The organism is Dongia sp. (genome assembly GCF_041906375.1).
GTDB lineage: Bacteria > Pseudomonadota > Alphaproteobacteria > Dongiales > Dongiaceae > Dongia.
Genome location: NZ_JAYRJJ010000002.1, coordinates 893996 through 950433 on the forward strand (window position 1 = coordinate 893996; position 56438 = coordinate 950433).

Here is a 56438-nt window from a genome sequence, read left to right on the forward strand (position 1 = left end):
CGAGAGCAATCCCTATTTCACCTTCGACGCCTCGAAGTGCATCGTCTGCTCGCGCTGTGTTCGCGCCTGCGAGGAAGTGCAGGGGACGTTCGCCCTCACCATCGACAGCCGTGGTTTTGCCTCGACCGTGTCGCCGGGCCAGAAGGAAGACTTCCTGGGGAGCGAATGCGTCTCCTGCGGCGCCTGCGTGCAGGCCTGCCCGACCGCGACCTTGATGGAAAAGACTGTCATCGAAGCCGGCCAGGCCGAGCATTCGGTCATCACCACCTGTGCCTATTGTGGTGTCGGCTGTTCGTTCAAGGCCGAGATGCGCGGCACCGAAGTCGTCAACATGGTCCCCTATAAGGATGGCGAGGCCAATCACGGCCATTCCTGTGTCAAAGGCCGCTTCGCCTGGGGTTACACCACCCACCAGGACCGCATCACCAAGCCGATGATCCGCGCCAAGATCACCGACCCGTGGAAGGAAGTTTCCTGGGAAGAAGCGATCAATCACGCCGCGTCCGAGTTCAAGCGCATCCAGGCAAAGTATGGCCGCACGTCGGTCGGCGGCATCACCTCGTCCCGCTGCACCAATGAAGAAACCTATCTGGTGCAGAAGCTCATCCGCGCCGGTTTCGGGACCAACAATGTCGATACCTGCGCCCGCGTCTGCCATTCGCCGACCGGCTATGGCCTGTCGCAGACCTTCGGCACTTCGGCCGGCACGCAGAATTTCGATTCCGTGCGCGAAGCCGACGTCATCATGGTGATCGGCGCCAACCCGACCGACGCCCATCCGGTCTTCGGCAGCGCCATGAAGAAGCGCCTGCGTCAGGGCGCCAAGCTCATCGTCATCGATCCCAGGCGCATCGACCTGGTGAAATCGGCGCATATCAAAGCGACGCATCACCTGGCCCTGAAGCCCGGCACCAATGTCGCCATTATCAACGCCATGGCCCATGTGATCGTCACCGAAGGGCTGGTGAAGGAAGATTACGTCGCCGAACGCTGCGACAAGACGGAATTCAACCGCTGGCGCGATTTCGTGTCCGACAAGCGCCATGCGCCCGAGGAAATGGAGAAGTATACCGGTGTGCCGGCCGCCGACGTGCGAGCGGCCGCCCGCCTTTACGCCAGTGTCAGGAACGCCGCCATCTATTACGGCCTGGGCGTCACCGAACACAGCCAGGGTTCGACCATGGTCATGGGCATGGCGAACCTTGCCATGGCGACCGGCAATGTCGGCCATATCGGCGCCGGCGTGAACCCGCTGCGCGGCCAGAACAATGTGCAGGGGTCCTGCGACATGGGGTCGTTCCCGCACGAACTGCCCGGCTATCGCCACATTTCGACCGACAGCGTGCGCGAACAGTTCAACGCGGCCTGGGGCGTGACGCTCGATCCGGAACCGGGCCTGCGTATTCCCAACATGCTGGATGCCGCCGTCGACGGGACCTTCAAGGGCATCTACATTCAGGGCGAGGATATCGCCCAGTCGGACCCCAACACCCAGCATGTGACGGCGGGTCTCGAGGCGATGGAATGCGTGGTCGTGCAGGACATCTTCCTCAACGAGACCGCGAACTATGCCCATGTGTTCCTGCCCGGCACCACCTTCCTGGAGAAGGACGGCACCTTCACCAATGCCGAGCGCCGCATCAACCGCGTGCGCCGCGCCGTTCCGCCGATGCCGGGCTATGCCGATTGGGAAGTGACCATCATGCTCAGCAACGCGCTGGGTTATAAGATGGAATACAGTCACCCATCCGAAATCATGGACGAGATCGCGGCCCTCACGCCGACCTTCAAGGGCGTTTCCTATGCGCGGCTCGAGGAAATGGGCTCGATCCAGTGGCCCTGCAACGACGCCGCCCCCAACGGCACGCCGACCATGCATATCGACAAGTTCGTACGTGGGCTGGGCCGCTTCATGATCACCGAATTCGTGCCGACCGAGGAACGGGTGGGGCCGCGCTTCCCGCTCATTCTCACGACGGGCCGAATCCTCTCGCAATACAATGTCGGCGCACAGACGCGGCGCACCGAGAACGTGGCCTGGCATCCGGAGGACGTGCTGGAAATCCATGCCCATGATGCCGAGGAACGCGGCATCCGCGACGGCGACAATGTGGCGATCGTGAGCCGGGTCGGCGAAACATCGCTGAAAGCCGTGATCTCGGAGCGCATGCAGCCGGGCGTGGTCTATACGACCTTCCACCATTTCGGCACCGGCGCCAACGTCATCACCACCGACTTCTCGGACTGGGCGACCAATTGCCCGGAATACAAGGTGACGGCGGTCGAGGTGCGGCTTTCCAACCACCAGTCGGAATGGCAGCGCGAGAACGCCTTGTTCCGCCAGGCGTCGCGGCGCATCAACAAGGCGGCCGAGTAGGTCATGCAACAGAAACTGCCGCAGCAGGCCGGTGACGATACCCTGGTGGCGATGCCGCCTGTGGTCGTGCCGGTCAAGCTGCGGCAACTCGGTTTCGATGGCGCCCATCTCGACCGGCTCGATTGCCTCGCCGAAGAGGTGCCGGTGGCCCTGGTCTATAACGGCATCAGCCACGCCGTGATGATGGCGAGCCCCGCCCATCTCGAGGATTTCGCCCGCGGCTTTTCCTTGAGCGAAGGCATCATCGAGAAGGCCGGCGAAATTCGCGATGTCGAGATCCTGCCCCATGCCAAGGGCATCGAGCTGAAGATCGACCTGGCGCCGGAGAGCTTCTGGCGCCTCAAGGAACGGCGCCGCACCATCGCCGGGCGCACGGGCTGCGGCCTGTGCGGGCTCGACAGCCTGGAAGCGGTGGCGCGCGATCTCCCCAAAATCGATGGCCAGCAGAAGATATCGCTCCACGCCATCGAGCGTGCGCTGCAGGCCCTGCCGGCGGCGCAGGTTTTCAACCAACAGGCCCATGCCCTGCACGCCGCGGCTTATGCCGATGCCGCCGGCACCCTGCTGCTGGTGCGCGAGGATGTGGGGCGCCATAATGCGCTCGACAAACTGGTGGGTGCGGCAGGTAGAGCCGGCATCGATCCGGCATCCGGCTTCTGCGTCATCACCAGCCGCTGCTCGGTGGAAATGGTGCAGAAAACGGTCATCGCCGGCTTTCCCATTCTCGTTTCCGTCTCGGCGCCGACACAAATGGCGGCTAAGGTGGCGGACGAAGCCGGCCTCACCTTGCTGGCGCTGGCGCGCGAGGACAGCGCGCTCATCGTCACGCATCCACAACGCATCGCGACTTCGGGGGAACACGACAAGTGAACGACGATCGTCTGATTTCCATGGCGAACCAGATCGCCGATTTCTTCCAATCCTACCCCGAAGCGGAAGCGGTCGAAGGCATCGCCTCGCATATCCAGAAATTCTGGGACCCACGCATGCGCCAGGGCATCTTCGCCCATCTCAAGGCCGGCGGCGCGGGCCTGAAGCCGCTCAGCCTCAAGGCGTTGCAGCAATTGGCGGCCAAGCAGCCGGATCTGGCGAAAAGCGCGTGACGGCGTAAAGGCGATGCTGGTCCGTCAGCTCGTCTATCTGGCTGCGCTTGCCCGCGAACGGCATTTCGCGCGGGCGGCCGCGGCATGCAATATCACGCAGCCGGCACTCTCCACCGCGATCAAGCAGCTCGAAGAAGAACTGGGCGTGCCGCTGGTCGATCGCGACAAGCGCTTCAAGGGCTTCACGCCGGAAGGGCAGGAGGTGCTGCTGTGGGCGCGGCGCATCCTTTCCGACTATGACAGCCTGCGCCAAGGCATCCAGAACGCCAAGCGCAGCTTGACCGGTACGCTGCGCCTCGGCGTCATTCCCTCGGCCTTGCCGTTAGTGCCGCTCGTCACCGACCCGCTTTACGACCGGCACCCGCAGGTGCGCGTCACGGTCTGGTCGACCTCCTCAGCCGAGATCCAGCAGGGCCTCGACCATTTCGAGCTCGAGGCCGGCATCACCTATTTGGAATCCGAGCCGCTGAAGGGCGTGCTGCAGCGGCCGCTTTACACCGAGCGCTATGTGCTGCTGACGCCAGAGCACGGGGCGCTGGGCAACGCGAAATTCGCCACCTGGCGGCAGGCAGCGGAACTGCCGCTCTGCCTGCTCACCCCCAACATGCAGAACCGGCGCATCATCGACAGCATTTTCAAATCGCTGGATTGCAGCCCACGGCCGCAGCTGGAGACGAATTCGGTGGTCAATCTGTGCGCCCATGTGCGCTCGGGCAGGCTTTCGAGCATCGTCCCCAAATCGCTCATCCAGGTGCTGGGCATGCCATCGGGCGCCGTCGCCCTCGACCTTACCGAGCCGGACATCAGCCGCCAGGTGGGGCTGGTCGTACCCGACCGGGAACCGCTGTCGCCGATCAGTCTCGCCCTGTTTTCGATGCAATTTCCGGGATTTAACGAGGGCTGAGAGGCCTGCGTCAGGATGGCGCAGGAAAATTCCCTTGCGCTTGCCTGCATAATTGCAGATATCTGCAGATATGCAGATGCAAGATCTCCTAGAGACGGCCGACAAGGTCAGTGAACTGATGAAGTCGCTGGGCAACCCCAAGCGCCTGCTGCTCCTTTGCCAATTGGTCGAGCAGGAGCGCTCGGTTTCCGAGCTGGCGCGGCTCATCGACATGAAGGAGCCGGCGGTGTCGCAGCAGTTGGCCCTGTTGCGCAAGGACGGCATCGTCAGCGCGCGGCGGGACGGGCAGAACATGCTCTATGCCCTGGACCGCGACGACGTGCGCCGGCTCATCGAATTTCTCTACGCCACCTACTGCCAGCCCTTTTGCGAGGAGGGTGGCGAACAAGGCTGAGGGCGCTGCCCTAAACCCCTGAAAGACCACGAATATTCTACACAGATTCGGTGGAAAACCGAGCCGGGACACGCACTTCAAGGAGGAAACGCCCATGACCATCCAAGCGACCGCCCAAAGGACCGCCACTGCCCGCCCCGATGTGAAGGGCTTCTTCGATCCGGACACATTCACCGTGAGCTATGTCGTCATCGACCCGGCGACGAAGAAGGCCGCGATCATCGATTCGGTGCTCGATTTCGACGCGCCGTCCGGCCGCACCAAGACGCATTCGGCCGACCAGCTCATCGCCTATGTCAAGGAAAAGGGCGCCACCGTCGAATGGCTGCTGGAGACGCATGTCCATGCCGATCACCTGTCGGCGGCACCCTATCTCAAGGAGAAGCTGGGCGGCACGCTCGCCATTGGCTTCGAGATCGTCACCATCCAGGCTGTCTTCGGCAAGGTGTTCAACGCCGGCACGGAATTCGCGCGCGACGGCCGTCAGTTTGACAGGCTGCTGAAGGATGGCGAGACGTTCAAGTTGGGCTCGATCGATGCCAGGGCCATGCATACGCCCGGCCACACGCCCGCTTGCATGACCTATCTCATCGGCGATGCCGGCTTTGTCGGCGATACGTTGTTCATGCCTGATTACGGCACGGCGCGCTGCGACTTTCCCGGCGGCGATGCACGGCAGCTCTATCGCTCGATCCGCAAGATCTTCGCGTTGCCGGAAGAGACCCGCCTCTTCATGTGCCACGATTACCTACCGGCGGGCCGCAGCGACTATGTGTGGGAAACGACCGTCGGTGCCCAGAAGCACCACAACATCCATGTCGGCGCTGGCAAGACGGAAGACGACTTCGTCGCCATGCGCCAGGCGCGCGATGCCAAGCTCGACATGCCGCGCCTCATTCTGCCCTCGGTCCAGGTCAACATGCGCGCCGGCCATATGCCGCCGGCCGAAAGCAATGGCGTTTCCTATCTGAAGCTTCCCATCAACGCCCTCTGACACGGAGAGAACGGCATCATGGAAAACCTGCGCCGCCTGACACCTTCCTTCTCCGTCGCCCCGCAGATCAGCGAGGCCGATGTCGGCACATTGGCCAGCCGCGGCTATCATGCCATCATCAACAATCGCCCTGACAATGAGGGTGAGGGCCAACCGAGCAGCGCCGCCCTGGAAGCGGCAGCCAAGCGTCATGGTCTGGCCTATCGCCATATTCCGGTCATTTCCGGCAAGGTGACCGACAATGATGTCGACGCTTTTCGTGCGGCGATCGCGCAAATGCGCGGACCGGTCTTCGCCTTCTGCCGGACCGGGACCCGCTCGACGACGCTCTGGGCGCTGAGCGAAGCGAAGCACCTCGATCCCGCCGTCATTATCGGCGTGGCCGCCGATGCCGGCTATGACCTCAATCCCTTGCGCCCGCGCCTCGATACGCTCTGGAACGCCGATATCGGCACCGTTGCCGGTGCAGTAAAGGCGGCGCCGGCCAAGAATTTCGACGTCGTCGTGGTCGGTGGCGGCGCCGCCGGCTGTTCGGTATCGGCAAGCCTGCTGAAGCGCCGCCCCAACCTGCGCATCGCCATCATCGAGCCCAAGGAAACGCATTACTATCAGCCCGGCTGGACGCTGGTCGGCGGCGGTGTGTTCGACCGCGCCAAGACTTCCCGCCCGATGCAGGAATGCATCCCCGCCGGCGTGCAATGGATCAAGGCCGCCGTTTCCGGTTTCGAGCCGGCCAATCACGCGGTGCTGCTCGAAGACGGCACACCGATCGGCTATTCGACACTGGTCGTGGCGCCCGGTCTGGAACTACGCTGGGACCTCATTGAGGGATTGCAGGAGACGCTGGGCAAGAATGGCGTCACCTCAAACTACCTCTTCGATCTTGCCCCCTATACCTGGGAACTGGTGCAGGGATTGAAGGGCGGCACGGCCCTGTTCACCCAGCCGCCGATGCCGATCAAATGCGCCGGTGCGCCGCAGAAGGCCATGTATCTTTCGGCGAACTTCTGGGAGATGCAGGGTTGCCTGAAGAACATCCGGATCGAGTTCAACAATGCCGGCGGCGTGCTGTTCGGCGTCAAGGATTACGTGCCGTCCCTGATGAAATATGTCGATCGTTATGGCGCCAAGCTGGCCTTCAATTCGACATTGAAATCGATCGACGGGCCGAACAAGACCGCTGTCTTTGACGTGAAGAAGGAAGACGGGTCGGTCGAGCGCGTAGCCAAGCCGTTCGACATGATCCATGTGGTACCGCCGCAGACGGCGCCTGCCTTCATCCGCCAGTCGCCCTTGGCCGATGGCGCCGGCTGGGTCGATGTCGAACCCGAGACCATGCGTCACAAATCCTACGGCAATGTCTTCGCGCTGGGCGATGCCGGGTCGATGCCCAACGCCAAGACGGCAGCAGCCGTACGCAAGCAGGCGCCGATCGTGGCCGAGAACGTGCTCGCTGTTCTGGATGGCAAGAACCCGCGCGCCATCTATGACGGCTACGGTTCCTGCCCGCTCACCGTCGAGCGCGGCAAGGTGGTGATGGCCGAGTTCGGCTATGGCGGCAAGTTGTTGCCGACCTTCCCCTGGGATTCGACCAAGCCCCGCTGGAGCGCCTGGTTCGCCAAGGTCTCGCTGCTGCCCTGGCTCTATTTCGACGTGATGATGAAAGGACGCGAATGGCTGGCGACACCCACCATTCTGCCGCATCAGCCGCAGGCGCATGAGGCGGCAGCGGCCTGCGTCGATCCTTTGCAACGCAAGTAGGAAAACAGATAGGCGATCATGAACGGCTTGGAAAAATGGCTGCCCTCGATCACCTGGGCAAGGCAATACAAGGCGGCAACCTTCGGCAATGACGCCGTGGCGGCGATCATCGTCACCATCATGCTGATTCCGCAGAGCCTCGCTTACGCGATGCTGGCGGGCCTGCCGCCTTATATCGGCCTCTATGCCAGCATTCTGCCGCTCATCGCCTATGGCATTTTCGGCACCAGCCGGACCTTGGCCGTGGGGCCGGTCGCCGTCATCTCGCTGATGACGGCGGCAGCGGCGGCCAAGATCGCGGCACCCGGCAGTCCGCTTTATATCGAGGCGGCACTGGTGCTGGCCTTTCTTTCCGGCCTGATGCTGGTGGCAATGGCGGTGCTACGCTTGGGCTTTCTCTCCAACTTCCTCAGCCATTCGGTGATTTCGGGTTTCATCAGCGCCTCCGGCATTCTCATCGCGGCAAGCCAGCTCAAGCATATTCTGGGCGTCAAGGCCGGCGGCGATACCTTGCCGGATATCCTCACGGCTCTCGCGGGGCAGGTGGGTGCGATCAATCTGCCGACCGTGATGATCGGCACGGCCGCCACCGCCTTCCTGTTCTGGGTGCGCAAATCGCTCAAGCCCTTGCTGGTGCGAGCGGGGCTCGGCCCACGCATGGCGGATGTCATTGCCAAGGCCGGGCCGGTCGCCGCCGTCATCATCTCGACCTTGAGTGTGGCCCTGCTCGATCTCGACGCCGAAGGCGTCAAGATCGTCGGAGCTATCCCGCAAGGCCTGCCACCGCTCACCATTCCCAGTTTCGATGCCGAATTGTGGTCGTCGCTGCTCGGCGGGGCAGCGCTCCTCAGCCTGGTGGGTTTCGTCGAATCCATCTCGGTCGCCCAGACGCTGGCCGCCAAGCGCCGCCAGCGTATCGCGCCGGACAATGAGCTGATGGGTTTGGGGGCCGCCAATCTGGCCGCGGCCTTCACCGGCGGCTTCCCCGTGACCGGCGGTTTTGCCCGCTCGGTCGTGAATTTCGATGCCGGGGCCGAGACGCCCCTGGCCGGTGCGCTCACGGCACTGGGCATCCTGCTCACGGCCCTGCTGCTGACGCCGCTCTTCCACTTCCTGCCGCAGGCGGTACTGGCCGCCACCATCATCGTTGCCGTTCTGTCGCTGGTCGATCTTGCCGCCTTGCCGCGCGTCTGGCGCTATTCGCGGCACGATTTCATCGCCATGGCGGCGACCATGCTCGTGGTGCTGGGCATCGGTGTCGAACCCGGCATCGTGACCGGTGTCGCCTTGTCGCTGCTGCTGTTCCTGTGGCGCACCAGCCGACCGCATGTCGCCATCGTCGGCCTGGTGCCTGAGACCGAGCATTTCCGCAATGTCGACCGGCACCGGGTATGGGTGAGCGACACGGTGCTCAGCATCCGGGTCGATGAGAGCCTCTATTTTGCCAATGCCCGCGCCCTTGAGGACCGCATCTATGCCGAAATCGCCGGCCGGCCGGCCCTGCGCCATGTCGTGCTGATGTGTCCGGCGGTCAATCTGATCGACGCCAGTGCATTGGAAAGCCTGGAGGCCATCCAGCACCGCCTGCACGATGCTGGTGTCGTCTTCCATTTGTCCGAGGTGAAGGGCCCGGTGATGGATGCGCTCCGCCGCAGCGACTTCCTGGATCACCTGCAGGCCAGCGGCGGGCACGTTTTCCTCAGCCAGTTCGAGGCGGTTCGCACTCTCGACCCGGCCGTTGTCGTCGGCCTGCGCGCCGACGGCACGCGCGCCGCGGTAAGCGAGCCTTGCATCGGGCTCGAAACGAAGGCGGCATAAAAAGCGTAACAAAGGACCCGCTTGACACCGGGCCGTCGAGACTCAGATGATATGGGCAAGGGGTTGACCGCGATCGCCCCGTGAGGCCTTGGCTAGAGCATCGCGTCCGTATCTCCCCATTTGGAGTGGACGTCATCATGCCTGGTCCCGACAGCATCACATCACAACAGCTTTCCCGCCTCGTCGGCCTGCCCGACAGCCCCATCCTCATCGACGTGCGTGACGACGATGATTTTGCCGCCGACCCGCGCCTCATTCCTGGCGCTGTGCGGCGCGATTATCGGCAGGTCGGTCGATGGGCGCACGAATTTGCCGGCCAAAACACGATCGTCACCTGCCAGCGCGGACTGAAATTGAGCCAGGGTGTCGCAGCCTGGCTGCGACAGGAGGGCATCCCGTCGGAAAGCCTGGATGGCGGGCATGAAGCCTGGGTCGGCGGCGGTGGAATGTTACTGCGCGAGGCGGCGCTGCCGCCGCGGGACACCCAAGGCCGCACGGTCTGGGTGACGCGCGCACGCCCCAAGATCGACCGCATCGCCTGCCCCTGGCTGATCCGCCGCTTCGTTGACCCGCGGGCCGTCTTTCTTTATGTGGCACAAGCCGAAGTGCCGGCGGTGGCCGAACGCTTCAACGCGACGCCCTTCGACATCGACGGTGCCTTCTGGAGTCATCGCGGCGAGTTGTGCACCTTCGACATCATGCTGCTGGAATTCGGGCTGAAATCCGAAGTGCTCGAGCGCCTCGCCGTGATCGTCCGCGGGGCCGATACCGACCGGCATGATCTGGCACCACAGGCGGCTGGATTGCTCGCCGCCTCACTGGGATTCTCGCGCATGTACAAGGACGATCTCAAACAACTGGAAGCGAGCCTACCGCTTTACGACGCCCTCTATCGCTGGTGCCGCGACGCAGTAGGCGAGGCGCATAATTGGCCCGGGCATAACGCGGGCGGTTCCCGATGAATATGCCCGAGCGGCCGATGCCCGGCATCGGCGAGGCGTTCAGGATCTGGCTGAAGATCGGCCTGCTTTCCTTCGGTGGACCGGCGGGGCAGATCGCGCTGATGCACCGGATCGTCGTCGACGAGCTGAAATGGGTGGGCGAGAAGCGTTTCCTGCACGCGCTCAATTTCTGCACCCTGCTGCCGGGGCCCGAGGCGCAGCAACTCGCCACCTATCTCGGCTGGCTGATGCATGGAGTGAAAGGCGGGCTGATGGCGGGCCTGCTTTTCATACTGCCCGGTGCTCTGGTGATGCTGGGCCTGTCGCTGGCCTTCGTGCTGCTGGGTCATTTGCCGCTGATGGCGGGGCTGTTCTTCGGCCTCAAATGCGCGGTGCTGGTGCTGGTGATCGAAGCCTTGCTGCGCATCGGCCGGCGCGCGCTCAAGGGCCGCGCCGCCTATGCCATGGCTTTCGCTGCTTTCATCGGCCTCTTCCTGCTCAAGATCCCGTTTCCGCTGGTGGTAATCGGTGCGGGGCTGATCGGCCTCGTGAGCCCGCGCGTCTTCACCCATCGCTGGCACGATGCGGAGGATTTGGCTGGACCAGCCCTCATCGACGCGCTGCTGCTGCGCGAGCCGGTGCGCGTGCAGGAACTGGCGCGCGGCGCAAGGCGGGCGGGCATTGGCGCGCTCATTGTGTGGCTGCTGCCGGCGCTGATCCTCATCTTTCTCGTCGGCGGAACCTATGGCGATATCGCCGCCTTCTTTTCCAAAATGGCTGTCGTGACGATGGGCGGTGCCTATGCGGTGCTGGCCTATGTGGCGCAGGATGCGGTCTCGACCTATGGCTGGCTCACCGGCCCGGAGATGCTGACGGGGCTTGGCCTTGCCGAGACGACACCGGGGCCGCTGATCCTGGTGCTGCAATTCGTGGGCTTCCTCGCCGGCTTTCATGAAGGCGGTGTGCCGGGCGCGCTGTTCGGGGCGCTGATCACGCTGTGGGTGACGTTTGCACCCTGCTTCGCCTTCGTCTTTCTGGGTGCCCCCTGGATCGAGAGCATGCAAGGGAGCCGCGTGCTGGCCGGCGGCCTTGCTGCCATCACCGCCGCCGTGGTCGGCGTCATCGCGAACCTGGCGTTATGGTTCGCGCTCCATGTGATCTTCACCGCGCAGGAGACGATCGTCATCGGGCCGCTCTCCGTCGACCTGCCCGTGCCGGCCAGCATCGATCTTGCGGCCGCGGCCTTGGCCTTGCTTGCGGCCGTCGGCTTGTTTCGTTTCCGCCTCGGCCTGTTCGCGACCCTGGCACTGGCATCGGCCTGCGGCGTCGTGCTCAGCCTGATTTAGAATCGCAAAAGGGGGCGACCGGCCGACCGCCCCCTTGCTGCAAAGTCAGGCAGAGATTCAGCCAAGGTCGAAGCGGTCGAGGTTCATCACTTTCGCCCAGGCCGCCACGAAATCGGTCACGAACTTCTTTTCCGCATCCTGGCTGCCATAGACCTCGGCCAAGGCACGGAGCACCGAGTTGGAGCCGAAGACGAGATCGACGCGGGTGCCGGTCCATTTGACCTCGCCGGTCTTGCGGTCGCGGCCTTCATAGAGATCCTTGGCCGCCGACACCGCCTTCCATTCCGTGCCCATGTCGAGGAGGTTCACAAAGAAGTCGTTGCTCAAGCTTTCCGGCCGCTTGGTGAGGACGCCATGCGGTGCGCCACCGGTATTGGCATTCAAGGCCCGCATGCCGCCCACCAGCACCGTCATTTCCGGCGCCGTCAAGGTCAGCAGGTTCGCCTTGTCGACCAGTAGATGCTCGGCCATCGACCCCAGCGAACCTTTCTGGTAGTTGCGGAAGCCGTCGGCAACCGGTTCCAGAACGGCAAAGGCTTCGACATCGGTCTGCGCCTGAGAGGCATCGGTGCGACCGGCAGCGAAAGGTACCGTCACCTGGTGTCCGGCCTTCTTTGCTGCCGCTTCCACCGCCGCATTGCCGGCCAGCACGATAAGATCGGCGAGCGACACCTTTTTACCACCGGACTGCGCCTTGTTGAACGCAGCCTGGATGCCTTCAAGGACCTTCAGCACCTTGGCAAGCTGCGCCGGCTGATTGGCTTCCCAATCCTTCTGCGGGCTGAGGCGAATGCGCGCCCCATTGGCGCCAGCACGCTTGTCGGAACCGCGGAAGGTCGAGGCTGAGGCCCAGGCGGTCGAGACCAGCTCGGCGATGGAGAGACCGGAAGCCAGCACCTTGGCTTTCAGATCCGCCGCGTCACGCTCATCGATGACCGGGTGATCGACCGCCGGCACCGGGTCCTGCCAGATCAATTCCTCGGCCGGCACATCCGGCCCAAGGTAACGGGCGCGCGGTCCCATGTCGCGATGGGTGAGCTTGAACCAGGCGCGGGCGAAGGCATCGGCGAACGCATCCGGGTCTTCGTAGAAGCGCCGCGAGATCTTCTCGTAGGCAGGATCGAAGCGCAAAGCGAGGTCGGTGGTGAGCATCGACGGCGCGCGGCGCTTGCTCCTGTCGAACGGGTCCGGCACCGAATTGGCACCGGCGCCGCCCTTGGGGACCCATTGATGGGCGCCGGCCGGGCTCTTGGTCAGTTCCCATTCATAGCCGAACAGGTTCCAGAAGAAATTGTTGCTCCATTTGGTGGGCGTCGAGGTCCAGATGACCTCAAGGCCGCTGGTGATCGCATCGGGCCCGACGCCGCTGCCGAAGCTGCTCTTCCAGCCCAGACCCTGCTGCTCGAGGTCGGCGGCTTCCGGTTCCGGACCCACATGGCTGGCGGGGCCGGCGCCATGGGTCTTGCCGAAGGTATGGCCGCCGGCGATCAACGCCACGGTTTCCTCGTCATCCATTGCCATGCGCTTGAAGGTCTCGCGGATGTCCTTGGCGGCGGCGAGCGGGTCGGGATTGCCGTCCGGCCCTTCCGGATTGACATAGATGAGGCCCATCTGCACGGCGCCGAGATGCCCTTCCAGCTGTCGCTCGCCCGAGTAGCGCTTGTCGCCCTTCAGCCAGGCGGTCTCGGAGCCCCAATAGACGTTGGTTTCGGGCTCCCACACATCGGCGCGGCCTCCGCCGAAGCCGAAGGTCTTGAAGCCCATCGATTCCAGCGCCACGTTGCCGGTAAGAATGATGAGATCGGCCCAGGAGATCTTGGCGCCGTATTTCTGCTTCACCGGCCAGATCAGGCGCCGCGCCTTGTCGAGGCTGACATTATCGGGCCAGGAATTGAGGGGCGCGAAACGCTGCTGCCCGCCGCCGGCGCCACCGCGCCCGTCGCCGATACGGTAGGTGCCGGCGCTATGCCAGGCCATGCGGACGAAGAACGGCCCGTAATGGCCGAAATCGGCCGGCCACCAATCCTGCGATTGCGTCATCAGGGCCTTGAGGTCCTGCTTCACCGCAGCGAGATCAAGGCTCTTGAATTCCTCGGCATAGTCGAAACCCTGACCCATCGGGTCAGAGCGCGCCGAATGCTGGTTGAGGATGTCGAGGCGCAGCTGATCGGGCCACCAATCGCGGTTCGAGGTGCCGCCGGTTGCAGGATGGAACGGGCATTTGCCCTCGGCTTTGGTGTCATTCATGGCTGGGTCTCCCTTGCGTCTTCATGGTCTTGTACGGCTGGATGTTTCAGCCGCCATCATGACCCTCTCCTGCGAGACGGGGAAATCGATAGTCCTGCACGCGCTGATGGATAAAATCGATCAAGGCGGCCAGGCCGACGGTTTCCAATGCAGCACAAGCGAATAATAGGACAATGGTCGGCACCCTGACGCCCATGCTGGACCCTATACCCAAGACCATTGTCGGTGTTTCTTAACGCTGCCGATTAACCCAGCATTAAACCAACGCGCCCACACTTAACGATGCGCGCCGAGGAAACACCCGTGGGTTGAGCCGACAATGCGATTTCGATTGAGCGTGGCGAAAGCCATCATCCTCTTTGGCCTCCTCATCGCCGGCGGTTTCGCGGCGATCCTCGTCACCAATTCGCTGGCCCTGTCCGAGCTCAAGGTCGGCGGTCCGCTCTACCGGCAGATCGTGCTGGGCAAGGATCTCATCGCCGACATCCTGCCGCCACCCGAATACGTGCTGGAATCCTATCTCGAGGCGACGCTCGCCGTAAAGAATCCGGGCGAACTGGCAGCGCATCGCGAGCGGCTAGCGCAGCTCCGCAAGGATTACGACGCGCGCCATGAATACTGGCTGACGGCCGATTACAACCCCGGCTTACGCGACAAGCTTACGCAAGCAAGCCACGCCGAGGTGATGAAATTCTACGCCGCCATCGATCAGTTGCTGCCGGCCATCGAGAAGAGCGACCAGGCGGCGATCGAAGCCGCCTATGCGCAGGTAAGTGCCGCCTATCAAGCGCATCGCAAAGTGATCGACGAGATCGTGGCCGGCGCCAATGCCGCCAATGCCGAAACCGAGGCGACAGCAGCGGCCGCGGATACCTCCTATTTCGCTATCGTCTGGTTGGTGACGATTGTCGTGCTGATCCTGGTGGCTGGTGGCATCGCCACCATCGCGCTGGGTGTCATTCGCCCGATCATCCGCATGACCGGCGTGATGACGAAGCTCGCAGGTGGTGAACTCGAAACCGACATACCCTCCACCGGGCGGCAGGACGAGATCGGCGCCATGGCGCGTGCGGTCGACGTGTTCCGTGACAATGCCAAGGAGAATGAACGCCTGCGCCAGCGGCAGGAGACCGAGCGCCAGCGCAATGACGAGGCGTTGAAAACCGAGATGCTGCAATTGACCGAGACACTGGAGAACGAGGTCAAGGAGACGGTGGGCGACATCTCGACCCAGGCCAACAAGCTGACCGAAAACGCCACCTTGCTGTCGCGCACCGCCGCCGAACTGCGGGACATGGCGACGGAGGTCAATCAGCTGGTTGATACCACCAACCGGAATGTCGAAACGGTGGCGAGCGCTACCGAAGAACTGGAGGCCTCGAGCCGCGCGATTTCTGCCCAGATCGGCAACTCCAGCAAGCTCGCCGCGACCGCGCGCGAAGGCGCGGAAATCGCCAACAGCGAGGTGGCGGGTCTGGCGCAGACAGCAAGTTCCATCGGCAATGTCGTCACCATGATCCAGGAAATTGCGGCCCGGACACGCATGCTGGCCTTGAACGCCACCATCGAAGCGGCGCGCGCCGGCGACATGGGCAAGGGCTTTGCCGTGGTGGCCGACGAGGTGAAAAGCCTGGCGCGGCAGACCGAAGAGGGCATCGCCCAGGTCAACGCCCAGGCCGAGGAGATCACGCAATCCACCGCCAAAGCCGTCGGCATCGTCGACAATGTGGCGGGTGGCATCCGCGACATCGACGCCGTGACGGTCGAAGTGGCCCGCGCCAGCGAGGAGCAGCGCGCCGCCACCGCCGAGATCATGCAGAGCGCCGGCCAGGCTGCGCAGTCGACGCGGTCGGTCGCCGACAATGTCGCGCGCATGCTCAAGGGCGTCGAGCGCACGGGCGAGACGGCCGGCCATGTCAACGATCTTTCCGCCCTGGTCAATCGCGACATCAGCGCCCTGCAGCAGCGGCTCTATGTCATCCTGCGTTCCTCGATCGGCGGCAACCGGCGCGATGGTGCGCGGCGGACGGCGGCCATTGCCTTCCGCGGCGATTTCGGCGGACAGATGGTAACCGGCTTTACCGGTGACGTTTCCGATGGCGGCGTGCTGGTGGTGGCCGACAGCAACACCACCCTGCGCCCCGCGGATGGAACCTGCGAGCTGAAGGATGTGGGCCGCTTCCGCGCCAAGCTGGTGAGCCAGGATCCGCTCGGCATCCATATCCAGTTCGTCGATCCGGGGCCGGCCGAACTTGCGGCACTGCATGCCAAGCTTGTCGCCGTCGGCAAGGAGGACGAGCCGTTCATGGAGCTTGCCAATTCGGTGGCAAATGCCGCCTCGGCAGCACTCGAGGCGTCGCTCGCAGACCGCAGCATCAATCTCGATGATCTCTTCGACGTCGAATACGAACCCATCGCCGGCACCGATCCGCAGCAGGTGATGGCCAAGCATACGACTCTGGTCGAACGCCTGTTCCCCTCGATCATCGAGCCGCCCTTGGCGCAGAACAGCCGCATCGTCTTTTGCTGCATCATCGACCGAAAAGGCTATATCGCCGCCCATAACAAGAAATATTCGGCGCCGCAGAAGCCGGGCGAGACAGTGTGGAACACCGCCAATTCCAGGAACCGGCGCATCTATACCGACCGTGCCGGCACGCTCGCCGGCCGCGCCACAAGGACCGTGGTACAGACCTATGCCCGCGACATGGGCGGCGGCAATTTCGTCGTCCTCAAGGAAATCGACGCGCCGATCAAGGCCGGCGGCAAGCATTGGGGTGCGGTAAGGTTGGCGTTGAAATTGAGTTGAGATCATTTCCCCTCCCCCCTGAGGGTGAGGGGATGTTCTTTCGCTGCAATCTGGCTATCCTCCCACTCATGACACGACTTCCCGCCAACGATATGGACGGATTCGGGCGCCTTTCCGTCTGGCTGCTGGAGGCGGCGCTGGGCGATACGGGCAAGCGCGGGGACGGAACACCGGACAACAATCTCGGCGCCTTGTCGACGGTCGATGTGTTCGCGGGTTTCTGCGCGCGTTTGAACGATTGGATCGGGCCGTTCACGCGCATCTCCATCGGGATCGAGGTGCTGCACCCGGAACTGTCCGGCGGGTCGATGTATTGGCGCGAGGGCAAGATCGAGGAGCGGGAGCTGACGCGCGCCAGCATCAACGGCTTTGACGAATATCTCAGAAGCCCCGTTTATGTCGTCGAACAGACCAACCGCCCCTGGCGCTGGCGCGCGGGCGAACCCGTCCCGGACATGCCGCTGGTGCAGGATCTTTCCGCGCAGGGCATCACCGATTATTGCCTGTTTCCGCTGCCGGTCCAGGATACCAGCCGCACCTGCACCATGTCCTTCGCCACAAGGCGGCCGGGTGGCTTCGGCAATCTGGGCGGTGACGCGCAGGGACTGGGATTGCTGCGCCGGGTGGCCTGGTTGATGACGCCGATCCTCGAGCGTGCCGCCTTGCGCATCATCGCGCTCAATCTGCTCGACGCCTATGTCGGCAAGATCGCGGGAGAGCGCGTCTATGGCGGGCAGATTGAGCGCGGTGCCGTGGAACCCATCGACGCCGCGATCCTGGTGGCGGATCTGCGCGGTTTCACGCGCTTGAGCGAAGAGATAGGTGAGAGTGCCATGATCTCTCTCCTCAACCGCTATTTCGATACGCTGGGCGAAGCCATCGCCGCCCATGACGGGCAGATCTTGAAGTTCATGGGCGACGGGTTGCTGGCGGTCTTTCCAATCGCGAATGGTCAGAAACGAAAATCCGTCTGCGGCAATGCCTATCAGGCTGCGTTGCAGTCCCGAAACAACCTGAAGGCACTCAATGCAGCTTTGCTTGGCGAGGGAAGGGCGGCCATCGATTTCGGCGTCGGCCTTCACATCGGCAATGTGGCCTTCGGCAATATCGGTGCCGGCACGCGGCTCGATTTCACCGTCATCGGACCCGCCGTCAACCAGGCAAGCCGTCTCCAGGACCTGACCAAGGAGATCGGTGTGCCGATCCTGGCCTCGGGGGAGTTTGCGGAGACGGCGAATGTCGGCATGTGCCATCTCGGCGCCCATGCGGTGCGAGGCGTGTCGGCGCTGATCGACATTTTCGGGCCGCCTGATATCCCGCATTGAATTGTGGGCGATTGCGTCACATGCGGCCAAATGCCGGTTGGCATTTCCCCCATGCTGATTAGAGTGATTCCAGATCTGGTCATGCGGGGCCCCGTCGGCCGCAGGAGACGAAATCATGGACGCCGTGATCCTGGCGCGGTTGCAGTTCGCCGCCAACATCTCGTTTCACATCCTGTTTCCCAGCATCACGTTGGCGCTGGGCTGGGTGCTGCTCTATTTCAAACTGCGCCATGACGGTCTGCAGGCCAAGGCGCCAGATGACGTGCGCAGGGGTGATATGCGCTGGATGCTGGCCTACCGCTTCTGGGTCAAGATCTTCGCGCTCAGCTTTGCCATGGGCGTCGTTTCCGGCATCACCATGAGCTTTCAGTTCGGCACCAACTGGCCGGGCTATATGCAGAAGGTCGGCAATGTGGCAGGGCCGCTGCTGGCCTATGAAGTGCTGACCGCCTTCTTCCTCGAGGCCGTCTTCCTCGGCATCATGCTGTTCGGCTTCAAGCGCGTGCCCAATTGGGTGCACAGCACCGCCACCTTTCTGGTCGCCTTTGGCACGACCCTGTCGGCCTTCTGGATCCTGGCGCTGAATTCCTGGATGCAGACGCCGGCCGGCTTCATCCTGAAGGACGGCGTTGTGCATGCCGTCGACTGGATCGCCATCGTCTTCAACCCGAGCTTTCCCTATCGCTTCGTCCATATGCTGCTGGCTTCGGGCTTGACGGCAAGCTTCCTCATCGCCGGCACTTCGGCCTTGCGCTGGTTCTGGGGCGAACGCTCGGACGATCTCAAGGCAGGCTTGAAGACCGGAATCTATCTCGCCGCCATTCTCATTCCGCTGCAGATCGCGGCCGGCGATCTTCACGGCCTCAATACGCTGGAACATCAGCCGCAGAAAGTCGCGGCGATGGAAGGCAATTGGCAGACCAGCAGCAATGTGCCGCTGCTGCTCTTCGCCTGGCCGGACGAGAAAACACGCGAGAACCATTTCGAGATCGGCATTCCGGACGGCGCCAGCCTGATCCTGCGCCATGCGCCCGATGGCATCGTGCCGGGGCTCAACGATTATGCCGGCGAACACCCGCCGGTGGCGCCGGTCTTCTTCGCCTTCCGCATCATGGTGGGGCTTGGCCTGCTGATGCTGGCGGTCTCCTGGGCGGCGAGTTTCTATCTGTGGCGCAAGGGCGAGCTGCCGCGCCTCTTGCAGCGCGTGCTGATCGGCATGACCTTTTCCGGTTGGGTGGCGACGCTCGCCGGCTGGTATGTGACCGAGATCGGCCGCCAGCCTTACCTGGTCGCGGGCGTGCTGCGCACGGCGGACGCGGCGAGCAGCGTCCCGGCACCGATGATCGGCCTCAGCCTCACGCTCTATCTCATCGTCTATGCGGCCCTCATCGTCGCCTATATCGGCGTCATCACCAAGCTGGCGCACAAGGCGGCCAAGGGACAGAAGCCGCCGGCCGAAACGCCGGCGCGCGCCGGCACATTCGCAGCGGCGGAGTGACATCATGCTGACCCTCTTCGGCGACCCCGCGATCTGGCTGCCTTTGGCCTTTGCCGGACTGATGGGCCTTTCCATCCTCATCTATGTCGTGCTCGACGGATTCGACCTCGGCATCGGCATGCTGTTCGCGCTCGGCAACGAGGCCGAGCAGGACCGCATGATGGCGTCGATCGGCCCGTTCTGGGACGCCAACGAAACCTGGCTGGTGCTGGCGGTGGGCCTGCTGCTGGTGGCCTTTCCCGTCGCCCACGGCATCATACTCACAGCCCTCTATCTGCCGGTCGTCCTGATGCTGATCGGCCTCATCCTGCGCGGCGTCGCCTTTGAATTCCGCGCCAAGGCCGACGGCGTTGCCAAACGCCGCTGGAGCCAGGTGTTCATCGGCGGCTCGCTGCTCACGGCGCTCACCCAGGGCTATATGCTGGGCGTCTATGTGATGGGACTGCGGCAGGATGTGCTGGCCGTTTCGTTCGGCCTTCTCACCGCCATCTGCCTGGTGGCCGGTTATATGCTGGTGGGAGCGGCTTGGCTCATCATCAAGACCGACGGTCCGCTGCAGCGCCGCGCGATCGTCTGGGCCCGGCGCTGCCTGATCTTTGCCGGGATCGGCATGGCGGCCATTTCCATCGCCTCGCCGCTGGTCAGCCCGCGCATCTTCGAGAAATGGTTCGGCGGCCCCGCCATCCTGTTGCTGGCACCCTTGCCCGTCGGGTCGGCGGTGATCTTCCTGGGTCTTGCCGTCCTGCTGCGCAATCTGCCCGACGCTGCCGACCGCTGGTGCCGCCTGCCCTATATCGCCGTCACGGGCCTGTTCGCCCTGGCCTTCGCGGGGCTCGCCTATTCCTTCTACCCTTACGTCGTGCCCGACCGCCTGACCTTGTTCGAGGCGGCAAGCGCGCCGGAGAGTCTGCTCGTCATCCTGTTCGGCGCCATCATCGTGCTGCCGGCCATCATCGCCTATTCGGCGCTGAGCTATCGTGTCTTTCGCGGCAAGGCGACGCCACTCGGCTATGACTAAGAGATTGATCCGACTCGTTTGTTGCGCAGCATAAACTGGGTCATTCCAACCGTGTCACGGTGCCGCTGACCGGGCCTATCTGCGTCTCCAGCCGGACCGGCCAGCGGCCCTTAAGCGGCAGATCCGCCGGCAGTGCGAAACTGACCAGCACATCCCGCGCCGTGCCGACGATTGCAGTGCCGGCCAGCTGCTGCTTGACCGGCGGCAGATGGGCGATGAGGTCGAGCCAGACCCATTGTCCGCTCTGATCCCGGCGATAGAAGCCGCGATAGCTGACCGCTCCCGCCGCCGGATTGAGGCCGCTCACCTTTCCGTCCCGCAACAGGAGGTCGACCCGGCCGACGCCATAGATACCGCTGTAATCCAGCCGGTATTGCCCGGCGGCGGCAGCCGCGATCGGCGGCGGGTCGTCAGCAGCGACGCAGGCGGTGAGGCCGATCAGGGAAACCAGGATCAATCGACGCGAGATCATCGGCGCTCTCCGCACGGTCGAGTCCCGTCATGCTCGCAAAAGCATCAGGACCAGGCAAGGCTGTGAACTGCGCCCCTGCCGCCAACGTAACCCTTCCGTAGCAATAGACTTTGGAACGGCGGATTGCATGCAAGGTGTCACGGTCATTTTCGGCGGCAGCGGCGGAATCGGCGCGGCCTTGGCGCGGCGGCTGGCGGCGTCGGGGCGCAGATTGCACCTATTGGCGCGGGACGGCGCCAGGCTTGCGGCGGTCGCGGAAGCTCTCGGTGCTGGTTACGCCGTCTGCGACGCCACCGATCCGGCGGCAATCCGGCAAGCCGTGGACGCCATAGACGGGCCGATCGATGGCCTTGCCTATGCCGTGGGATCGATCAACCTGAAGCCGCTGGCCCGTCTATCTGCCGACGACATGCTGGCCGAATACCGCCTGAATGCGCTGGGCGCGGCGCTGGCGGTGCAGGCCGCCTTGCCGCGCCTCAAGGCTGCTGAAAATGCGGCCGTGCTGCTCTTCTCCAGTGTCGCGGTGGCACAGGGTTTTCCCAACCATGCAGCGATCGCCATGGCCAAGGGCGCGGTCGAAGGGCTCACTGTCTCGCTGGCGGCGGAACTGGCGCCAGCCATCCGTGTCAATTGCATAGCGCCCTCGCTGACCCGGACCCCGCTTGCCGGGTCCCTGCTCGCCAATGCGCAGATGGCGCAGGCAATCGCCGCTTTGCACCCGTTGCAGCGCCTGGGGGAAGCCGACGACGTGGCGGCTTTGGGCGCGCTGCTGTTGTCGCCGGAGGCCGGCTGGATTACCGGGCAGGTCATCGGCGTCGATGGCGGGCGGGCGCGGCTACGCGGCAAAGGCTGAACAAGCTGCAAGATCTTCTCTTTATATCGGGTTGTGGCATTGGATATCCTCTCGTCGTTCTTGCCAGCCCGATTCCCAGCCGCGGAGATATTGATGACCAAGCCCAGCCAGCCGATCCGCCTCTATCGTTTCCCCCGCTCGGGCCATGCCCATCGGGTGGAACTGTTCCTGTCGCTGCTGGGCCTGCCTGTCACCCTGATCGATGTCGACCTTACCAAGGGGGCCCAGAAGCAGCCGGATTTCCTGGCCAAGAACCCGTTCGGGCAGGTGCCGGTGATTGAGGATGGCGACGTCACCCTTCATGACAGCAATGCGATCCTGGTCTATCTGGCCGGCCGTTACGATGCGGGCGGAACCTGGTTGCCGCGCGAGCCGGTCGCCGCGGCGAAGGTGCAGCAATGGCTGTCGGTGGCCGCTGGTCCGCTCGCTTCCGGCCCGGCTTTGGCACGCGTCGGCTTGCTGTTCAAGCGACCGATTGATCTCGCCAAGGCGCAGGAAACCGCACGCGCCCTCTTCGCGGTGATGAACGCGCATCTGGGGCAGAACCCCTTCCTTGTCGGTGCGACACCGACCATCGCCGATATCGCGCTCTACACCTACACCGCCTTGGCGCCCGAGGGCGGCATCGAGCTCGCTCCCTATCCGCACATCCAGGCCTGGCTGAAGCGCATTGAAGCCTTGCCCGGTTTCGTTCCCATGCTCCGTAGCGCCGCTGCGTAATTTAGCCGGCGGCGTTAACTTTACTTCCCTGGACAGAGGCAGCCGAGCGACCGAGAATTGCAACATCGCTCTGATATTGATTGGCTGTTCATTCAACTTGTCATCCGGGGGAACTTTCATGCGCCGTTCGTCTCTGCCCAGCCTGCTGGCCGGTTTGGCCCTGCTTTCGACCTTGCCCGCCTTGTCGACGCCGGCCTTGGCCGAAACCAGACTCACCATCATGAGCTTCAATGTGTGGGGCGGCGGCGGCAACGCGCAGAAGCCGGTTGACGAGACCGTGGCGGCGATCAAGGCGGCCGGGGCCGACATCATCGGCATCCAGGAAACACGGCTCGAGGCCGACCCCTGCACGGCCGATGTCTGCCCGCCGGCGGGCACCAGCGTCGCCAAGGCCATCGCCGATGCGCTGGGCTATCACTATTACGACCAGACCAAGGTCAATGACGCACTATGGGCCAATGCCGTCATCAGCCGCTATCCGATCGGGCAGGCGACGCCCAACGATCTCGGCGTGCCGATCGATGTGGATGGGCGCAAGGTCTGGGCCTTCAATATCCATCTCGACGATTCACCCTACCAGCCCTATCAGCTCCTCAATATCGAATACGGCGCCTTCCCCTTCATCAAGACCGAGGCCGAGGCGGTGAAGTTCGCGAGCGACACGCGGGGACCTGCCTTGAAGCTGCTGTTCGAGGATCTCAAGGCCGCCGAGGGCGCCGATGCCGCCTTCATCTTCGGCGATTTCAATGAGCCGTCGTTCCGCGACTGGACAGCGGAGACGGTGAAGGCCGGCCACAACCCGGTCCCGGTGCGGTTCCCGACCACGGCGGCGATCGAAGAAGCGGGCTTCACCGATACCTTCCGCGCGGCTTTCCCAGACCCGGTCGCCAAGCCGGCTTATACCTGGACGCCGACATCGGAACCGACCGACCCTGAGGATCACCACGACCGCATCGACTTCGCCTTCGCCCGCGCCAAGGAATTGAAGGTGCTCAAAGCCGGCATCGTCGGCGAGAAATCACCGGAGGCGGACATCGTCGTCACACCCTGGCCGTCCGATCACCGCGCCACGATGGCGGAGATCAGCTTCTAGGCTTCGTCCGGCCCAGACTCATCAGCGGTGAAGTTCATCGCGACACCGTTGATGCAGTAGCGCTGATGGGTGGGCGGCGGGCCATCGTCGAAGACGTGGCCGAGATGGCTGCCGCAGGTCGCGCAATGCACTTCGGTGCGGACCATGAAATGGCTGCGGTCGACAGTCGTCTCGACCGAGCCCGGTACGGGATCATTGAAGCTCGGCCAGCCGGTGCCGCTTTCGAATTTCGTGCCGGAGACAAACAGCGGCTGGTCGCAGCCGGCGCAAGTAAACTTGCCGTGGCGCTTTTCATAATTGAGCGCGCAGGAACCCGGCCGCTCGGTGCCGTGGCCGCGCATGACGGCGTATTGCTCGGGGCTGAGGCGCTGGCGCCATTCGGCGTCGGATAGCGTGAAGGGAAAAGCGTCCGACATTTCTGATGCTCCACTCTAAAAAACAATTGGCGGTTGCTGGCTCTGTTTGAAAGGAGGATGGTGTTAAGCATCCGTTTATCCCATCAGGATATGTTATCAAAACAGTCTGGGAATTGGGACCGATTAGATTGAACGCTGTTCTTTCAATCCTAAATTCCGGCGGATCCGCCCTCATCTTTCTTCTTATTTTCCTATCGGCTGATCTTGCGGCGGGCTATCTGGTCAAGCGACGACACCAGACTTTGGTGCGCAACATCCTGCTCGTCCTTTTCGGTCCGGCCACAATCTATTTTCACAGCCCTGGCGCGACCGTCGGGCCGCACGGCCATGCAGATATCAACGTCGTGCTGGACCAGCGCGGCGCGGCCATCGCCCTGGCCACCATGTTCGGTGGTTTTGCCGTGGGCTTTCTCGCCATGCTGGCTGAAATGGCCATGCGCGTCATCATCGGCGGCAGAGCTCTGGGCGCCGACCTGGTCGGCATTGTCGGAGACCTTTTGCTGTGCTGGGGCGCCATCCGCATCATGCAACGCGGCAAGCCGCTGCAGAGTATCGGCTTCGGCACCTTGTTCGTCTGTGGCGGCGTGGTGGGTTTCGGCGAGGCGGCGGCTCTGCTGCTGATCGGCACCTGGACCGAGGGCCTGCTGATCTTCCGCCATGACGGCCTCAGTCTCTTTCTGGTGCAAGCGCTCTCGGCGCTGATCTTCGGAATCGTGATCAAGATCCAGACCGACATCCGCGCCGCACGCGCAGAAACCGAACTGGAAAAGACGTTCAGCCGCAAAGCCCGCCTGGAGGAGGAAGCGTTCCGCGCCGGCGCCATCACAGCCACGACCGACAGCATCCTGAAGCTGGACCTTCAGGGGCGCATCGTTGATGTGAGCGACGCTTATGTCCGCTGGTCCGGCTACAGCCGCGACGAACTGATCGGCATGCCGATCCGCGAACGCAACAGCGAGATGACCGACGAACAGATCGCCGCGGGCCTGCGCGATATCGTGGTGAAAGGCAAGATCATCTTCGAGACGGCGCATCGCCGTAAGGATGGCTCGTCGCTTCCGGTCGAGATCGTTGCGGTACATTCCCCGGAGGGAAAAGGCGCCATCATCGTCTTCATGCGCGATATCCGCGACCGCAAGCTGGCCGAGGCGCGGCAGGCCGAAAAGAATGCGAGCCTCAAGGAGTCCCTGGAACAGGCCATTCGTGCCTTGTCAGCCGCCATGATGCACCGCGACCTCAGCACGGCCAGCCATGAGGATCGCGTCGCTGATCTCAGCCTCGCGATCGGCCGCAAGATGGCACTCGATCCAGAGCGACTTGAAGGCCTGGGATTGGCGGCCATGGTGCACGACATCGGGCAGATCCAGACGCCATCGGAAATCCTGATGCGGCCATATCGGCTGTCGCCGGAGGAATTTGCGCTGGTCAAGATGCATGCCGAAGCCGGCGCTCAGATTCTGGGCGACATCAAATTTCCCTGGCCGATCGCCGAGATGGTGCATCAGCATCACGAAAATTTCGATGGCAGCGGCTATCCCCGCGGCCTGACGGGCGACCAGATCCTGCTGGAGGCGCGCATCATCCGGGTTGCCGACAGCGTCGAGGCGATGCTATCGCACCGACCATTCCGCCGTTCCCGTGACCGCGCCTATGCGCTTGCCGAACTTAGATCCGGCAGCGGCAGCAAATACGATCCCGATGTCGTGGCGGCCTGTGTCGATTTGCTGGAGAACGCGGGCTACCAGTTCAAAACGACAAGGAAAGCCGCGGAATGAGCGTCCCGCTTGAGAAATTCGCAAAGGTGGGGGTCGATGGGCTGCAGGCGGCGATCGATCATCTGCCGCACAGCATCGTCTTCAAGGACACACAATCGGTCATCGTATTCGCCAACGAAGCCTATGCCCGCGACCTGGCCGTTGCCAAGGAAGCACTGGTCGGCAGGACGGAGGCGGACTTCCTGCCCCGCGCCCAGGCCGAAGAATACCGGCGCAATGATCTTGAGGTGATGGCGTCGGGACGCATACAGACGCGCGACGCGACCTGGGTCCGCGATGGCGAAACGCGCTGGATCCGCATTACCAAGGCGCCGGTATTCGACAAGGGGGGAAAGGTCGAAGGCGTCGTCCTGATTTATCGTGACATGACCGAGAAGAAGCGGTCGCAGGAAGAGGTGCTGCGCCAGCATTGGGCGCTGGAGGCCATCAGCCGCGCCAACAAAGCGATGGTGTCGGATGATGACGAAGGGAGTTTTCTTGGCCATATCTGCGAGGCCGTCACCGCCGACAATCGCTATTCCCTGGCCTGGATCGGCTGGGCCGAGGATGACGCGGCACAAAGTGTCCGCATCGTTGCCGGCCATGGCATCGCCAAGGCCTATCTCGACGGCCTCAAGACTTCCTGGGGCGACAATGCCAATGGTCGCGGGCCGACAGGGAAAAGCATCCGCTTCAACCGGACCGAGGTCCACAACAAGCTCATAGAAGAAGAAACTTTTGGGCCCTGGCTTGAACGCGCGCGTCAGGCCGGCATCCGCGCCTCTATTTCTGTTCCGATCCGCATCGACAATCGCGCCGCCGGCGCGCTGGTCATTTACGGCAACGATTTCGACGTCTTTGCCGCGCGCGAGATCGCGCTGTTCGAGGAGCTGGCCGACAACATCGCCTTCGCGGTGCAAGCCCGGCGCGTGCGCGCCGCCCATGAGCAGGCCCTGCTGGATCGCGCGCAGCAAGCCGAGAAACTGGAACACGCTCTGGAAGACGCATTGGCGACCGTCGCCGCCATGCTGGAACAGCGCGATCCCTATACTGCGGGCCACCAGCGCGCCGTTGCCGCTCTGGCGGTGGCCATCGGCCGCGAATTGGGCCTCCGTCCGGAAAGGCTCAAGGCGCTGCATCTGGCGGGCATTGTCCACGATATCGGCAAGATTCGTGTGCCCGCTGAAATTCTCACCAAGCCCAGCCGCCTCAACGCGGTCGAGTTCGCCATCGTCAAGCAACATCCGGAGGTGGGCTACAATCTCCTCAAAGGGATCGACTTCCCCTGGCCGGTCGCCGACATCGTGCGCCAGCATCACGAAGCGCTCGACGGCAGCGGCTATCCGCTGGGTCTTCGAGGCGATGCAATCGGCTTGGAAGCCCGCATCATGACGGTGGCCGATATCGTCGAATCGATGTCCTCGGACCGCCCCTATCGTCCGGCTCTGGGTCTCGACCAGGCTAGCCAGGAGATTCTGCGCCTCAAGGGCAGCAAGCTCGATCCGCAGGTCGTGGATGCCTGCCTGCGCGTGTTGGAAAGGGGCGATTTTGCGCCCAGCCTTCTCAATATCGAGGCCCGGCCGGAATCATGATCGGCACGATCATGGCCCCAAAAATGTTGCGGGCGCCTGGTGGGGATGGCACCGGGCGCCCGCGATATGGAGCGGGGATGGGGACGGTTGGGTGACCCCGCTTCATGGGAAAAACCATATCCTCGAGGCGCCAGGCCGTCTGTGATGCGGGTCACAGATCGGTGGCGGCGTTTGAACCGGCCGCCAGCGCCTTCACGAAATCGACGAAGGCGCGCAAGGGGGCGGGCATCAGATTGCGGCTGGGGTAATAGAGATAGGGGCCGGAGAATTCGGCCCACCAATCGGGCAGCACGCCGGTAAGGCTGCCGGCCTTGAGGGCCGGGGCCAGGTATTCCTCGAAAGTATAGACGAAGCCGAGGCCGCCGATGGCGACATTTACCGCGAGATCCGCCGTGCTGGCGATCAGGGGGCCGGCGACCTTCAGCTTGACGGTCTTGTGCCCCTTCTCGAATTCCCATTGCAGGATATTGCCGCTGGCAAAGCGATGGCGGATGCAGGCATGGCGCAACAGATCGTCCGGGTGGCGCGGGGTTCCGGCGCGCGCCAGATAGCCTGGCGAAGCCGCGAGCACGAAACGCTGCCGGCGCGGGCCGATGGGCAGCCGGATCATGTCCCGTTCCAGCGATTCATCATAGCGGATGCCGGCATCGAAGCCCGCCGCCAGAACGTCGATGAAGGTATCATTGGCGCGGATTTCCAGCGTGATGCCCGGATGCGCCTTGAGAAAAGGTATCGCGATGCCGGGCAGCACATGCCGCGCCACGATATGCGGCACGTCGAGGCGCAAGGTCCCGGTGGGTGTCGCGCGGAAATCGTTGATGGCATCGAGTGCAGCGCCGATTTCACCCAAGGCCGGGCGTAAGCGGTCGAGGAGACGCTGCCCAGCCTCGGTCGGCGTCACGCTGCGTGTCGTGCGGTTGAGGAGGCGGAGACCCAGCTGCGCCTCCAGGCGCTGCAGGGCAGCACTGAGGCTCGAGGCGGAGACATTGCGCAAAGCCGCGGCGCGGCGGAAGGAGCGGCTTTCGGCCACCGCGCGGAAGGCATCGAGATCGGCGAGGTCGGGATCGCGCATTGTTCTTAAATCCGAACAGGGTGTTCCGATTGTACGGGATTATCGCATAGCGGCCCAGCTTCTATCTTTGCCCCATCACGATCCCAAACCACGAGGAAGACGATCATGGAACAGCGCCGCTTAGGAAGTTCCGCCAACGGCATCAATGTCTCGGCCTTGGGCCTGGGCTGCATGGGCATGTCGGGCATGTACGGGCCCAGCGACCGGGCCGAGGGCATCGCCACCATCCACGCCGCCCTCGAGGCCGGCATCACCCTGCTCGATACCGGCGACTTCTACGGCATGGGCCATAACGAGATGCTGATCGGCGAAGCTTTGCGCGGGACGTCCAGGCGCGACCAAGCCATCGTAAGCGTGAAGTTCGGCGCCTTGCGCGATCCGGCCGGCGGCTGGTCGGGCTATGATGCGCGCCCAAAGGCGGTGAAGAACTTCCTCATCTATTCGCTGACGCGGCTCGGCCTTGATCACATCGACATCTATCGCCCCTCGCGCCTCGATCCGGACGTGCCGATCGAGGAGACGATCGGCGCCATCGCCGACATGGTGAAGGCAGGTTATGTGCGCCATATCGGCCTTTCCGAGATGGGGCCGGAGACGATCCGCCGCGCGGCCGCAATTCACCCGATCGTCGATCTGCAGATCGAATACTCGTTGATCTCGCGGAGCGTCGAAGACAGAATCCTTGCCACCTGCCGCGAGCTCGGCATCGGCATCACCGCGTATGGCGTGCTGTCGCGCGGGCTCATCAGCGGGCATTGGCAGAAGGATGCACTGAACGGTCCCGGCGATTTCCGGGCGCATGCGCCGCGCTTCCTGGGCGAGAATGTCGCCCGCAACCTCGCCCTCGTCGACGCCCTGCGCAAGATCGCTGTGGAGAAGAACGTGACCGTGGCACAGATCGCCATCGCCTGGGTGGCGGCGCAGGGGACCGACATCGTGCCGCTGATCGGCGCCCGCCGCCGCGACCGCTTGGACGAGGCCCTGGGTGCGTTGCTGGTGAGCCTGAGCAAGGAGGATCTCGCCGCCATCGAGCGCGCGGTGCCGAAAGGCGCTGCCGCCGGCGAGCGCTACGCCGCCGCGCAGATGGCACAGCTCGACAGCGAGCGGGCCTGATCGGTTATTTCGCCCGGGTAATATTGACAATGCCATATTACCCGGGTATAAATCGACCCTCATCCACCGAGGGTCACCATGAACGTAGAGAACACCGCGACTTTTACCGCCTTTGCCGGCACGGCGCGCGTGGCGAGCGGGCCGCTTAGCGAAATCGCACTGGCCGTGAAAGCCGCCGAGGATGCCGGAAATCCCGGGCCGATCCTGATCTATGACGATGCGACGGGGAAGGCGATCGACCTCGACACGCGCGGCAATCTTGCCGAAGTGGAGGCGCGCTATGCCGCCCCGCCAGAAACCGCAGCCCGGACTGAATCCGAAGCACGGGGTCGCGGGCGGCCCAAGCTCGGCGTCATCGCGCGCGAGGTGACCTTGCTGCCCCGGCAATGGGATTGGCTGGCCGCGCAGCCGGGCGGCGCTTCCGTCACCTTGCGCAAGCTGGTCGAGGAGGCGCGCAAGCGTGATGGCGGCAAGGCCAGCCGGCGCGCGGCGCAGGATGCCGCCTATCATTTCATGTCTGCGATGGCCGGCAATCTCGCGCATTTCGAAGAGGCGATCCGCGCGCTCTATGCCGACGACCGCGCGACCTTCGAGCATCGCATCGCCGCTTGGCCGCGCGACATCGCCAATCATGCGCTGAAGCTCGGCTATGGAAGCTGAAACGCGGTTGGAGGATCTTCTCGCCGCCATCGCGCCGAAATACCGCAAGGCATGGCGGCGGCATATCGAAAGCCTGGCGGCCGGGGTGCAGCGCGATCTGGCACCGGTCGCAGATCTGTCGGAGGCGACGTGGCAAAGGCTGAAGCAGAACATCCTCGGCCAGGTCGACCAACGGCAGCCCGCCCGTGGCTGGCCGCAGGCACGCGACCTGCTGCATGAGGCGCGGGCCTTTCAGTATCTGCAACGGCAAGGCTGCGAGGAGATCGCCTTTTCGGCGCCGACGATGCTCGCCAAATCGCCGGACCTCATTGCGCGCCAGGGCTTCCGGCGCATCCTGTGCGAAGTGAAGACGATCCGGCTCACCGCTGACGATGCGCTGCCTGCCGCCTTCGCCCGGAAACTGCTGACCCGCCTGCGCGATGCGGAAAAACAGTTGCGCGCCGACGATGACACATCCGCCCAGCGCCTCGTCTATGTCATCCTCGATCGCGACGGGGCCGATGGCAGGCCGGAACTGGTGGCGGAAATCACCGCTATCCTGCGCCGATCCATGCCGGCCGGGCTCGATTTCGTCCTGGATACCGGCGCTTGCGCGCAATAACTGCGGGATGTACCACGAAGGGGTGAGTCTGCCGGCCATGAGCCGATGGCGTCGGCGGCCGGGATCGTTCATCTTCCCTTAATAAACGGGAACCTCACGGGACAACCCGGGCTGGATGGCGCCCGGAAATACAGGATGAAGATGGCCGATAGCTGGGACATGTCTTTTCTGGTCGACCAGGCGACCACGATTCATGAGGCGCGTGGCAATTTCGGCCAGCATCTGGGCACGCCCTTGCGCGGGCTGGTGGGCGAGCATCTGATCAATTTCGTGGCGCAGGAGGACCGCCTGCTGTTTCTGCGCTTCATGGCGAAGCTCCTGCTGCAATCCGGCACCACCACCGCAACGGCGCGCATCCACACGCCCATCATCGGCGAGAAGGTGTTCGAGCTCGACGCCCGCAACGGCAGCCGCGCCAAGACCTGGTGGATGATGCTGTCCGCCACCAATGCCCGCGGCTACGCGCCGCTTGCCCATGTTGTCGACAGCGATCCACTGGCCAGCGGCGATGAGTTCAGCCAGCTGGCGACCAGTGCCGCCAGAAAGGCCGGCGGCCAGCTCGACATGACGCTCTTCCAGTCGAAGGCGGTTGCCGGTCGCAATGCTGCCGGCATGACCGAGGAACGCCGCGCCGAGCTCGACCAGAAGATCGGTGAAGTGCTGATGGACGCCACCGACACGGGCATCGTCACCAAGCCGGAAGCCGGCCAGTACGCCGTGCTGCACGGCGCCGCCGTGTCGCCGCGGCAGATTTCGGAGCGCATCGTCGCCGCCGCTTCCGAGATGGCGATCAGCGAACAGGAACTCGGCCTCAGCGAGACCACGGAAAAACTCGAAGAGACTATTGCCTCCGAAGACGTTGCCCGCATCGTCAGCAACATGCGTGAAAGGCTCGCCCGAGGAAATCTAATCGGTGGTGCCACCCGCGAACCCATCCCCGAACGCGTCGTCTGGGGCAAGAAGCCCACACTCATGCAGACGATCATCGAAAAGATCCGTAAGTAGGCCGGCACGCGCTGAGCGGCCTCAGACCTTCATCCCGTATTTCTTCAGGATCGACTCATAGAGCGGCGAGGCTTTGAGTTCCTTGATCGCGGCGGTCATTGCCGGCAGATCGTCGACAAAAGGCGATTTCCGGCTGATCTGCAGGTGCCAGTCTATTTGCTCGATCACGGTCGGCAGTTCGACGATGTCGGCAGCACCCTCGACATTCTTCAGAATCCAATTGATCTGCGACGACATGTCGGCCACCACGTCGCCGCGCCGACCGATCAGCATGCGCACGGTGCCGATGGTGCCGCTGGCATGGCGGGTGCGGATGCCGCGCTCTTCGATATTCTTCTTCACCCAGCCATTGCCGGTGATGCCGATCACCGTGACGTCGGCGCGCGCGAGATCATCAAGCGAGCGCACCGCCTGCAGGCGTGGGAGCGCCGGGTTGTCGCGGCGCACGAACAGGGTGATGGGGCCGGTGGTGAGCGCTTCGCCGGCAGCCAGCGCGTATTTCTGCCGTGCCGGTGTCACGACGAGGCACATGCCATCAGCCTCGCCATTCTCGACGTCGATCTGGACCCGCGGCAGCGGGCGGGCGATGGGTTGGAACCGATAGCCGGCGATCTTCGCCACCTCGGCCATCAGGTCGACCATCACGCCGCGCATGTGTCGATCGTCATCTTCCCAGGAGCTGGGCGGCGATTTGTCGGGATAGGCGATGCGCAGCAGCTTCTCCTCGGCCCGCACGACATACGGTCGGCCCAAGGCAAAGGCTGTCGCCGCGCCCAGCAGGAAATGTCGTCGTCTCATGGCTGCCCCAACTTTGGCCATGGCATAAACCTACGCGGTATCCATGCCCAATGGCAAAGTCTCGGTATGTTCGGTCGAGGTGCCGGTTTGGCGACTGCCACCCGAAGCCCGTCAGGGCGGGAGGCGTGGCGGGCCGCGACCGATAGTGATGATCACTACATTTACGCTATAGCACTATGATTTCCGCTCAACTCTGACGAATCTTCGGCGTTCCGGTTGATCCTGCATCGCCAGATCCGTCTCGCTACCGGGGATCATCACGGCAATCGGCATGATTCAAGTTGTCGAGTGTCGATTATCACTATAGCGTTCCTCCCAGGAGGGCTTGGTGAGAATCACTGACGATGCACCCAGGAACGACAGTCCGGCAGGATTGCCTTGAAAAGAACGGGTTGAGCGTCACCGACGCGGCTCGGGTTCTTGGTGTGGACCGACAGACTCTCAGCAATCTGCTGAACGCCCGGTCGGGGATTTCGCCGGAGATGGCTGTCCGGCTGGAAAAGGCGTTCGGCACACCTGCCCGTGAGTGGCTGATGCGGCAGCTCGATTATGAGCTGGCCGAGGTCATGCGCCGGGCCAAGAAGATCAAGGTTGAGCCTTTCCGTGCATCGACCACGGAAAGCGGAGGAACGCATGAACGCCGTCGAGATTGAAGAGGCCATATCCGCGCTCGCCGAGCAGCCGTTCGACGCGACAGAATTCCCGTTCGCTTTCCTCGAAGCCTTCGGCAACAAGGCCACAACCATCAAGCGGCTGCGTTCGGGTGCGTCGAACAAGTCCGACGTGGGAGGCGTTCTCCAGACCAATAACATCCATATCGCCGCTGCTGATCCCGGCAGCGTGACGGAAACGCTTGCCGAGCTGCGGGCCAGCCCCGCCACGACGCGCGGCAAGGCCAAGTTCGTCCTTGCCACCGATGGCGTGACCTTCGAGGCCGAAGACCTCGAATCTGGCGAAACCGTTGCCTGCGCCTATACCGATTTCCCGAACCATTTCGGATTCTTCCTGCCGCTTGCCGGGATCACCACCGTCAAGCAGGTGCGGGACAGTTCATTCGACATCCGCGCCACGAGCCGCCTCAACAAGCTCTATGTCGAACTGCTGAAAGACAATCCCGATTGGGGGAGCGCCGAGCGCCGCCCGGACATGAATCACTTCATGGCCCGGCTGATCTTCTGTTTCTTCGCGGAAGATACCGACATCTTTAACGGCACCGGCCTGTTCACCGCCACCATCGACCAGATGAGCGCACGGGATTCGGCGAACACCCATGAGGTGATCGGCGAAATTTTCCGCGCTATGAACACGCCGATCAAGGACCGGGCTAGCGCCGCGCTGCCCCGTTGGGCCGATGTGTTTCCCTATGTCAACGGCGGGCTGTTTTCTGGCAGTCTGGACGTGCCACATTTCAGCAAGATCGCCCGAACCTATTTGCTCCACATCGGCAATCTCGATTGGCGGAAGATCAACCCGGATATTTTCGGGTCCATGATTCAGGCTGTCGCCGACGACGATGAGCGCGGGGCCTTGGGGATGCACTACACATCCGTCCCCAACATCCTGAAAGTGCTGAATCCGCTCTTTCTGGACGATTTGCGCGAGCATCTGGCCGAGGCGGACGACAATCCCCGCAAGCTCCTCAATCTCCGCAACCGCATGGCCCGTATCCGGGTTTTCGACCCGGCTTGCGGCTCCGGCAACTTCCTTGTGATCGCCTACAAGGAAATGCGAGCCATCGAAGCCGAAATCAACGAGCGTCGTGGCGAGGCAGGGCGGAAGTCGGATATTCCGCTGACCAACTTCCGGGGCATCGAGCTACGTGACTTCCCCGCTGAGATCGCCCGGCTGGCCCTTATCATCGCCGAATATCAGTGTGATGTGCTTTATCGTGGACAGAAGGACGCCCTTCAAGATTTCTTGCCACTCGACGCCGAGAACTGGATCACCTGCGGTAACGCCCTGCGGCTCGACTGGCTTTCCATCTGCCCGCCGACCGGGACAGGTGTGAAGCACCGGGCCGATGATCTGTTCCACACGCCGCTTGATCAGGCGCAGATCGACTTCGAGAATGAAGGCGGTGAGACGTATATTTGCGGGAATCCGCCGTATCTAGGCTTCACTTGGCAAACCGCTGAACAAAAGGCGGATTTGGAGTCGATATTTGGTCATCGCACCCGAAGCTGGAAGTCCCTCGACTACGTAGCGGGTTGGTTCATGAAGGCGGCCGATTACGGCACGCACACGAACGCCATCTCAGCATTCGTGTCCACCAATTCGATTTGCCAAGGTCAGCTTGTCGCCATCCTCTGGCCTCTCATATTTGGGACGGGTCATGAAATTGGTTTTGCCCACACATCGTTCAAATGGGCAAACCTCGCTAGCTACAATGCAGGCGTCACTGTTGTAATCGTTGGGATCGGCAATCAATTTGGGAAGTCGCGCCGCCTATTTTCTATCGCGGAAGACGGTTCGGTGATCTCGAAAGATGTTCCGAACATCAATGCATATTTGGCGCCCGCGAAAAATATCATTGTGGAAGGTCGATCATCAACACTCGGTCCACAGTCAAAAATGTTCTGGGGCAATAAGCCAACCGATGGCGGTTATCTCATTATGGACATGGCCGAAAAGAATCAACTTCTCGCAACCTATCCTGAAGCAGCCAAGTTCGTTCGCACTTTTCTGGGTTCCAAAGAGCTTATTCAAGGGCTTTATAGATATTGTCTCTGGATAGAAGATCATGAGAGGGCGGAAGCAGAAAAGTACCCACCTATCGCTGAGCGGCTGTCCAAGGTCGCTGATTTTCGCATGTCCAGCAAGGCGGCGGAAACACGGCCCGCTGCTGCCTTTCCTCATCGATTTAGGCAAATTCAAGCGGTCGCTAAAAATTACACCATAGCAGTGCCAGCCGTTTCCTCAGAGAACCGAGCTTGTTTTACCGTTGGTCTGACAGACAATTTTACGATCCATTCCAATAGGAACTTTGCGATCTACGATGCTCCGCTTTGGAATTTTTCCGTTGCGTCATCACGAATGCATTTGGCCTGGCTTTCCGCCGTTTGTGCCCGTTTTGAGCTTCGCTACTCGTATTCAAATACTATAGGTTGGAACGCATTTCCTCTCGTGCCCTTGACCGAGAAAAACATGGCTGACCTGACCCGCTGCGCCGAGGACATCCTGTTGGCGCGGGAGGCGCATTTCCCAGCGACCATCGCCGATCTTTACGACCCTGAGAAGATGCCCGACGATTTGCGTGAAGCACATGAACGCAACGACGAAGTGTTGGAGCGCATCTATATCGGGCGGCGGTTTCGCAACGATACAGAGCGGCTGGAAAAGCTGTTCGACCTTTATACCAAGATGACCGCATCGGCGGGAACAGCGAAGAAACGGAAGGCGGGGGCAACAGCGTGACCATCGAAAAGAAATCAGTTCCCTCCGTCTCGGTTTCCTATGCCCGCAACGGCAGCACCAACAAGGCCAATGCCCTTGGCATGAGGCCGATGCAGGAACGCGCCTATGAGAAGCGCGGCGAGCAATATCTCCTTATCAAGTCGCCTCCGGCGTCCGGCAAGAGCCGCGCCCTCATGTTTGTCGCACTCGACAAGCTGGCGAACCAAGGGCTGAAACAGGCGATCATCGTCGTGCCGGAGAAAAGCATCGGTTCCAGCTTCGCCGACGAGCCGCTGACCAAGTTCGGATTTTGGGCCGATTGGACCGTGACGCCAAAATGGAATCTCTGCAATGCTCCCGGCGAGGATGGCGGCAAGGTCAACAGCGTCGGGGCCTTTCTTGAAAGCGATGACAGGGTATTGGTCTGCACCCATGCGACCTTCCGCTTCGCGGTGGACAGGTTCGGCGTGGAGGCGTTCGACAACCGGCTGATCGCGGTGGACGAGTTCCACCACGTTTCCGCAAACCCCGATAACAAGTTGGGCCTGCACCTGGGTCAGTTCATCGCCCGGAACAACGTGCATATCGTCGCCATGACCGGCAGCTATTTTCGGGGCGACGCCGAGGCCGTTCTTGCCCCGCAGGACGAGGCCAATTTCGATACCGTCACCTACACCTATTACGAGCAGCTAAACGGCTACGAGTATCTGAAATCGCTCGACATCGGCTATTTCTTCTACTCCGGCGCTTACTCCGACGACATCCTTGCCGTGCTGGACCCAGCCGAGAAAACCATCATCCACATCCCCAACGTCAATTCGCGGGAAAGCACCGGACAGAAGATCAAGGAAGTCGAACACATCATCGAGGAGCTTGGCGAATGGCAGGGCATCGACCCGGCCACAGGCTTCCAGTTGGTCAAGACGCCGGAAGGCCGCGTCCTTCGTATCGCCGACCTTGTGGACGATGATGCAGCCAAGCGAGATCGCGTTTCCGCCGCGCTCAAAGATCCCGCGCAGAAGAACAACCGCGATCATGTAGACATCATCATTGCGCTTGGCATGGCGAAGGAAGGCTTCGACTGGATTTGGTGCGAACACGCGCTGACCGTGGGCTATCGTTCCAGCCTGACCGAGATCGTGCAGATCATCGGTCGCGCTACCCGCGACGCGCCGGGCAAGACCCGCGCCCGCTTCACCAACCTGATCGCCGAGCCGGATGCCGCCGAATCCGCCGTGACGGAGGCGGTCAACGACACCTTGAAGGCCATCGCCGCCAGCTTGCTTATGGAGCAGGTGCTTGCGCCCCGCTTCGAGTTCAAGCCGAAAAATTTTGCGACCAGCACCGCCGAACCCGGTTTTAGCTACGGCGACGATGGCTATCAGCCTGACAAATGCAATGTCGGCTTCAACGAGGAGCGCGGCGTCTTCCAGATCGAGATCAAGGGGCTTGCCGAACCCAAAACCTCGGAGGCTGCCCGCATCTGCCGAGAGGATTTGAACGAAGTGATCGCCAGCTTCGTGCAGGACAAGCCTTCTATCGAGCGCGGCCTGTTCGATGAGGAGCTGGTTCCCGAGGAACTGACCCAGCTTCGCTTGGGCAAGATTATCAAGGATAAATATCCCGAACTGGACGAGGAGGACCAAGAGGCCGTGCGCCAGCACGCCATCGCTGCCCTCAATCTCACCCAGCAAGCCAAAAAGATCGCCCTTGGTGGCGACGGTTCCGGCGACGAGCCGGGCGCGAACACGGCGCTGATCGACGGCGTTCGCAAATTTGCGATGGACGTGCGCGAACTCGACATTGACCTGATCGACCGGATCAATCCGTTTCAGGAAGCCTATGCCATCCTCGCCAAGACCATGAGCGAGGAAAGCCTTAAACAAGTCGCCGCCGCCATTTCCGCCCGCCGCACCAGTCTCACCCCGGAGGAAGCCAAGCAACTTGCCTTCCGGGCGGTCCAGTTCAAGAAAGAACGCGGGCGGCTTCCGTCCATCAGTTCTACCGACGCATGGGAAAAGCGCATGGCCGAAGGTGCCGCTGCTTTCGTGCGCTTCAAGGATGAGGGGCGCTATGAGTGACCTTGACCTTGACGAACTGCGCGACGAACTGGCCGACTTCGCCCAGCCGGAAAAGAAAGTAGGGCGCGGCCCTCGCGAGGAACGCATCATCGCCGGGTTCGAGGAAATCCAGCGGTTCGCCGACGAACATGGACGCGCGCCGCAGCATGGCGAGGACCGCGATATATTCGAGCGGCTCTATGCCGTGAGGCTGGACCGGCTTGGTGCTTTGGAGGAGTGCCGTTCGCTTCTAGCACCGCTCGACCGTCAGGGGCTTTTGTCCAGCACGGAAATCGCCGCGCCCGCGATGCCCGAGGAAATGGACGCCGACGCGCTCATGGCCGAGCTTGCCGGGGCCGCAGGTGCTTCCGAAATCACCGAGCTTCGTCATGTTCGCTCCACCGCCGAGAAACGCGCCGCCGAGGAGATCGCCAACCGGGAGCGTTGTCCCGACTTCGACAGGTTCAAGCCCCTGTTCGAGCAGGTGCGGATCGACTTAGATTCCGGCGTTCGCACGACCCGGCAGTTTGTGAAGGATGCCGGTTTCCTGAAAGCGGACATCACCGAGGGGCAATTTTTTATCCTTGGCGGTCAGGTCGCCTATGTCGCCGAAGTGGGCGAAACCTTCCGCGCGCCGAACGGGGAAACCGACGCCCGCTTGCGCGTGGTCTATTCCAACATGACGGAAAGCAACCTCCTGCGCCGTTCGCTACAACGGGCGCTCTACAAGGACGAGGCCGGACGGCGCATCACCGAGCCGAGCGCCGGCCCGCTGTTCACCGGCGAAAGCGACGACGAGGATATTGCGAGCGGAACCATCTACGTCCTTCGCAGCAAGTCCGATCATCCGCTTGTCTCGGCCAACCGCGACGTTCTGCACAAGATCGGCGTGACCGGTGGCGACATTACCCGCCGTCTTGCCAATGCTAGGCTCGATCCAACCTTCCTCATGGCCGAGGTCGAGGTGGTCGCCACCTACACGCTCTACAACATCAACCGCGTGAAGCTCGAAAACCTGATCCACCGCATCTTTGCTCCTGCTCAACTGGACATCGAGATCAAGGACCGTTTCGGCAACCCGATTGTGCCGCGCGAATGGTTCCTTGTGCCGCGCTTCGTCGTGGAAGATGCCGTGGAGCGGATCAAGGACGGCACGATCACGGATTATATCTACGACCCGGCAGCGGCGCGGCTGGTGCGGTCGGACGGTGGCGGGCGCGCTTAGACCGTGAGCGATCTTGAGGCCGTATTCAATCTGAACAATTTACGGCGTGCCTACCGCTGGGTGATGTCCAATCCCGATGCGCAATACAAGTCATACTTCCGCGACTCATACGATGCCTTCGCCATCGCGTCTGACACCCATCTCAAATGGATTCGCAATGAGGGGTTGAAGGAACGCTATCAGGTTTCCCATGCGTCAAAACTTCTTCTACCGAAGCCATCGGGCACGCTACGTCCGATCACTCTCCTGACAGTCGAAGATCAGATCGTCTATCAGGCGTGCGTCAACCTGATTGCGGATACGCTCAAACGGAAGACTCGTCAGCGTTACGAAAAGCGCGTCTTTGCCCACCTGTACGCGGGAAAATCGTCGCCGTTCTTCTACCTTCAATGGCAGCGGAGTTATCGAAAGTTCGGGAACAGGATCGAGCAGGCTTTCAACGATGGGCACCACTATGTTGCCAATTTCGACCTGGCCGCGTTCTACGATTCCATCGACCATCATGTGCTGCGGCATTTCCTTGTTGCCCTTGGGATAGATGAAGATACGATTGATTTCCTACTGCGATGCCTGAAATTCTGGACATCTAGCACTTGGAGCAACGGTCAGGAAAATATCTATCACGAACACGGAATCCCGCAGGGTCCGCTCGCGTCCGGGATGCTCTCCGAAGCAGTATTGCAGCATATCGACACGGCGGGGGAGCGCGGCAGGAAAACCGTCTATCTTCGCTATGTCGATGACATCAAGATTCTGGCGAAAAGTGAGGAGGAATTGCGACGCAAACTCATTGCGCTTGACATCGCTTCCAAGGAAATTGGCCTTTTCCCCCAGACGGCAAAAATCAACATACGAAAAATCGCCGATCCACGCGACGAGGTAAAGTCAGTCAGCCGACCGCCCGAACCCTCCATCAAACCAATCGTCAATCAGAAGAAGCTTGCGTCCCGGCTTCTAGGGCTAACCCGTAACGGCAGAGTCGCGCCGGAAAGCGTGACGCGCTTCAAATACCTTTTGGCGCACGCCACACCAAACCACAGGCTCAACGCCCGCTTGATGAAGGTGCTGCACCGGCACCCCGAACACGCACCCGGAATTTGCCGCTACATCGCGGCCTACGCCAAGATTCCCAATGTTCTTGCCAAAGAGATTGAGAACTACGTTTCGGCAAACGAGTTGTATCACGCCGTCAACGCGCAATTGCTTCGATCATGCTTGGGCAAATGCCCTCCCGCTGTCACGGCGTCGTTTGGCAAGGTTTGTGCGGATCGACTGTTACGCCCCAAGCCCGGCGTTATTCAATTACAGCCAAGCTACAAGGAAGCCTTGATCGGTTGGGCTTTGAGCGCAAAGACAATTACCTTCGCGGAATACGATGCCATCGTTTCCGGCGAAAAAGATTGGTGGGTCAGAAAATGCGCTTTTCGTGAACTGACCGCCGATCTCTTTGGCGCGGCAACCTACGCCGACTTCGTGAATTGCCAAATGCGGGACGCAGAATCCGAGGTGGCGCGCATTGCCGCCGGTAGGTTGATCGACGACAATCTCAGGCTGACAAGGCCTTATGGCGATGTGGAGACAACTGCCAAGCATAGCTTGAAGGCGGCCCGCATCATTCGCTCCGTTGGCCAGCCGAGCAGCCGCATCAATGAGATTCTGGCGTATATCCTGAAACGAAATCAAACCGCCTATGATTGGAAGGTGTTTTTCGGTGCTGCTCACGGCCATGCCGAGCGCATGACGATCTTCCTCAAGAGGAATCATGAGTCGAACATTGACGCGTTTCTGGTCCAGCTGGATAGCTGGTGCGATGAAGTGTTCTCCCACATCTATTCGCGCCTGAAACCAGGCAGGCAGCGTCCGAGTTATGGCGCTGCCTTGAGGGACCAAACGCTGCTACCTCATTTGCCACAACTGATGCCTTGTTTTCTCCGGCTTCACGACTTGCGCCTGGAATCGACCACGGCGCATCCTCGCAGTCAGCGATCCGGTGCAGCGACGCGCAGGCTGAAGCACCGGGATTTCTACTCAATACGAAGTGACTTGATTCTTGCATTTGATGAGTTGGAAGCCAATGTCGTTCCTTGAAATATTCGCCGCGTTTAAGGTCTGCGGCTTGAGCCGCCTGCCCTAGTGTCGGATGAGCTGTATTTGAGCGGCTTCGCCGCGCGATGGCGGGCGGCGCTGCGATATGTGAGGTCTCCGCGCCGCCCGCCATCGGTCACGCCCGATCCGGCTGCGGCTGCACTCTGTCGTTTGGGCCTGCCGGACGCTCCATCTTGAACGCCATCTTTCCAAGTTTCGTCCATGTATCGCGTGCATGTTCGCCGTCTTCGCTGTTGAGCTTTTCGGCGATCCAGATCATCGCGCCGTAGATCATGGCGCGGTCATCATTGGTCAGGTCCACGACGCCCGCCTTGACGACGAGGCCGCCGAGTTCGATCAGATGCCGCGTTCGCTTGCGGCGCTCGATCTGCCATGTCCGCATGTCATGCCGCGCCCGTTGTGCCTCATGCCGGTTGCGCGCTGCCCGGTTGCGTTGGAGCGCCGCCAGTGTCGCGGTCAGATGCCGGAGCAGATCGCCGCGACCGGCCTTGAAAGAACGCAGCGCCGCGCCTGGCCCATGCCTCCCTCTTTCCGGCATCCTTGGTTTCGGCCAGCGCGACGAGCGCACCGGCCAATTCGTCGGCGGTGAGGGCATCGGCTCCGGTGGCGATGACCAGTTCGCCAAGCTGCTGCACCTTCCGTATCTTGAGTTCCCGCGCCTTGTTCTCCAGCGCCTTGAGTTCCGCGTCATAGTCTCTGGGTTTCCGCATCGTCGTGTCCTTTCCCGGTCGCAAGTGGTTGATGCGGTAAGGATAGTTGCGCAGGCTGCCGAACGCAGTAATGTTGCCGGGACAGTGTGGCACGGCCCGGTCCCTTCCGAGATTTTTTCGAGGGAGGGCGCGCTTATACGTCGTTCCGACGTGCACTTGGCCGTGGCAATGCTTGATCGCGATGGCGATCTATCATCTTCACGTAAAGGTCATCGGCCGCAAGGCCGGATCGAGCGCGGTGGCGTCCGCCGCCTACCGCTCGGCCTCGCGGCTGCGCGACGAGCGCATCGACCGCGTGCAGGACTTTTCCAACAAGCGCGGCGTTGTCCATTCCGAAGTCATGTTACCGGAGAATGTCCCCGAGCAATGGAGCGACCGCGAACGGCTCTGGAACGATGTCGAGGCGTTCGAGGTCAGGAAGGACGCCCAGCTAGCCCGTGAGGTTGAGTTCGCCATTCCGCGCGAGATGACGCAGGCGCAGGGCATCAAGCTTGCCCGCGATTTTGCGCAAGCCGAATTTGTCGATCAGGGCATGATCGCCGATTTGAATGTGCATTGGGACATAGGCGAGGACGGGATGCCGAAGCCCCATGCCCATGTCATGCTCACCATGCGCAGCGTGGACGAGAACGGATTCGGCAAGAAGGTTCGGGACTGGAACCGGACGGAGATGGTCGAGCGTTGGCGCGAGCGTTGGGCCGAGCATGTCAACGAACGGCTTGCCGAACTCGACATAGACGCAAGGATTGATCACCGCAGCCTTGAAGCGCAGGGCATCGGGCTTGAGCCGCAAAGCCAGATCGGCGCGCCAGCACAACGCATCGAAGCCGAAGGCATTGAAGCTGCCGACCGCGCCGAGATGCACCGGGAGATCGCCCGCAACAATGGCGCGCGGATCATCGCCGATCCTTCAATCGCACTGGACGCGATCACGCATCAGCAATCGACCTTCACGCGGCGCGACATGGCGATGTTCGCCCACCGGCACAGTGACGGCATCGAGCAGTTTAACGAGGTCATGGGCGCGATGCGCGGTTCGCCCGATCTGGTCGAACTCGGGCAGGACGGACGCGGCGAGGATCGGTTCACCACGCGCGAGATGATCGAGGCCGAACAGCGCCTGCACCGCGCTGCCGAACTCATGGCCGAGAAGGAATTGCACGAGGTCAGCAGCAGGGACACAGAGGCCGCGTTGGCCCGTGCCGAACAGCGCGGCCTTGTCCTGTCGGGCGAGCAGGCCGACGCGCTGGCGCATGTCACGGACGGACGCGACCTTGGCATTGTCGTCGGCTATGCCGGAACCGGAAAGAGCGCCATGCTCGGCGTGGCGCGCGAGGCATGGGAGGCGGCGGGCTACGAGGTCCGGGGCGTTGCCCTGTCCGGCATCGCGGCGGAGAATCTGGAAGGCGGATCGGGCATTGCGTCCCGCACCATCGCCAGCATGGAACACGGCTGGAACCAGGGCCGCGACATGCTCACCAGCCGCGACGTGCTTGTCATCGACGAGGCGGGCATGGTCGGCACGCGGCAGTTGGAGCGCTTGCTGTCCCATGCCGCCGAGGCTGGCGCAAAGGTCGTGCTGGTCGGCGATCCGCAGCAGCTTCAATCTATCGAAGCAGGTGCGGCGTTCCGCTCGATCCATGAGCGTCATGGCGGCGCGGAAATCGGCGAGGTCCGCCGCCAGCGCGAAGACTGGCAGCGTGATGCTACCCGCGATCTGGCGACCGGCAGGACCGGCGCGGCGATCCATGCCTATGACCGTCACGACATGGTGCATCCGGCCGAAACGCGGGAACAGGCGCGGGGCGATCTGATCGACCGCTGGGACCGCGACCGGCAGGCGTCGCCGGATGCCAGCCGCATCATCCTCACCCATACCAATGCGGAGGTGCGCGAACTCAATGAAGCCGCCCGCGACCGAATGCGAGCGGCGGGCGATCTCGGCGAGGATGTGCGCGTCACGGTCGAGCGCGGAGAACGCAGCTTTGCCGCCGGGGATCGGGTCATGTTCCTGCAAAACGAGCGCGGGCTTGGCGTGAAGAACGGCACGTTGGGGACCATTGAACAGGTCAGCGCGCAGAGCATGACGGTGCAGACCGACGATGGCCGTTCCGTCGCTTTCGATTTGAAAGACTACAATCGCATTGACCACGGCTATGCCGCGACCATCCACAAGGCGCAGGGCATGACGGTGGACCGGACGCATGTGCTGGCGACACCCGGCATGGACGCCCACGGCAGCTATGTCGCCCTATCCCGCCACCGCGACGGCATGGACCTGCATTATGGCCGCGACGACTTCGCCAGTCAGGACAAGCTCATCAACACCCTGTCGCGCGACCGGGCCAAGGACATGGCGATGGATTACGAACCGGCGCAGGACTATGCCGAGAGGCGCGGTATTACGTCCCACGCCCATGATACTACGGTTGAACAGGTTCACGCCCGGAACAATGCCGTTGACCGGATCGGCGACATCATCTTCAGCGTGCGCGAACTTCGGGACGGTGCAGAAGGGCCGGAAAGGGAGACGACCGGCAGGGGCATAAGGCAGGAGATCGAGGCGGTAGCGCAGGACACCGGAATAGACCCGGAAGACGCCATGCGCCACGCCCGCAGAATGGCGCTCATCCGCCATGCCCATGCCGTTGGCCAGGTCTTCAACGCCGAGGATGCCGGGAGCCAGGCAAGCCCCGCACAATGGGACGAACTGGTCGATGCCCGTAAGGCATTCGATGCGGTGCGGCCCTATGGCTGGCAGGATGCGGAAGCGGCCTATGCCAAGGATGAGGGCCTTGCCCATGAGGCGGGATCGGGCAAGGTCAATCGCGCTATCCGCGCCCTGCAACTCGAAACAGAGATTCGGACCAGCCCGGAGCGCCGCGCGGATCATTTCGTGGAACGGTTCCGCGACCTCAAACATAGCGGTGAGCGCCAATATGCGGCGGGCAATTATTCCGGCTATCACGCCGCGCGCGCCGAGATGGGCAACATGGCGATAAGCCTCGAACGCGATGCGCAGATGGATTCCCTGCTTCGTGGCCGCGAGCGCGAACTCGGCATCAGCATGGATTTCGACTCAGGGATGAAGCTTGGCCGTCAACTTGCCCTCAGTCACGGTATCGGCAGGGGAAGGAGCATCGGATTGTAGGCGTAGAACCATCCTATTTACCGCCGTTTCTACGCTATACTACTACGACACCTAAATAATTGTTGCACAACGATAAATCGTTTCCTTGTCTGGTCCCTGCAATTGTCAGAAACGACCAGCAAGAGGCAGCAGGACCATGCGCCAACCAGACCGCATCATCCGCATGAAGACCGTTCTTGCCCGGACGGGTCTCTCCAAGTCCACCATCTACCGCAAGATCAAGGAGGGCACGTTCCCGACCCAGATCAAGATCAGCACCAACGGCGCGGGATGGAAGGAATCCGACATCAACCGCTGGGTCGCAAACCCCGCCGGATGGCGGCCGCGTTCGCGCAACGAGTTCGACTTCCTCAATGACTATTGACCGCAGGGACAACGAGAAGCCGGAGGCACCACCCCGTTCCCGACGCACCAAACGACCGCCCACGGCGTCGGAGCAGCTTGAGGAATTGCTGGGCTATCCGTGGCCGTTCCCCGGCAGGCCACCCAAGCACGACCTCAGCACATGGACCGTGACCGACGACTGGCCCGACCCCGTTCCGGTCACGGAAGCCGAGATCGAGGTGTTCGAGCGATGGTTCGGCGACCTGTTCGATGAGTTGTTCGGCCCCGGCGACTGATGCTCCATGCGTCGAAATCGGCGTTGAAATTCGCCCTTCAATGGGTTACATGTAGTCACATATGTCTACATATGGAGGCGCGAGATGCTGACCATCAACCTCAGAGACGCCAAGGCTGGATTTTCCAGCCTCGTTGATGAAGCCGTCAAAGGAGAGATCGTGACCATCACCCGTCATGGCAAGCCCGTTGCGGCGTTGGTTTCGGTCGAGGCGGCGGAGATCGCGCGCAAGGCGCTCGATCGCAAACGGCCGGGCCTTGTCAGCTATCTCAGGACGTTCCCAGGCGGAGAGTTCCCGCGCAACCGCAAACCATCGCGGGATGTCGAGCTTTGAGCGGCTTCCTTCTCGACACCAACGTCGTCTCCGTGCTGGCGCCGTCGAAGTCGGAGGCATCCGCTGACTTCCTCACTTGGCTGGACCGCATGGACGCCGATGGACGGCTATTTCTGTCGGTCGTCTCCATCCATGAGATCGAGAAGGGAATCGCGCTCCTCGACCACAAAGGGGCAACGGCGAAGGCCGCGAGCCTGAAAGCATGGCTCAGTGGTCTTATCTCCACATACGACGACAAGATCATTGGCTTCGATGCGCAGGCCGCCGCAATTGGTGGGCGGCTGGAAGCGAAGGCGCTTGCGGCCGGTCACGACCCTGGCATGGCTGACGCCGTGATTGCCGGGACCGCCGCAGCGCATGAACTTGTCATCGTCACCCGCAACACGAAGCATTTCCTGCCATTCGGTATCGCCGTGTTATCGCCTGACGAGGCTGCCGCACAAAGAGGCCCCGCATGACCGCTTCGACAATCCCCCTGCGCGCCGCCCTTTATCTGCGTGTCTCGACGGCGCGGCAGGCCGAGCATGACGTTTCCATTCCTGACCAGAAGCGGCAGGGCGAAGCCTATTGCGAGGCGCGCGGGCTGCAACTGGTCGAAACCTTCATCGAACCCGGCGCATCGGCGACCAATGACCGCCGCCCCGAGTTCCAGCGCATGATCGAGGCAGGAACATCCAAGCCCACGCCGTTCGATGTTGTGGTGGTCCACTCGTTCAGCCGCTTCTTCCGCGATCACTTCGAGCTTGAGTTCTACGTTCGCAAGCTGGCGAAAAACGGCGTGAAGCTGGTTTCGATCACACAAGAAATGGGGGATGACCCCATGCACGTCATGATGCGGCAGATCATGGCGCTGTTCGATGAATACCAGTCCAAGGAAAACGCCAAGCACGTCATGCGGGCCTTGAAGGAGAACGCGCGGCAAGGCTTCTGGAACGGCTCGCTTCCCCCTATCGGCTATCGCACCGTTGCCGCCGAGCAGCGCGGAGCCAAGACCAAGAAGAAGCTGGAAATCGACCCGCTCCACGCCGACACGGTGCGGCTGATCTATCGCCTTGCGCTGGAGGGCGACGGCACTACCGGACAGATGGGCGTCAAGAACATCGTCTCCTATCTCAACAGCCGCCGCATCTTCACCCGCGACGGCGGGCGCTGGGGCATCGGTCAGGTTCACCGCATCCTGACACGTCGCACCTACATGGGCGAACACGAGTTCAACAAGCGGTCCAAGACCAAGGAATTGAAGCCGGTCAGTGAAATCGTGACGGTTCCCGTCCCGCCGATCATCGACCGCGAGACCTTCGATGCGGTTCAGAAGCTGCTCAAGGCCCGCAATCCCAAGGTCATGCCCGCCCGCGTCATCAGCGGCCCGACCATGCTCACCGGCCTGATCCATTGCGCCAAGTGCGGCGGAGCCATGACCATCCGCACCGGCAAGGGCGGGCGCTATCGCTACTATGCTTGCTCGATCAAGGCGCGGCAAGGACCGACCGCCTGCGAGGGCATGGCCGTGCCGATGGAGAAGCTGGACGATCTGGTTGCCGACCACCTTGAGCAACAGCTTCTCCAGCCCGAACGGCTGGAGACAGTCCTTGCCGCCGCGCTCGACCGCAGGGAGAAACATTCAGAGCGCCGCCGCGAGCATATCGCCGAACTCAATAAGCGTTCGGCGGAATCGGAATTGCGCCTCAAGCGCCTCTATGATGCCATCGAGGCAGGTGTTGCCGATCTGGACGATCCGGCGCTGAAAGACCGCATCGACGGCCTCAAGGCCATTCGTGATCAGGCCAAGGCCGATGCAGACCGGGCGCAGGCCATGCTCCAGAACTCAGGACAAAAGGCGGTAACGCCGCAGATGCTGCGCAAGTTCGCCGCAACAGCCCGCGAACGCATTCGGCTGGAAGGAGGCGGCTATCGCCGCGACCACCTGCGCGCGCTCGCGCAGCGTGTCGAGGTCGCAGACGGCGAGGTTCGTATCATGGGATCGAAGACCCGGCTGCTTCAGGCGCTTACCGGAAAAAGTGGCGTAAACTCAGTGCCCACTCAGGGACTGAACTGGCGGAGAGAGTGGGATTCGAACCCACGATAGGTTTTACCCTATGCACGCTTTCCAAGCGTGTGCCTTAAGCCACTCGGCCATCTCTCCGGCTGACGCGTCGTTGAACCCGCGTGCATGTGGCTGATGCGGGCGGGAACCTAGCGGGCGGGCCGATTGCTTGCAAGTGCGGATCGCCAAAAACCGGCAAGTGGGTTGATTCCTTTTGAAAATATGGGCCAAGGATATGGGCTGGAAGCGACATCCGCGCCGCTTCCCGGCTCGACCGGACCGGCGGCTTCGGGCAATATCCCGGCCATGAACCCGCTCCGCGTCACCTCGCTCGCCATCCTCGCCGCCGCAGCCCTGTTGCTGGTGCTGGATGCGCTGGAGACGCTGGTCGCCGCCAATTGGAACGGCATGGCGACGGGTTACCTGTGGTCGATCATCTGGCCGTCGAGCCTGACCGCCGTGAAGCGCTTCGTCGAGGCCAATATTTCCATGGCCCTGTGGCAGCGTATCCTGCTGCCGCTCCTTTCGCTGCCGCTCTGGGCCATGCTGCTGGCATTGGGCGGCATCCTCTTCTTCGCCGGCAAAAAGGACGACGTCGCCCCTTAACGAGGCGACGACCCTATTCGTGGATCTTGAGGGCGGCGATGAAGGCGCTCTGCGGGATCTCGACATTGCCGTATTGGCGCATCTTCTTCTTGCCCTCTTTCTGCTTGTCGAGGAGCTTGCGCTTGCGGCTGATGTCGCCGCCATAACATTTGGCGGTGACGTCCTTCCTGAGCGCCGAGACGGTTTCGCGGGCAATGACCTTGGCGCCGATCGCCGCCTGGATGGCGATCTTGAAGAGCTGGCGCGGGATGAGATCCTTCAGCTTCTCGCACAGCACGCGGCCGCGGCTTTCGGCCTGGCTCTTGTGCACGATGCAGGAGAGCGCATCCACCGGATCATTGTTCACCAGGATGTTGAGCTTCACCAGATCGCTCTCCTCGTAGCCATCGAGGTGATAGTCGAAGCTCGCATAACCACGGCTGATCGACTTCAGGCGGTCGTAGAAATCGAACACCACTTCGTTGAGGGGCAGGCGATAGACCACCATCGCACGGGAACCGGCATAGGTGAGGTCGACCTGCAGTCCGCGCCGTTCCTGGCACAGTTTCAGGATGGCGCCCAGATATTCGTCCGGCACCATGATGGTGGCCTTGATCCACGGCTCTTCGATCTTCTCGATCTTCACCACATCCGGGAAATCGGCCGGGTTGTGGAGTTCGATGAGATCGCCGTTCTGCATGTGGATCTTGTAGACGACGCTGGGCGCCGTGGTGATGAGGTCGAGATTGAACTCGCGCTCCAGCCGTTCCTGGATGATTTCGAGATGCAACAGGCCCAGGAAGCCGCAGCGGAAGCCGAAGCCGAGTGCTGCCGAGGTTTCCATCTCGTATTGAAAGCTGGCGTCGTTGAGGCGCAAGCGCCCCATGCTGTCGCGCAAGGTCTCGAAGTCCGCCGCATCGATCGGAAAGAGGCCGCAGAAGACGACAGGCACCGACGGCTTGAAGCCGGTGAGTGCTTCGGCGCAGGGCTTCTTGTCATCGGTGATCGTGTCACCGATGCGGCAGTCGGCCACCGCCTTGATGCCGGCGGTGATGAAGCCCACTTCGCCTGGGCCCAATTCGCCGGTCAGTGTCTGCTTGGGCGTGAAGCAGCCGACCCGGTCGATTTCATAGACGGCATCGGCCGCCATCATGCGCGCCATCGTCTTCACCTTGACCACGCCGTCGATGACGCGCAGCAGAATGACGACGCCGAGATAGGGGTCGTACCAGCTGTCGATCAGCATCGCCTTCAAGGGCGCGTTGCGGTCGCCCTTGGGTGGCGGCAACTTGGTGACGATGGCCTCGAGGACGCCTTTGATGTTGAGGCCGGTCTTGGCGGAAATCTCGACCGCTTCCGAGGCGTCGATGCCGATCACATCCTCGATCTGCTGGCGGATGCGCGCGGGTTCGGCGGCCGGCAGATCGACCTTGTTGAGGACCGGCACGATCTCATGATGATGGTCGATCGCCTGGTAGACATTGGCCAGCGTCTGCGCCTCGACACCTTGGGACGCATCAACCACCAGCAGCGAGCCTTCGCAGGCGGCGAGGCAGCGCGAGACTTCATAGGCGAAGTCGACATGGCCCGGCGTGTCCATCAGGTTCAGCTGATAGGTCTCGCCATTGTCGGCCTTGTACATCAGGCGCACGGTCTGCGCCTTGATGGTGATGCCGCGCTCCTTCTCGATGTCCATATTGTCGAGGACCTGCTCGGTCATCTCGCGGTCGGTCAAACCCCCGCAGGCCTGGATCAGGCGGTCTGCCAGGGTCGATTTGCCGTGATCGATATGGGCAACGATGGAGAAATTGCGGATATGCGCGAGATCGGTCATTTGGCCCATGGAAGAAGGGGAATGTGAGGGAGTTCTGTCGCGGCGCAAGATAGGGGCGGCAAGGGGTATAATCAACCAACGAAAATGCGCAATTTATCAATGGGTTATGCCGTATGATCGAGGGTTTCCGGCAGGTGCGCCGCCCGCTCTGCGTTGTTCCTGCGGGCCGGCGGGGATAGATTTCCCACACAAGCGGGGAGGCGACATGGTCAACGAAGCCTGGCTGGCAACGGCCCTGGAGACGACGGGTGATTTCGAGACGGCGGGCAATCCCTGGGGCGGGGTGACCCGCGATTTCGACGGCATGGGCATTTCCTGCGGTGTCCTGCAGTGGAATATCGGCTCCTCCTCGCTGCAACCCTTGGTCCAGGCGGCGGGCGAACCGGCGGTCCGGGTCGCTATGCCGCGTTTCGGCGCCGAATTCTGGCGCGCCTGCACCGGCACCAAGACCACAGGCCTCGCCATCGTCCGGGGCTGGCAGAATGGGACACGGCTGAAGCCCGAGGTGAGGGCCGAACTGGTGGCCTTCCTGGTCTCGGCCCCCATGGTGGCGCAGCAGATGCGGGCGTCGATGAATGTCGCGCGCACCGCCGACCGGCTGGCCGTCAATTGGGCCGCATCGCGTGGGACGGCGCTGCAGACCAAGCGCGATTTCTGCTGGTTCTTCGATCTGGTGACACAGAATGGCAGCTTGAAGGGTGTCGGCCTGGCGCAGGTCCAGGGCTTCATCGCCAATGCCGGCAATGCGGAAAAGGCGGTTGGCGCCATCTGCGATCACCTCGCTGCGACACCCACCGCCCATGCCGGTTTCAAGGATTGCTGGCGCAACGCCACACTGTGGCGAGGGACCGTGCCGGCAGCGTGGCGCGATCTCTTCATCCTCTCGCACCTGCGCGCCCAGAAAGCGCGGCCCGAATATTCCGGCGTCGTCCTCAACCGCAAAGGCGCCATCGCCGTGGCCCAAGGCTGGGTCAATGGCGAACTGATGAATTTCGACGGGCGATTCTGATTCAACGGTGAGAACCCCCACCCCGTCGGCGCATGCCGACATTGGTCAGCGGCCTCCCCCTGAAGGGAGAGGGGTTTTCGGTCGAGCTTGAACGATCAGACGCGCTCCACCTCCCTCTCCCTTCAGGGGGAGGGTCGGGGTGGGGGTAGGGCCTGTCAGAATGAAATACGCCGGTCGTAATCCGCCGCCAGTGCGGTAAGTGCTGCTGCGCCATCGCCTTCGAAGCTTGGCCCATGCATCAGCGCCAGTTTGCGCGGACTGAGATCGGCGAGGCGGCGGATGGTGGCGCCCATATTCGGGCTGAGGCTTGAGGATTTGAACATGTCCTCGGCGGCGATGGCGGGCCCGACGATATCGCCCGCTGTCAGCGCCGGCCCGTCGCCCAGTTGCGTAAAGAGATCGCCGCAAAGAAGCGTGCCGCTCGTTTCTTCATAGAACAGGCCCGCTTCCCAGCCATGGGGCACATGGGGCGTGTCGAGATAGCGGAGGCGCTTGTTGCCGCCGATGTCGATCACCTCGCCATCGTCCAGCATGCGGGGGCTGCGGTCGGCGAGATCATTGAGCGAGACGAAGCAGGCGGTCTTGCCATGCGCCACTTGGGCCCGCGGGGCCAGTGCCAGCCACTCGTTCATGGCGCCGCATTCATCGGCCTCGACATGGCCGAAGGTGATCCAGCGCAGATCCTCTGGTCTCATCAGCTTGGCGACCGCGGCACGGACCAGCGGGAACATGCGCCGGGGCCCGGTATGGAACAGCAACGGCTCATCGGCCAACACCAGGAACTGGTTGAAGGTGAAGCCGGCCGGCGGTGCGATCTCCGCCACATGGGTGGAGAGGCGAAAGATGCCGGCGTCTATCTCGGTGACGGTGGTTTCCATGATCAACTCCCTGGTAGGCCATACGCCGGAGCAGCTGTGGAGGTGATAGCAGTGATGGACTGGGCGAGACTTAACCTACCGCATCCTTATCCCGCTAGGACGAAGGCGCGCAAGCCTGCATCCACTTCCGGCTCCTTGCCGAACCAGGCCTTGAAGCCGGGCCGCGCCTGGTGGAGCAGCATGCCGATGCCATCGACCACCGCGTTTCCACGGGCGCGGGCTTGGGCGAGGAGGTTGGTTTCGAGCGGCACATAGACGATGTCGTCGACCACGGCTTCGCGCGGCAGATGCGTGAGATCGATATCGAGCGCCGGCTGCCCGGCCTGGCCGAGCTGCGTGGTGTTGACGAGGAGGCCCGCATCCTTGAGCGCTGCATTGCGCGCTTCCCAGCCCACCACCTCGATCGTACCGCCAAGATCGCCAGCGAGGCTTTCGGCGCGCGCTGCCGTGCGGTTGGTGAGGATGATTTTTTCCGCACCAGCATCGAGGAGCGCCACGATGATGCCGCGCGCGGCACCGCCCGCCCCCAGCACCACGGCCTTTTCGCCGGGCCGCCAGCCGGGCGCACTTGCTTTGAGATGCTGCAGGAAGCCATAGCCATCGGTGTTGTCGCCGAGGATGCTGCCGTCATCCTGCACGATGAGCGTGTTCACCGCGCCGATGCGCCGCGCGACGTCCGTGAGCGCATCCACCGCGTCGAGTGCCCGTTCCTTATGCGGCAGGGTTATGTTTCCGCCCCGGAACCCCAGCTTGGGCAGGGCGCGGATCGCCTCGACCAGATTTTCCGGCCGTGTCGAGAAGGGGAGGTAGGCGCCGTCGATGCCGTATTTCGCCAGCCAATAACCATGGAGGCGCGGGCTGCGCGAATGATTGATCGGCCAGCCGAAGACGCCGGCCACCAGGGTCCTGCCCGTATGGGTGTTGAGTTCCGTCATGACGGCAACATGCCATGGCTTCTCAGGATCGCCAAGACGGGGAGCAAGGGCAGGCCCAGCACGGTGAAGAAATCGCCGCGCACCCGCGACATCAACTGTGCCCCCAGCCCTTCCAAATGATAGGCGCCGACGCTGCTCAGCACATCGGCGCCGATCTTGGAAAGATAGTCGTCGAGGAACCTGTCGCTGAAATCCCGCATCACCAGCTCGGCGCGGTCGACATGATGCCAGATGCGCTGGCCGTCCTTGGCCAGCACCGCCGCACTCACCAGATGATGCGCCCGCCCGCGCAAGGCGCTGAGTTGGGCCCGTGCCGCCGCGAGATCGACCGGCTTGTCGAACCAGACACCATCGCATTCCAGCATCTGGTCGGCGCCCAGCACATAGCGTCCGGGCATTGTCGTCATCAGGCGACGACTGACGTTTTGCGCCTTCATCTCGGCCAGGGCGATCGCTGTATCGATGACGTCGGCACCTTCCGCGCGGCAGCTTGCCTTGATCTCATCCTCATCGACCCGGGGCTTGAGGATCTCGATTTCGACCCCAGCCTCGCGCAGCATCCTGGCGCGGGCCGTGCTGCCGGAGGCAAGGATGAGGGGCGCGCTCATGCGCTCTTCAGGCTTCCGCCTGGTCCTGGGCAGAGGCTGCATCCATCATCCGGTCGCGATGTTCGGAGAGCATCTGGATGATGGTGGCTGCCGTCTCTTCGATCGAACGGCGCGTTACGTCGATCATCTGCCAGCCATGTTCGGAACAGAGCCTGCGCGCCTGTGCCACTTCCTCGCGCACGGATTGGGGATCCACGTAATCGGATTCCTCGTCCTTGGCGATCATCAGCAGGCGGTTGCGGCGGATCTGCACCAGCGAATTCACATCCTTGGTGAGGCCAATGATAAGCGGCTTCTTCACCTGGAAAAGTTCGGGCGGCAGCGGGCAGCCCGGCACCAGCGGCACATTCGCCGCCTTGATGCCGCGATTGGCGAGATAGATGCAGGTCGGCGTCTTCGACGAGCGGCTGACACCCAGCAGGATGACGTCGGCATCGTCGTAATTGCGTGCCGATTGGCCGTCATCATGGGTAAGGGCGAAATCCATCGCCGCGATACGGTCGAAATATTCAGCGTCGAGCGCGTGCTGCCGTCCCGACTGGCCGCGGGCGGCTTGCCCGAAATGATCGGTAAGGGCGGTGATGATCGGATCGAGCACCGAGACGACCTTGACCCCCAGCGCCCGGCAGCCGTTGAGGAGGTGCTGGCGCAGCCGGTCATTGACGACGGTGAAGAGTACCAGCCCCGGATGCGCCTCGATGCCGGCCAATACCTTGTCCATCTGGCCCGTGGTGCGGATGAGAGTCCAGTGATGCTCGATCGGATGTGCGCGTTCGAACTGCACCAGGCAGGCGCGTGTGATGCTGTTCAGCGTCTCGCCGGTCGCGTCCGAGACGAGATGGACATGTAATTGCCGCATCGGATTGGATTCTGGCATGCCTGTGGCCCTAACCTGGGGTGAGCGATGAAACGAACCGACGCCATCCACAGCCGATCCGTTGATAACTGCCCCGGACGCTGTGGATAAACCGCTCCGGCCGGATCCATCCACTTTGTTATCTTTTCATGGCACCCCTTTTCCCGCCTGACAAGGGCGCCGCGGGATTCGGTCGAATCATGGGGATAAGGTGGAAGGGACAGGGCACTGCAAACTGTCCCCGTGACTCACATTATTGTCGCCAGTCCTCATCCGTCATGCCCGCACCAAGTGCGGACATGACGACCGATGCCTACCCACAGACTTATCCTGCGGCTTCATGCCGGGTGACGGACCGGCTTATACGCGCCAGGATGGGGAGAGAAACCCAAGATCGGGGATTCTCATGATTCACCGCACATCATCTACTTCCACCTAGAGTCTTATCTATTAGAGATGTAGGAAGAGCAGTGTTAAGACCACGCGTAAGCGAACCGTTTTGCCAAGGACGCAGATTTGAGTGAGGCCATGAAGACGGCGGATAAATTGCTGGTAAGAGCGTTGAAGGGCGAAACCCTGGCGCGACCGCCGATCTGGCTGATGCGCCAGGCCGGGCGCTATCTGCCGGAATATCGCGCGGCGCGGGCGAAGGCGGGTTCGTTCCTGGACCTTTGCTACAATCCGGATTTCGCCGTCGAAGTCACCCTGCAGCCGATCCGCCGTTTCGGTTTCGATGCGGCGATCCTGTTTTCCGACATCCTGGTGGTGCCGCATGCCTTAGGGATGGACCTGCGCTTTGAGGAAGGGCGTGGTCCGCTGCTCAATGCGATCACCGGTGACGAGGATATGGCGCGCCTTGCCATGGACCAGTTCCACACACGCCTGAAGCCGGTCTACGCGGCCGTTTCGGGCATCAAGGCAGCCCTGCCGCCCGAGACGGCGCTCATCGGCTTTGCCGGCGCTCCCTGGACGGTGGCGAGCTATATGATCGAGGGTGGTTCCTCGCGCGATTACGCCAAGACCAAGGCCTGGGCCTATCAGCGGCCCGAGAGCTTCCAGCGCTTGACCAACCTGCTGGTCGATGCGACGGCAAGCTATCTCATCGCCCAGATCGAAGCGGGGGCCGAGGTGCTGCAGCTGTTCGACAGCTGGGCCGGCGCCTTGGATCATGCCAGCCTACTGCGCTGGAGCTTGGCACCCATGAAGGCCATCGTCGACCGCGTGCGCATGTCGCATCCGGAAGTGCCGGTGATCGTTTTCCCGCGCGCCTGCGGGGCCGGCTATCTCGATTTTGCGCGCGCGAGTTTTATGCACGGGCTGGGGCTGGATTCCGGCGTGCCGCTCGACTGGGCCTTTACGCAATTGCAGGGACGGCTGGCATTGCAGGGCAATCTCGATCCGCAATTG

General features: G+C 62.4%; 49 protein-coding genes and 1 tRNA gene (2 of these 50 running past the window's edge). 37 read left to right on the plus strand and 13 right to left on the minus strand.

The annotated features are described in order from the left end of the window. The 10 genes from fdhF to chrA form a co-directional block, all read left to right on the plus strand. Positions 1–2377, plus strand: partial view of a formate dehydrogenase subunit alpha gene (gene fdhF, locus ACE3OA_RS11085; RefSeq protein ID WP_374310814.1) — the 3' portion only. It extends 458 nt beyond the left edge of the window; the window shows 2377 of its 2835 coding nt (coding positions 459–2835); its start codon lies beyond the left edge, outside the window; it ends in the stop codon at positions 2375–2377. Positions 2378–2380: 3 nt separating this feature from the next. Then, positions 2381–3247 carry a formate dehydrogenase accessory sulfurtransferase FdhD gene (fdhD, locus tag ACE3OA_RS11090; protein WP_374310815.1) on the plus strand — a complete coding sequence of 289 codons (867 nt, stop codon included), beginning with the start codon at positions 2381–2383 and terminating at the stop codon, positions 3245–3247. Further along, positions 3244–3480 carry a formate dehydrogenase subunit delta gene (locus ACE3OA_RS11095; protein WP_374310816.1) on the plus strand — a complete coding sequence of 79 codons (237 nt, stop codon included), beginning with the start codon at positions 3244–3246 and terminating at the stop codon, positions 3478–3480. Before fdhD ends, ACE3OA_RS11095 begins: the two co-directional genes overlap by 4 nt. A gap of 13 nt (positions 3481–3493) precedes the next feature. Further along, the gene (locus ACE3OA_RS11100) at positions 3494–4384 is read left to right on the plus strand and encodes a LysR family transcriptional regulator (protein WP_374310817.1); all 891 of its coding nucleotides are present in this window, start codon (positions 3494–3496) and stop codon (positions 4382–4384) included. A 76-nt stretch (positions 4385–4460) separates the two neighbouring features. Further along, the gene (locus ACE3OA_RS11105) at positions 4461–4778 is read left to right on the plus strand and encodes an ArsR/SmtB family transcription factor (RefSeq protein ID WP_374310818.1); all 318 of its coding nucleotides are present in this window, start codon (positions 4461–4463) and stop codon (positions 4776–4778) included. Between the two features lie 94 nt (positions 4779–4872). Continuing rightward, on the plus strand, positions 4873–5772 hold the full coding sequence (locus ACE3OA_RS11110; RefSeq protein ID WP_374310819.1) for an MBL fold metallo-hydrolase: 900 nt from the start codon (positions 4873–4875) through the stop codon (positions 5770–5772). A gap of 18 nt (positions 5773–5790) precedes the next feature. Further along, positions 5791–7533, plus strand: coding sequence for a TIGR01244 family sulfur transferase (locus tag ACE3OA_RS11115; RefSeq protein WP_374310820.1), 1743 nt, complete (start codon positions 5791–5793; stop codon positions 7531–7533). Positions 7534–7551: 18 nt separating this feature from the next. Continuing rightward, positions 7552–9351, plus strand: coding sequence for a SulP family inorganic anion transporter (locus ACE3OA_RS11120; protein ID WP_374310821.1), 1800 nt, complete (start codon positions 7552–7554; stop codon positions 9349–9351). Positions 9352–9488: 137 nt separating this feature from the next. Continuing rightward, positions 9489–10313, plus strand: a complete 825-nt coding sequence (locus ACE3OA_RS11125; protein WP_374310822.1) for a chromate resistance protein ChrB domain-containing protein — start codon at positions 9489–9491, stop codon at positions 10311–10313. Further along, positions 10310–11638, plus strand: a complete 1329-nt coding sequence (chrA, locus tag ACE3OA_RS11130) for a chromate efflux transporter (RefSeq protein WP_374310823.1) — start codon at positions 10310–10312, stop codon at positions 11636–11638. The genes ACE3OA_RS11125 and chrA overlap by 4 nt, the downstream gene beginning before the upstream one ends. Positions 11639–11695: 57 nt before the next feature. Here chrA and katG read toward each other — a convergent pair whose 3' ends face one another. Next, entirely contained in the window at positions 11696–13885 is a 2190-nt protein-coding gene (gene katG, locus ACE3OA_RS11135; protein WP_374310824.1) for a catalase/peroxidase HPI, read from the minus strand. A 319-nt stretch (positions 13886–14204) separates the two neighbouring features. Between katG and ACE3OA_RS11140 the strand changes: the two genes are divergently transcribed. From ACE3OA_RS11140 to ACE3OA_RS11155, 4 genes are all read left to right on the plus strand, one after another. Then, entirely contained in the window at positions 14205–16694 is a 2490-nt protein-coding gene (locus ACE3OA_RS11140; RefSeq protein ID WP_374310825.1) for a methyl-accepting chemotaxis protein, read from the plus strand. A gap of 68 nt (positions 16695–16762) precedes the next feature. After that, positions 16763–18019 (plus strand): adenylate/guanylate cyclase domain-containing protein, encoded by a 1257-nt coding sequence (locus ACE3OA_RS11145; RefSeq protein ID WP_374310826.1) that lies wholly within the window; start codon positions 16763–16765, stop codon positions 18017–18019. A gap of 115 nt (positions 18020–18134) precedes the next feature. Then, positions 18135–19517: a cytochrome ubiquinol oxidase subunit I gene (locus ACE3OA_RS11150; protein ID WP_374310827.1), complete on the plus strand. Its 1383-nt coding sequence runs from the start codon at positions 18135–18137 to the stop codon at positions 19515–19517. Between the two features lie 4 nt (positions 19518–19521). Next, positions 19522–20535 carry a cytochrome d ubiquinol oxidase subunit II gene (locus ACE3OA_RS11155; protein WP_374310828.1) on the plus strand — a complete coding sequence of 338 codons (1014 nt, stop codon included), beginning with the start codon at positions 19522–19524 and terminating at the stop codon, positions 20533–20535. A 40-nt stretch (positions 20536–20575) separates the two neighbouring features. Here ACE3OA_RS11155 and ACE3OA_RS11160 read toward each other — a convergent pair whose 3' ends face one another. Continuing rightward, on the minus strand, positions 20576–21007 hold the full coding sequence (locus ACE3OA_RS11160; RefSeq protein WP_374310829.1) for a hypothetical protein: 432 nt from the start codon (positions 21005–21007) through the stop codon (positions 20576–20578). Positions 21008–21134: 127 nt separating this feature from the next. Between ACE3OA_RS11160 and ACE3OA_RS11165 the strand changes: the two genes are divergently transcribed. The 3 genes from ACE3OA_RS11165 (at position 21135) to ACE3OA_RS11175 (ending at position 23673) form a co-directional block, all read left to right on the plus strand. Beyond that, positions 21135–21860 carry an SDR family NAD(P)-dependent oxidoreductase gene (locus ACE3OA_RS11165; RefSeq protein ID WP_374310830.1) on the plus strand — a complete coding sequence of 242 codons (726 nt, stop codon included), beginning with the start codon at positions 21135–21137 and terminating at the stop codon, positions 21858–21860. A gap of 93 nt (positions 21861–21953) precedes the next feature. Further along, positions 21954–22580 (plus strand): glutathione S-transferase family protein, encoded by a 627-nt coding sequence (locus ACE3OA_RS11170; protein WP_374310831.1) that lies wholly within the window; start codon positions 21954–21956, stop codon positions 22578–22580. A 118-nt stretch (positions 22581–22698) separates the two neighbouring features. Further along, positions 22699–23673 carry an endonuclease/exonuclease/phosphatase family protein gene (locus ACE3OA_RS11175; protein WP_374310832.1) on the plus strand — a complete coding sequence of 325 codons (975 nt, stop codon included), beginning with the start codon at positions 22699–22701 and terminating at the stop codon, positions 23671–23673. Here the strand turns inward: ACE3OA_RS11175 and msrB are convergent. Further along, positions 23670–24089, minus strand: a complete 420-nt coding sequence (gene msrB / locus ACE3OA_RS11180; protein ID WP_374310833.1) for a peptide-methionine (R)-S-oxide reductase MsrB — start codon at positions 24087–24089, stop codon at positions 23670–23672. The genes ACE3OA_RS11175 and msrB overlap by 4 nt on opposite strands. A gap of 128 nt (positions 24090–24217) precedes the next feature. On the opposite strand from msrB, the gene ACE3OA_RS11185 reads away from it, so the two are divergent. Together ACE3OA_RS11185 and ACE3OA_RS11190 are read left to right on the plus strand one after the other, a co-directional pair. Continuing rightward, complete coding sequence (locus ACE3OA_RS11185) at positions 24218–25864, plus strand: HD domain-containing phosphohydrolase (RefSeq protein WP_374310834.1); 1647 nt, start codon at positions 24218–24220, stop codon at positions 25862–25864. Continuing rightward, the gene (locus ACE3OA_RS11190; protein WP_374310835.1) at positions 25861–27435 is read left to right on the plus strand and encodes an HD domain-containing phosphohydrolase; all 1575 of its coding nucleotides are present in this window, start codon (positions 25861–25863) and stop codon (positions 27433–27435) included. Before ACE3OA_RS11185 ends, ACE3OA_RS11190 begins: the two co-directional genes overlap by 4 nt. A 151-nt stretch (positions 27436–27586) precedes the next feature. Here the strand turns inward: ACE3OA_RS11190 and ACE3OA_RS11195 are convergent, their stop codons facing one another. After that, a complete protein-coding gene (locus ACE3OA_RS11195) occupies positions 27587–28507 on the minus strand; it encodes a LysR family transcriptional regulator (protein WP_374310836.1) in 921 nt (306 codons plus the stop codon). A 105-nt stretch (positions 28508–28612) separates the two neighbouring features. On the opposite strand from ACE3OA_RS11195, the gene ACE3OA_RS11200 reads away from it, so the two are divergent. The 4 genes from ACE3OA_RS11200 (at position 28613) to ACE3OA_RS11215 (ending at position 31886) form a co-directional block, all read left to right on the plus strand. Further along, entirely contained in the window at positions 28613–29620 is a 1008-nt protein-coding gene (locus ACE3OA_RS11200; RefSeq protein WP_374310837.1) for an aldo/keto reductase, read from the plus strand. A 78-nt stretch (positions 29621–29698) separates the two neighbouring features. After that, the gene (locus tag ACE3OA_RS11205; protein WP_374310838.1) at positions 29699–30280 is read left to right on the plus strand and encodes a DUF2239 family protein; all 582 of its coding nucleotides are present in this window, start codon (positions 29699–29701) and stop codon (positions 30278–30280) included. After that, on the plus strand, positions 30270–30881 hold the full coding sequence (locus ACE3OA_RS11210; RefSeq protein WP_374310839.1) for a hypothetical protein: 612 nt from the start codon (positions 30270–30272) through the stop codon (positions 30879–30881). The genes ACE3OA_RS11205 and ACE3OA_RS11210 overlap by 11 nt, the downstream gene beginning before the upstream one ends. 135 nt (positions 30882–31016) lie before the next feature. Next, the gene (locus ACE3OA_RS11215; protein WP_374310840.1) at positions 31017–31886 is read left to right on the plus strand and encodes a hypothetical protein; all 870 of its coding nucleotides are present in this window, start codon (positions 31017–31019) and stop codon (positions 31884–31886) included. A gap of 21 nt (positions 31887–31907) precedes the next feature. Here the strand turns inward: ACE3OA_RS11215 and ACE3OA_RS11220 are convergent, their stop codons facing one another. Next, on the minus strand, positions 31908–32684 hold the full coding sequence (locus ACE3OA_RS11220; protein ID WP_374310841.1) for a substrate-binding periplasmic protein: 777 nt from the start codon (positions 32682–32684) through the stop codon (positions 31908–31910). Positions 32685–33028: 344 nt separating this feature from the next. Here ACE3OA_RS11220 and ACE3OA_RS11225 point away from each other — a divergent pair, with 344 nt between their 5' ends. From ACE3OA_RS11225 to ACE3OA_RS11245, 5 genes are read left to right on the plus strand one after another with little or no spacing between them, the layout of a single operon-like run. Next, the gene (locus tag ACE3OA_RS11225) at positions 33029–33337 is read left to right on the plus strand and encodes a HigA family addiction module antitoxin (RefSeq protein WP_374310842.1); all 309 of its coding nucleotides are present in this window, start codon (positions 33029–33031) and stop codon (positions 33335–33337) included. Then, positions 33318–36098 (plus strand): class I SAM-dependent DNA methyltransferase, encoded by a 2781-nt coding sequence (locus tag ACE3OA_RS11230; protein WP_374310843.1) that lies wholly within the window; start codon positions 33318–33320, stop codon positions 36096–36098. Before ACE3OA_RS11225 ends, ACE3OA_RS11230 begins: the two co-directional genes overlap by 20 nt. Next, positions 36095–38158, plus strand: coding sequence for a DEAD/DEAH box helicase (locus tag ACE3OA_RS11235; RefSeq protein WP_374310844.1), 2064 nt, complete (start codon positions 36095–36097; stop codon positions 38156–38158). The genes ACE3OA_RS11230 and ACE3OA_RS11235 overlap by 4 nt, the downstream gene beginning before the upstream one ends. Next, positions 38151–39362, plus strand: coding sequence for a GIY-YIG nuclease family protein (locus ACE3OA_RS11240; protein ID WP_374310846.1), 1212 nt, complete (start codon positions 38151–38153; stop codon positions 39360–39362). The genes ACE3OA_RS11235 and ACE3OA_RS11240 overlap by 8 nt, the downstream gene beginning before the upstream one ends. A gap of 3 nt (positions 39363–39365) precedes the next feature. Next, positions 39366–41450 (plus strand): RNA-directed DNA polymerase, encoded by a 2085-nt coding sequence (locus ACE3OA_RS11245; protein ID WP_374310847.1) that lies wholly within the window; start codon positions 39366–39368, stop codon positions 41448–41450. Between the two features lie 133 nt (positions 41451–41583). Here the strand turns inward: ACE3OA_RS11245 and ACE3OA_RS11250 are convergent, their stop codons facing one another. Both ACE3OA_RS11250 and ACE3OA_RS11255 read right to left on the minus strand, forming a co-directional pair. Beyond that, on the minus strand, positions 41584–41850 hold the full coding sequence (locus ACE3OA_RS11250) for a conjugal transfer protein TraD (RefSeq protein WP_374310848.1): 267 nt from the start codon (positions 41848–41850) through the stop codon (positions 41584–41586). Positions 41851–41872: 22 nt separating this feature from the next. Beyond that, positions 41873–42178, minus strand: a complete 306-nt coding sequence (locus tag ACE3OA_RS11255) for a conjugal transfer protein TraD (RefSeq protein WP_374310849.1) — start codon at positions 42176–42178, stop codon at positions 41873–41875. 181 nt (positions 42179–42359) lie between these two features. Between ACE3OA_RS11255 and traA the strand changes: the two genes are divergently transcribed. From traA to ACE3OA_RS11285, 6 genes are all read left to right on the plus strand, one after another. Then, positions 42360–45329 (plus strand): Ti-type conjugative transfer relaxase TraA, encoded by a 2970-nt coding sequence (gene traA / locus ACE3OA_RS11260; RefSeq protein ID WP_374310850.1) that lies wholly within the window; start codon positions 42360–42362, stop codon positions 45327–45329. Positions 45330–45465: 136 nt separating this feature from the next. Further along, on the plus strand, positions 45466–45693 hold the full coding sequence (locus ACE3OA_RS11265) for a helix-turn-helix transcriptional regulator (RefSeq protein ID WP_374310851.1): 228 nt from the start codon (positions 45466–45468) through the stop codon (positions 45691–45693). Beyond that, positions 45683–45949, plus strand: a complete 267-nt coding sequence (locus ACE3OA_RS11270) for a hypothetical protein (protein ID WP_374310852.1) — start codon at positions 45683–45685, stop codon at positions 45947–45949. The genes ACE3OA_RS11265 and ACE3OA_RS11270 overlap by 11 nt, the downstream gene beginning before the upstream one ends. Positions 45950–46033: 84 nt before the next feature. Beyond that, positions 46034–46282 carry a type II toxin-antitoxin system Phd/YefM family antitoxin gene (locus tag ACE3OA_RS11275; RefSeq protein WP_310459440.1) on the plus strand — a complete coding sequence of 83 codons (249 nt, stop codon included), beginning with the start codon at positions 46034–46036 and terminating at the stop codon, positions 46280–46282. Further along, the gene (locus tag ACE3OA_RS11280; RefSeq protein WP_374310853.1) at positions 46279–46740 is read left to right on the plus strand and encodes a type II toxin-antitoxin system VapC family toxin; all 462 of its coding nucleotides are present in this window, start codon (positions 46279–46281) and stop codon (positions 46738–46740) included. Before ACE3OA_RS11275 ends, ACE3OA_RS11280 begins: the two co-directional genes overlap by 4 nt. Then, entirely contained in the window at positions 46737–48368 is a 1632-nt protein-coding gene (locus ACE3OA_RS11285; protein ID WP_374310854.1) for a recombinase family protein, read from the plus strand. Before ACE3OA_RS11280 ends, ACE3OA_RS11285 begins: the two co-directional genes overlap by 4 nt. Here the strand turns inward: ACE3OA_RS11285 and ACE3OA_RS11290 are convergent. After that, a tRNA-Ser gene (locus ACE3OA_RS11290) sits at positions 48336–48425 on the minus strand. The genes ACE3OA_RS11285 and ACE3OA_RS11290 overlap by 33 nt on opposite strands. 123 nt (positions 48426–48548) lie before the next feature. Between ACE3OA_RS11290 and ACE3OA_RS11295 the strand changes: the two genes are divergently transcribed. Beyond that, on the plus strand, positions 48549–48932 hold the full coding sequence (locus tag ACE3OA_RS11295) for a hypothetical protein (protein ID WP_374310855.1): 384 nt from the start codon (positions 48549–48551) through the stop codon (positions 48930–48932). A 13-nt stretch (positions 48933–48945) separates the two neighbouring features. Here the strand turns inward: ACE3OA_RS11295 and lepA are convergent, their stop codons facing one another. Continuing rightward, entirely contained in the window at positions 48946–50745 is a 1800-nt protein-coding gene (gene lepA, locus ACE3OA_RS11300; RefSeq protein WP_374310856.1) for a translation elongation factor 4, read from the minus strand. A 205-nt stretch (positions 50746–50950) separates the two neighbouring features. Between lepA and ACE3OA_RS11305 the strand changes: the two genes are divergently transcribed. Next, on the plus strand, positions 50951–51754 hold the full coding sequence (locus ACE3OA_RS11305) for a hypothetical protein (RefSeq protein ID WP_374310857.1): 804 nt from the start codon (positions 50951–50953) through the stop codon (positions 51752–51754). 155 nt (positions 51755–51909) lie between these two features. Here ACE3OA_RS11305 and ACE3OA_RS11310 read toward each other — a convergent pair whose 3' ends face one another. From ACE3OA_RS11310 to ACE3OA_RS11325, 4 genes are all read right to left on the minus strand, one after another. Continuing rightward, complete coding sequence (locus ACE3OA_RS11310; RefSeq protein ID WP_374310858.1) at positions 51910–52632, minus strand: MBL fold metallo-hydrolase; 723 nt, start codon at positions 52630–52632, stop codon at positions 51910–51912. An 86-nt stretch (positions 52633–52718) separates the two neighbouring features. Continuing rightward, on the minus strand, positions 52719–53567 hold the full coding sequence (locus tag ACE3OA_RS11315) for a shikimate dehydrogenase (protein WP_374310859.1): 849 nt from the start codon (positions 53565–53567) through the stop codon (positions 52719–52721). Then, positions 53564–54175: a nucleoside triphosphate pyrophosphatase gene (locus ACE3OA_RS11320; RefSeq protein ID WP_374310860.1), complete on the minus strand. Its 612-nt coding sequence runs from the start codon at positions 54173–54175 to the stop codon at positions 53564–53566. The genes ACE3OA_RS11315 and ACE3OA_RS11320 overlap by 4 nt, the downstream gene beginning before the upstream one ends. Before the next feature lie 7 nt (positions 54176–54182). Further along, the gene (locus ACE3OA_RS11325; protein WP_374310861.1) at positions 54183–55034 is read right to left on the minus strand and encodes a pyruvate, water dikinase regulatory protein; all 852 of its coding nucleotides are present in this window, start codon (positions 55032–55034) and stop codon (positions 54183–54185) included. A gap of 525 nt (positions 55035–55559) precedes the next feature. Here ACE3OA_RS11325 and hemE point away from each other — a divergent pair. Next, positions 55560–56438, plus strand: the 5' portion of a protein-coding gene (hemE, locus tag ACE3OA_RS11330) for a uroporphyrinogen decarboxylase (protein ID WP_374310862.1). Its footprint extends 162 nt past the window's final position; only the first 879 of its 1041 coding nucleotides appear in the window; it begins with the start codon at positions 55560–55562; its stop codon lies off the right edge, out of view.

What these genes read in the sequence shown, in the direction of transcription:
- ACE3OA_RS11270 (WP_374310852.1), top strand. Translation starts at nt 45,683, where the DNA reads ATGACTATTGACCGCAGGGACAACGAGAAGCCGGAGGCACCACCCCGT.
- ACE3OA_RS11275 (WP_310459440.1), top strand. Translation starts at nt 46,034, where the DNA reads ATGCTGACCATCAACCTCAGAGACGCCAAGGCTGGATTTTCCAGCCTC.
- ACE3OA_RS11310 (WP_374310858.1), bottom strand. Translation starts at nt 52,632, where the DNA reads ATGGAAACCACCGTCACCGAGATAGACGCCGGCATCTTTCGCCTCTCC.
- ACE3OA_RS11115 (WP_374310820.1), top strand. Translation starts at nt 5,791, where the DNA reads ATGGAAAACCTGCGCCGCCTGACACCTTCCTTCTCCGTCGCCCCGCAG.
- ACE3OA_RS11160 (WP_374310829.1), bottom strand. Translation starts at nt 21,007, where the DNA reads ATGATCTCGCGTCGATTGATCCTGGTTTCCCTGATCGGCCTCACCGCC.
- ACE3OA_RS11105 (WP_374310818.1), top strand. Translation starts at nt 4,461, where the DNA reads ATGCAAGATCTCCTAGAGACGGCCGACAAGGTCAGTGAACTGATGAAG.
- ACE3OA_RS11230 (WP_374310843.1), top strand. Translation starts at nt 33,318, where the DNA reads ATGAACGCCGTCGAGATTGAAGAGGCCATATCCGCGCTCGCCGAGCAG.
- ACE3OA_RS11120 (WP_374310821.1), top strand. Translation starts at nt 7,552, where the DNA reads ATGAACGGCTTGGAAAAATGGCTGCCCTCGATCACCTGGGCAAGGCAA.
- ACE3OA_RS11125 (WP_374310822.1), top strand. Translation starts at nt 9,489, where the DNA reads ATGCCTGGTCCCGACAGCATCACATCACAACAGCTTTCCCGCCTCGTC.
- ACE3OA_RS11215 (WP_374310840.1), top strand. Translation starts at nt 31,017, where the DNA reads ATGAAGATGGCCGATAGCTGGGACATGTCTTTTCTGGTCGACCAGGCG.
- ACE3OA_RS11240 (WP_374310846.1), top strand. Translation starts at nt 38,151, where the DNA reads ATGAGTGACCTTGACCTTGACGAACTGCGCGACGAACTGGCCGACTTC.
- fdhD (WP_374310815.1), top strand. Translation starts at nt 2,381, where the DNA reads ATGCAACAGAAACTGCCGCAGCAGGCCGGTGACGATACCCTGGTGGCG.
- ACE3OA_RS11285 (WP_374310854.1), top strand. Translation starts at nt 46,737, where the DNA reads ATGACCGCTTCGACAATCCCCCTGCGCGCCGCCCTTTATCTGCGTGTC.
- ACE3OA_RS11100 (WP_374310817.1), top strand. Translation starts at nt 3,494, where the DNA reads ATGCTGGTCCGTCAGCTCGTCTATCTGGCTGCGCTTGCCCGCGAACGG.
- ACE3OA_RS11265 (WP_374310851.1), top strand. Translation starts at nt 45,466, where the DNA reads ATGCGCCAACCAGACCGCATCATCCGCATGAAGACCGTTCTTGCCCGG.
- ACE3OA_RS11155 (WP_374310828.1), top strand. Translation starts at nt 19,522, where the DNA reads ATGCTGACCCTCTTCGGCGACCCCGCGATCTGGCTGCCTTTGGCCTTT.
- ACE3OA_RS11190 (WP_374310835.1), top strand. Translation starts at nt 25,861, where the DNA reads ATGAGCGTCCCGCTTGAGAAATTCGCAAAGGTGGGGGTCGATGGGCTG.
- ACE3OA_RS11200 (WP_374310837.1), top strand. Translation starts at nt 28,613, where the DNA reads ATGGAACAGCGCCGCTTAGGAAGTTCCGCCAACGGCATCAATGTCTCG.
- msrB (WP_374310833.1), bottom strand. Translation starts at nt 24,089, where the DNA reads ATGTCGGACGCTTTTCCCTTCACGCTATCCGACGCCGAATGGCGCCAG.
- ACE3OA_RS11165 (WP_374310830.1), top strand. Translation starts at nt 21,135, where the DNA reads ATGCAAGGTGTCACGGTCATTTTCGGCGGCAGCGGCGGAATCGGCGCG.
- ACE3OA_RS11320 (WP_374310860.1), bottom strand. Translation starts at nt 54,175, where the DNA reads ATGAGCGCGCCCCTCATCCTTGCCTCCGGCAGCACGGCCCGCGCCAGG.
- ACE3OA_RS11220 (WP_374310841.1), bottom strand. Translation starts at nt 32,684, where the DNA reads ATGAGACGACGACATTTCCTGCTGGGCGCGGCGACAGCCTTTGCCTTG.
- ACE3OA_RS11175 (WP_374310832.1), top strand. Translation starts at nt 22,699, where the DNA reads ATGCGCCGTTCGTCTCTGCCCAGCCTGCTGGCCGGTTTGGCCCTGCTT.
- ACE3OA_RS11325 (WP_374310861.1), bottom strand. Translation starts at nt 55,034, where the DNA reads ATGCGGCAATTACATGTCCATCTCGTCTCGGACGCGACCGGCGAGACG.
- traA (WP_374310850.1), top strand. Translation starts at nt 42,360, where the DNA reads ATGGCGATCTATCATCTTCACGTAAAGGTCATCGGCCGCAAGGCCGGA.
- ACE3OA_RS11110 (WP_374310819.1), top strand. Translation starts at nt 4,873, where the DNA reads ATGACCATCCAAGCGACCGCCCAAAGGACCGCCACTGCCCGCCCCGAT.
- ACE3OA_RS11255 (WP_374310849.1), bottom strand. Translation starts at nt 42,178, where the DNA reads ATGCGGAAACCCAGAGACTATGACGCGGAACTCAAGGCGCTGGAGAAC.
- ACE3OA_RS11150 (WP_374310827.1), top strand. Translation starts at nt 18,135, where the DNA reads ATGGACGCCGTGATCCTGGCGCGGTTGCAGTTCGCCGCCAACATCTCG.
- ACE3OA_RS11205 (WP_374310838.1), top strand. Translation starts at nt 29,699, where the DNA reads ATGAACGTAGAGAACACCGCGACTTTTACCGCCTTTGCCGGCACGGCG.
- ACE3OA_RS11145 (WP_374310826.1), top strand. Translation starts at nt 16,763, where the DNA reads ATGACACGACTTCCCGCCAACGATATGGACGGATTCGGGCGCCTTTCC.
- ACE3OA_RS11225 (WP_374310842.1), top strand. Translation starts at nt 33,029, where the DNA reads ATGCACCCAGGAACGACAGTCCGGCAGGATTGCCTTGAAAAGAACGGG.
- ACE3OA_RS11140 (WP_374310825.1), top strand. Translation starts at nt 14,205, where the DNA reads ATGCGATTTCGATTGAGCGTGGCGAAAGCCATCATCCTCTTTGGCCTC.
- ACE3OA_RS11295 (WP_374310855.1), top strand. Translation starts at nt 48,549, where the DNA reads ATGGGCCAAGGATATGGGCTGGAAGCGACATCCGCGCCGCTTCCCGGC.
- katG (WP_374310824.1), bottom strand. Translation starts at nt 13,885, where the DNA reads ATGAATGACACCAAAGCCGAGGGCAAATGCCCGTTCCATCCTGCAACC.
- ACE3OA_RS11210 (WP_374310839.1), top strand. Translation starts at nt 30,270, where the DNA reads ATGGAAGCTGAAACGCGGTTGGAGGATCTTCTCGCCGCCATCGCGCCG.
- chrA (WP_374310823.1), top strand. Translation starts at nt 10,310, where the DNA reads ATGAATATGCCCGAGCGGCCGATGCCCGGCATCGGCGAGGCGTTCAGG.
- ACE3OA_RS11250 (WP_374310848.1), bottom strand. Translation starts at nt 41,850, where the DNA reads ATGCGGACATGGCAGATCGAGCGCCGCAAGCGAACGCGGCATCTGATC.
- ACE3OA_RS11195 (WP_374310836.1), bottom strand. Translation starts at nt 28,507, where the DNA reads ATGCGCGATCCCGACCTCGCCGATCTCGATGCCTTCCGCGCGGTGGCC.
- ACE3OA_RS11170 (WP_374310831.1), top strand. Translation starts at nt 21,954, where the DNA reads ATGACCAAGCCCAGCCAGCCGATCCGCCTCTATCGTTTCCCCCGCTCG.
- ACE3OA_RS11315 (WP_374310859.1), bottom strand. Translation starts at nt 53,567, where the DNA reads ATGACGGAACTCAACACCCATACGGGCAGGACCCTGGTGGCCGGCGTC.
- lepA (WP_374310856.1), bottom strand. Translation starts at nt 50,745, where the DNA reads ATGACCGATCTCGCGCATATCCGCAATTTCTCCATCGTTGCCCATATC.
- ACE3OA_RS11305 (WP_374310857.1), top strand. Translation starts at nt 50,951, where the DNA reads ATGGTCAACGAAGCCTGGCTGGCAACGGCCCTGGAGACGACGGGTGAT.